General features: G+C 65.0%; 56 protein-coding genes, 1 tRNA gene and 1 other RNA gene (1 of these 58 cut by a window edge). 24 read left to right on the forward strand and 34 right to left on the reverse strand.

Annotation, left to right across the window (positions count from 1 at the left end; genetic code table 11):
* Positions 1–379: 379 nt before the first annotated feature.
* Positions 380–455 (reverse strand) — tRNA-Lys (locus PZ895_RS00755).
* A 110-nt stretch (positions 456–565) separates the two neighbouring features.
* Positions 566–1474 (reverse strand): PhzF family phenazine biosynthesis protein, encoded by a 909-nt coding sequence (locus PZ895_RS00760; protein ID WP_275837119.1) that lies wholly within the window; start codon positions 1472–1474, stop codon positions 566–568.
* A 111-nt stretch (positions 1475–1585) separates the two neighbouring features.
* Between PZ895_RS00760 and PZ895_RS00765 the strand changes: the two genes are divergently transcribed.
* From PZ895_RS00765 to PZ895_RS00785, 5 genes are all read left to right on the forward strand, one after another.
* Positions 1586–2911: an efflux RND transporter periplasmic adaptor subunit gene (locus tag PZ895_RS00765; protein WP_275837120.1), complete on the forward strand. Its 1326-nt coding sequence runs from the start codon at positions 1586–1588 to the stop codon at positions 2909–2911.
* A complete protein-coding gene (locus PZ895_RS00770; protein ID WP_275837121.1) occupies positions 2911–3633 on the forward strand; it encodes an ABC transporter ATP-binding protein in 723 nt (240 codons plus the stop codon). Before PZ895_RS00765 ends, PZ895_RS00770 begins: the two co-directional genes overlap by 1 nt.
* The gene (locus PZ895_RS00775; protein ID WP_275837122.1) at positions 3623–4831 is read left to right on the forward strand and encodes an ABC transporter permease; all 1209 of its coding nucleotides are present in this window, start codon (positions 3623–3625) and stop codon (positions 4829–4831) included. Before PZ895_RS00770 ends, PZ895_RS00775 begins: the two co-directional genes overlap by 11 nt.
* 61 nt (positions 4832–4892) lie before the next feature.
* A complete protein-coding gene (locus tag PZ895_RS00780) occupies positions 4893–5321 on the forward strand; it encodes a BA14K family protein (protein WP_275837123.1) in 429 nt (142 codons plus the stop codon).
* 74 nt (positions 5322–5395) lie between these two features.
* On the forward strand, positions 5396–5680 hold the full coding sequence (locus tag PZ895_RS00785) for a PilZ domain-containing protein (RefSeq protein ID WP_275837124.1): 285 nt from the start codon (positions 5396–5398) through the stop codon (positions 5678–5680).
* Here the strand turns inward: PZ895_RS00785 and PZ895_RS00790 are convergent.
* The 4 genes from PZ895_RS00790 to PZ895_RS00805 all read right to left on the reverse strand — a co-directional run bounded on the left by PZ895_RS00790 (position 5671) and on the right by PZ895_RS00805 (position 8583).
* Positions 5671–5967, reverse strand: a complete 297-nt coding sequence (locus PZ895_RS00790; RefSeq protein WP_275837125.1) for a PilZ domain-containing protein — start codon at positions 5965–5967, stop codon at positions 5671–5673. The two genes, PZ895_RS00785 and PZ895_RS00790, sit on opposite strands and share 10 nt — an antisense overlap.
* Positions 5968–6073: 106 nt before the next feature.
* Complete coding sequence (gene ilvC / locus PZ895_RS00795; protein ID WP_275837126.1) at positions 6074–7093, reverse strand: ketol-acid reductoisomerase; 1020 nt, start codon at positions 7091–7093, stop codon at positions 6074–6076.
* Between the two features lie 4 nt (positions 7094–7097).
* Positions 7098–7730: a TetR/AcrR family transcriptional regulator gene (locus tag PZ895_RS00800; RefSeq protein WP_275837447.1), complete on the reverse strand. Its 633-nt coding sequence runs from the start codon at positions 7728–7730 to the stop codon at positions 7098–7100.
* Between the two features lie 112 nt (positions 7731–7842).
* The gene (locus tag PZ895_RS00805; protein ID WP_275837127.1) at positions 7843–8583 is read right to left on the reverse strand and encodes a pyridoxine 5'-phosphate synthase; all 741 of its coding nucleotides are present in this window, start codon (positions 8581–8583) and stop codon (positions 7843–7845) included.
* A gap of 111 nt (positions 8584–8694) precedes the next feature.
* On the opposite strand from PZ895_RS00805, the gene PZ895_RS00810 reads away from it, so the two are divergent.
* Together PZ895_RS00810 and PZ895_RS00815 are read left to right on the forward strand one after the other, a co-directional pair.
* Positions 8695–9099, forward strand: a complete 405-nt coding sequence (locus PZ895_RS00810) for an STAS/SEC14 domain-containing protein (RefSeq protein WP_275837128.1) — start codon at positions 8695–8697, stop codon at positions 9097–9099.
* A 44-nt stretch (positions 9100–9143) separates the two neighbouring features.
* On the forward strand, positions 9144–10007 hold the full coding sequence (locus tag PZ895_RS00815; RefSeq protein ID WP_275837129.1) for a hypothetical protein: 864 nt from the start codon (positions 9144–9146) through the stop codon (positions 10005–10007).
* On the opposite strand, the gene PZ895_RS00820 is transcribed toward PZ895_RS00815, so the two are convergent.
* From PZ895_RS00820 to PZ895_RS00845, 6 genes are all read right to left on the reverse strand, one after another.
* Positions 10004–11134 carry an ATP-dependent RecD-like DNA helicase gene (locus PZ895_RS00820; protein ID WP_275837130.1) on the reverse strand — a complete coding sequence of 377 codons (1131 nt, stop codon included), beginning with the start codon at positions 11132–11134 and terminating at the stop codon, positions 10004–10006. The genes PZ895_RS00815 and PZ895_RS00820 overlap by 4 nt on opposite strands.
* Positions 11135–11174: 40 nt before the next feature.
* Positions 11175–11564 (reverse strand): type II toxin-antitoxin system VapC family toxin, encoded by a 390-nt coding sequence (locus PZ895_RS00825; RefSeq protein WP_275837131.1) that lies wholly within the window; start codon positions 11562–11564, stop codon positions 11175–11177.
* Positions 11564–11821, reverse strand: coding sequence for a type II toxin-antitoxin system VapB family antitoxin (locus PZ895_RS00830; protein ID WP_275837132.1), 258 nt, complete (start codon positions 11819–11821; stop codon positions 11564–11566). The genes PZ895_RS00825 and PZ895_RS00830 overlap by 1 nt, the downstream gene beginning before the upstream one ends.
* A 66-nt stretch (positions 11822–11887) precedes the next feature.
* Positions 11888–12484 carry a LysE family translocator gene (locus tag PZ895_RS00835; RefSeq protein ID WP_275837133.1) on the reverse strand — a complete coding sequence of 199 codons (597 nt, stop codon included), beginning with the start codon at positions 12482–12484 and terminating at the stop codon, positions 11888–11890.
* A gap of 60 nt (positions 12485–12544) precedes the next feature.
* Positions 12545–13117 carry an acetolactate synthase small subunit gene (gene ilvN, locus PZ895_RS00840; protein WP_275837134.1) on the reverse strand — a complete coding sequence of 191 codons (573 nt, stop codon included), beginning with the start codon at positions 13115–13117 and terminating at the stop codon, positions 12545–12547.
* A 54-nt stretch (positions 13118–13171) separates the two neighbouring features.
* A complete protein-coding gene (locus PZ895_RS00845) occupies positions 13172–14959 on the reverse strand; it encodes an acetolactate synthase 3 large subunit (RefSeq protein WP_275837135.1) in 1788 nt (595 codons plus the stop codon).
* A 309-nt stretch (positions 14960–15268) separates the two neighbouring features.
* Here PZ895_RS00845 and PZ895_RS00850 point away from each other — a divergent pair, with 309 nt between their 5' ends.
* Positions 15269–17083, forward strand: coding sequence for a DUF87 domain-containing protein (locus PZ895_RS00850; protein WP_275837136.1), 1815 nt, complete (start codon positions 15269–15271; stop codon positions 17081–17083).
* 57 nt (positions 17084–17140) lie between these two features.
* Here PZ895_RS00850 and PZ895_RS00855 read toward each other — a convergent pair whose 3' ends face one another.
* Positions 17141–17923 (reverse strand): GGDEF domain-containing protein, encoded by a 783-nt coding sequence (locus PZ895_RS00855; protein WP_275837137.1) that lies wholly within the window; start codon positions 17921–17923, stop codon positions 17141–17143.
* A 75-nt stretch (positions 17924–17998) separates the two neighbouring features.
* A complete protein-coding gene (miaA, locus tag PZ895_RS00860) occupies positions 17999–18946 on the reverse strand; it encodes a tRNA (adenosine(37)-N6)-dimethylallyltransferase MiaA (protein WP_275837138.1) in 948 nt (315 codons plus the stop codon).
* Here miaA and serB point away from each other — a divergent pair.
* The gene (gene serB / locus PZ895_RS00865; protein WP_275837139.1) at positions 18917–19807 is read left to right on the forward strand and encodes a phosphoserine phosphatase SerB; all 891 of its coding nucleotides are present in this window, start codon (positions 18917–18919) and stop codon (positions 19805–19807) included. The two genes, miaA and serB, sit on opposite strands and share 30 nt — an antisense overlap.
* A 45-nt stretch (positions 19808–19852) precedes the next feature.
* On the opposite strand, the gene PZ895_RS00870 is transcribed toward serB, so the two are convergent.
* The 6 genes from PZ895_RS00870 to PZ895_RS00895 form a co-directional block, all read right to left on the reverse strand.
* Complete coding sequence (locus tag PZ895_RS00870; protein WP_275837140.1) at positions 19853–21403, reverse strand: Do family serine endopeptidase; 1551 nt, start codon at positions 21401–21403, stop codon at positions 19853–19855.
* A 240-nt stretch (positions 21404–21643) separates the two neighbouring features.
* Positions 21644–22606, reverse strand: a complete 963-nt coding sequence (locus PZ895_RS00875) for a protease modulator HflC (protein ID WP_275837141.1) — start codon at positions 22604–22606, stop codon at positions 21644–21646.
* Positions 22606–23721 carry an FtsH protease activity modulator HflK gene (gene hflK / locus PZ895_RS00880; protein WP_275837142.1) on the reverse strand — a complete coding sequence of 372 codons (1116 nt, stop codon included), beginning with the start codon at positions 23719–23721 and terminating at the stop codon, positions 22606–22608. The genes PZ895_RS00875 and hflK overlap by 1 nt, the downstream gene beginning before the upstream one ends.
* A gap of 122 nt (positions 23722–23843) precedes the next feature.
* Positions 23844–24374, reverse strand: a complete 531-nt coding sequence (locus tag PZ895_RS00885; RefSeq protein WP_275837143.1) for a dihydrofolate reductase — start codon at positions 24372–24374, stop codon at positions 23844–23846.
* Positions 24374–25168: a thymidylate synthase gene (locus PZ895_RS00890; RefSeq protein WP_275837144.1), complete on the reverse strand. Its 795-nt coding sequence runs from the start codon at positions 25166–25168 to the stop codon at positions 24374–24376. The genes PZ895_RS00885 and PZ895_RS00890 overlap by 1 nt, the downstream gene beginning before the upstream one ends.
* 72 nt (positions 25169–25240) lie before the next feature.
* A complete protein-coding gene (locus tag PZ895_RS00895) occupies positions 25241–25552 on the reverse strand; it encodes a DUF2853 family protein (protein ID WP_275837145.1) in 312 nt (103 codons plus the stop codon).
* Positions 25553–25648: 96 nt separating this feature from the next.
* On the opposite strand from PZ895_RS00895, the gene PZ895_RS00900 reads away from it, so the two are divergent.
* From PZ895_RS00900 to PZ895_RS00925, 6 genes are all read left to right on the forward strand, one after another.
* Positions 25649–26020 (forward strand): CrcB family protein, encoded by a 372-nt coding sequence (locus PZ895_RS00900; RefSeq protein ID WP_275837146.1) that lies wholly within the window; start codon positions 25649–25651, stop codon positions 26018–26020.
* Positions 26017–26400: a CrcB family protein gene (locus tag PZ895_RS00905; RefSeq protein WP_275837147.1), complete on the forward strand. Its 384-nt coding sequence runs from the start codon at positions 26017–26019 to the stop codon at positions 26398–26400. The genes PZ895_RS00900 and PZ895_RS00905 overlap by 4 nt, the downstream gene beginning before the upstream one ends.
* Positions 26401–26402: 2 nt before the next feature.
* Positions 26403–26774, forward strand: a transfer-messenger RNA (tmRNA) gene (ssrA, locus tag PZ895_RS00910).
* Positions 26775–26915: 141 nt separating this feature from the next.
* Complete coding sequence (locus PZ895_RS00915) at positions 26916–27464, forward strand: SspB family protein (protein WP_275837148.1); 549 nt, start codon at positions 26916–26918, stop codon at positions 27462–27464.
* Between the two features lie 2 nt (positions 27465–27466).
* Positions 27467–27655, forward strand: a complete 189-nt coding sequence (locus tag PZ895_RS00920) for a DUF4169 family protein (protein ID WP_275837149.1) — start codon at positions 27467–27469, stop codon at positions 27653–27655.
* Positions 27652–27882, forward strand: coding sequence for a ribbon-helix-helix domain-containing protein (locus tag PZ895_RS00925; RefSeq protein WP_275837150.1), 231 nt, complete (start codon positions 27652–27654; stop codon positions 27880–27882). Before PZ895_RS00920 ends, PZ895_RS00925 begins: the two co-directional genes overlap by 4 nt.
* Here PZ895_RS00925 and PZ895_RS00930 read toward each other — a convergent pair.
* Together PZ895_RS00930 and PZ895_RS00935 are read right to left on the reverse strand one after the other, a co-directional pair.
* Entirely contained in the window at positions 27876–31697 is a 3822-nt protein-coding gene (locus PZ895_RS00930; RefSeq protein ID WP_275837151.1) for an AsmA family protein, read from the reverse strand. The genes PZ895_RS00925 and PZ895_RS00930 overlap by 7 nt on opposite strands.
* A gap of 86 nt (positions 31698–31783) precedes the next feature.
* The gene (locus PZ895_RS00935) at positions 31784–33199 is read right to left on the reverse strand and encodes an FAD-linked oxidase C-terminal domain-containing protein (protein WP_275837152.1); all 1416 of its coding nucleotides are present in this window, start codon (positions 33197–33199) and stop codon (positions 31784–31786) included.
* Between the two features lie 130 nt (positions 33200–33329).
* On the opposite strand from PZ895_RS00935, the gene PZ895_RS00940 reads away from it, so the two are divergent.
* The 3 genes from PZ895_RS00940 to PZ895_RS00950 all read left to right on the forward strand — a co-directional run bounded on the left by PZ895_RS00940 (position 33330) and on the right by PZ895_RS00950 (position 35499).
* Positions 33330–33812, forward strand: a complete 483-nt coding sequence (locus tag PZ895_RS00940; RefSeq protein WP_275837153.1) for a thioesterase family protein — start codon at positions 33330–33332, stop codon at positions 33810–33812.
* A gap of 139 nt (positions 33813–33951) precedes the next feature.
* Complete coding sequence (locus tag PZ895_RS00945) at positions 33952–35046, forward strand: histidine kinase dimerization/phosphoacceptor domain -containing protein (protein WP_275837154.1); 1095 nt, start codon at positions 33952–33954, stop codon at positions 35044–35046.
* Between the two features lie 9 nt (positions 35047–35055).
* Positions 35056–35499: a response regulator gene (locus PZ895_RS00950; RefSeq protein WP_275837155.1), complete on the forward strand. Its 444-nt coding sequence runs from the start codon at positions 35056–35058 to the stop codon at positions 35497–35499.
* 1 nt (position 35500) lies between these two features.
* Here PZ895_RS00950 and PZ895_RS00955 read toward each other — a convergent pair whose 3' ends face one another.
* Positions 35501–37633 (reverse strand): PBP1A family penicillin-binding protein, encoded by a 2133-nt coding sequence (locus PZ895_RS00955; RefSeq protein WP_275837156.1) that lies wholly within the window; start codon positions 37631–37633, stop codon positions 35501–35503.
* 147 nt (positions 37634–37780) lie between these two features.
* Here PZ895_RS00955 and PZ895_RS00960 point away from each other — a divergent pair, with 147 nt between their 5' ends.
* Positions 37781–40309 carry a UvrD-helicase domain-containing protein gene (locus PZ895_RS00960; protein ID WP_275837157.1) on the forward strand — a complete coding sequence of 843 codons (2529 nt, stop codon included), beginning with the start codon at positions 37781–37783 and terminating at the stop codon, positions 40307–40309.
* Between the two features lie 190 nt (positions 40310–40499).
* Positions 40500–41660, forward strand: coding sequence for a hypothetical protein (locus PZ895_RS00965; RefSeq protein ID WP_275837158.1), 1161 nt, complete (start codon positions 40500–40502; stop codon positions 41658–41660).
* Positions 41661–41709: 49 nt separating this feature from the next.
* Here the strand turns inward: PZ895_RS00965 and PZ895_RS00970 are convergent, their stop codons facing one another.
* Positions 41710–42045 (reverse strand): hypothetical protein, encoded by a 336-nt coding sequence (locus PZ895_RS00970; protein ID WP_275837159.1) that lies wholly within the window; start codon positions 42043–42045, stop codon positions 41710–41712.
* Between the two features lie 161 nt (positions 42046–42206).
* Positions 42207–42839: a DapH/DapD/GlmU-related protein gene (locus tag PZ895_RS00975; protein ID WP_275837160.1), complete on the reverse strand. Its 633-nt coding sequence runs from the start codon at positions 42837–42839 to the stop codon at positions 42207–42209.
* Positions 42840–42920: 81 nt separating this feature from the next.
* Between PZ895_RS00975 and PZ895_RS00980 the strand changes: the two genes are divergently transcribed.
* From PZ895_RS00980 to PZ895_RS00990, 3 genes are read left to right on the forward strand one after another with little or no spacing between them, the layout of a single operon-like run.
* Positions 42921–43073, forward strand: coding sequence for a hypothetical protein (locus tag PZ895_RS00980; protein ID WP_275837161.1), 153 nt, complete (start codon positions 42921–42923; stop codon positions 43071–43073).
* Positions 43074–43110: 37 nt separating this feature from the next.
* Positions 43111–43683 carry an SCO family protein gene (locus PZ895_RS00985; RefSeq protein ID WP_275837162.1) on the forward strand — a complete coding sequence of 191 codons (573 nt, stop codon included), beginning with the start codon at positions 43111–43113 and terminating at the stop codon, positions 43681–43683.
* A 20-nt stretch (positions 43684–43703) separates the two neighbouring features.
* Positions 43704–44576, forward strand: coding sequence for a 50S ribosomal protein L11 methyltransferase (locus tag PZ895_RS00990; protein WP_275837163.1), 873 nt, complete (start codon positions 43704–43706; stop codon positions 44574–44576).
* A 74-nt stretch (positions 44577–44650) separates the two neighbouring features.
* Here PZ895_RS00990 and PZ895_RS00995 read toward each other — a convergent pair whose 3' ends face one another.
* Entirely contained in the window at positions 44651–44836 is a 186-nt protein-coding gene (locus PZ895_RS00995) for a hypothetical protein (protein ID WP_024588687.1), read from the reverse strand.
* A gap of 223 nt (positions 44837–45059) precedes the next feature.
* Here PZ895_RS00995 and PZ895_RS01000 point away from each other — a divergent pair, with 223 nt between their 5' ends.
* On the forward strand, positions 45060–46889 hold the full coding sequence (locus PZ895_RS01000) for an aminopeptidase P family protein (RefSeq protein ID WP_275837164.1): 1830 nt from the start codon (positions 45060–45062) through the stop codon (positions 46887–46889).
* Here the strand turns inward: PZ895_RS01000 and PZ895_RS01005 are convergent.
* From PZ895_RS01005 to ftsA, 8 genes are all read right to left on the reverse strand, one after another.
* Entirely contained in the window at positions 46881–47174 is a 294-nt protein-coding gene (locus tag PZ895_RS01005; protein WP_275837165.1) for an AzlD family protein, read from the reverse strand. The two genes, PZ895_RS01000 and PZ895_RS01005, sit on opposite strands and share 9 nt — an antisense overlap.
* Entirely contained in the window at positions 47171–47878 is a 708-nt protein-coding gene (locus PZ895_RS01010) for an AzlC family ABC transporter permease (protein WP_275837166.1), read from the reverse strand. The genes PZ895_RS01005 and PZ895_RS01010 overlap by 4 nt, the downstream gene beginning before the upstream one ends.
* A gap of 119 nt (positions 47879–47997) precedes the next feature.
* Positions 47998–50145: an NAD-dependent DNA ligase LigA gene (ligA, locus tag PZ895_RS01015; protein WP_275837167.1), complete on the reverse strand. Its 2148-nt coding sequence runs from the start codon at positions 50143–50145 to the stop codon at positions 47998–48000.
* Positions 50146–50213: 68 nt separating this feature from the next.
* Positions 50214–51887, reverse strand: coding sequence for a DNA repair protein RecN (recN, locus tag PZ895_RS01020; RefSeq protein WP_275837168.1), 1674 nt, complete (start codon positions 51885–51887; stop codon positions 50214–50216).
* Positions 51888–51900: 13 nt separating this feature from the next.
* The gene (locus tag PZ895_RS01025; protein WP_275837169.1) at positions 51901–52779 is read right to left on the reverse strand and encodes an outer membrane protein assembly factor BamD; all 879 of its coding nucleotides are present in this window, start codon (positions 52777–52779) and stop codon (positions 51901–51903) included.
* A gap of 127 nt (positions 52780–52906) precedes the next feature.
* Positions 52907–53761, reverse strand: coding sequence for a UDP-3-O-acyl-N-acetylglucosamine deacetylase (gene lpxC, locus PZ895_RS01030; protein ID WP_275837170.1), 855 nt, complete (start codon positions 53759–53761; stop codon positions 52907–52909).
* 114 nt (positions 53762–53875) lie between these two features.
* The gene (ftsZ, locus tag PZ895_RS01035) at positions 53876–55552 is read right to left on the reverse strand and encodes a cell division protein FtsZ (protein ID WP_275837171.1); all 1677 of its coding nucleotides are present in this window, start codon (positions 55550–55552) and stop codon (positions 53876–53878) included.
* 70 nt (positions 55553–55622) lie between these two features.
* Positions 55623–55768, reverse strand: the end of a protein-coding gene (gene ftsA, locus PZ895_RS01040; RefSeq protein ID WP_275837172.1) for a cell division protein FtsA. Its footprint extends 1165 nt past the window's final position; only the last 146 of its 1311 coding nucleotides appear in the window; the start codon falls outside the window, past its right edge; the stop codon is at positions 55623–55625.

Raw genomic sequence — 55768 nt, forward strand, 5'->3', positions numbered from 1 at the left:
GTTGTTGAGCGGGTTATAGTCCCACCCCCGCAAAACTGTCAACGACCAATTCAAAGTTTTTGCATAATCGGCTCATCACCGAAGGGAAACCAGTGCGGAAGCCCCTGCGGCAGGGCGCTTCTCCGTGAAAATTGCCCGATTTCGGGATCACGCGGACATTTCCGAGATTGCGCAATGACGGCGCAGGGACCCGTCGAAGCGCGCGGGCGCCCCCGCGCCGTCATGATGATCAATGCTCCGTCCTGCGACTGTACCGGCCAGCGAAGCGACCACGCCGTTCCGTGATCGCGCCGGATACGCCGGGCATGAAAGGGCGAGCGAGCGGCAAGGGGTGTCCGATCGAGTGTCAGCGGAAGCAAGGCAAGCGATTTGAAAGGAATGGTGGGTGATGTAGGGATCGAACCTACGACCCGCTGATTAAGAGTCAGCTGCTCTACCAACTGAGCTAATCACCCGGCCATCGGGCCACCACGGCGTCCCGAAGAAGCCGCGTCTATATCCACTCATCCGTGGCCTGTCCAGCACTTCGGGCAAAGTTTTTCACCCAGGCGGCGCTGCCGCATGGTCAAACGAAAAGCGTGCCTTCCGCGACCTTCACCGCATGGCCGCCGATCCGTGCGGCGGTGATCGCGCCGCCTTCGACGTCGATCTCCAGCCGGATGCGTGAAGGGCGGCCCATCTCGATGCCCTGTTCGATCCAGTACCGGTGGGAGCCTGCGCCCGGCCGGTCGAAATGATGGATCGCGCCGGCGAAGGCGGCGGCGGCCGAGCCGGTCGCGGGGTCTTCCAGAATGCCCATATACGGCGCGAACATGCGCGCGTGGAAGGCGCAGTCATGGCCGACCGTTTCGCGGCAATAGACATAGGCGTCGGCGATGATGCCGTCGACCTGCGGCGCGATCTCGGCCCAGAGCGCACCGTCGCATCTGGCGCGGGCGGCGGCGTCGAGCCCGGCGACCGGGACGGTGGCGTAGGGCACGCCCGCCGTCCAGAGCTGCGGCACATGGTTCTCGAAGCCGACCTCATGCGCGCCAAGTCCCAGCGCGGCTGCGAAGGATGCCTTGTCGACCTCGCAGTCGAGGCGCTTGGGCAGGCGCGGCAGGTCGAATTCGGCAAAGGCCGCATCGCCTTCGCGCGAGACGGCGCAGCGCACGAGGCCGATCTTCTGTTCGAGCACGAGGATGGAAAGGTCGGTCGGCTGCCCGCCATCCGAGAGCGCGACGGCGGTGCCGACGGTCGGATGGCCGGCGAAGGGAAGCTCGCGGCCCGGCGTGAAGATGCGCATGGCGCTCGCGTGGCCGGCCCCTTCGGCCGGCAGCACGAAGACCGTTTCGGAAAGGTTGAATTCCTTGGCGATCTTCTGCATCGCATCGTCCGAAAGGCCGTCCGCATCGAAGACGATGGCGAGCGGATTGCCTGCCAGCGCCTGATCGGCGAAGACGTCGTAGACGGCGTAGCGGCGGGCGGAAGTCACGGATCGGGCGCTCCTCGGGCAGGCGGACATGGCCAAACTTTAATTTGTAATCGCGGCGCTTTGGGGCGATCTGTCAAGCATAGGGACATATCGAGCGCCAGGCTTCGTCAGATGGATCAGATTGCCGGCCGGCCGCAAGGCCCCTCCTCCGCACAAGGCGCAACGCCGCCGATCGCCGATGCGCTCGGGCTGGGCAAAGCCAGGCGCAGGAAGCGTCGCTGGCCGCTGGTCGCGGCTCTTCTCGTCCTCGGCGCCGCCGGCGCATACTATGTCTTCACCCCTTCATCCACGCCGCAGGTCAGCTATCGCACCGTGCCGGCAGAGCGCGGGTCGCTGACCGTTCAGGTCTCCGCGACGGGGACCCTCGCGCCGCTGACGCAGGTCGACGTGTCGACGGAATTGTCGGGCGTGGTACGTTCGGTCGCCGTCGACGAGAACCAGCGCGTTTCGACGGGCGACGTGCTCGCCGTGCTGGACACCAGCCGGATCGAGGCGCAGATCGAGCGCGCTGAGGCGAATGTCGCCGCTGCCGCTGCCCGCGTCCTCGACGCCGAAGTGACGCTGACGGAAACCCGAGCCGCCCTCGCCCGCGCCGAGCAACTGGCAAGCCGCGGCATGGTCGCCGACCAGGCGCTCGAAACCTCGAAAGCCGCGTTCGACCGGGCCGACAGCGCCGTGGCCATCGCTCGCGCCAATCAGGACATCGCCGAGGCGGAACTGAAGCTGCAACAGGCCGATCTCGACAAGAGCACCATCTATGCGCCGATCGACGGCATCGTCCTGACCCGTTCGCTCAATCCGGGCCAGACGGTTTCGGCTTCGACCCAGGCGCCGATCCTGTTCGTCATCGCCGAGAATCTGGAGCGGATGGAACTGAAGGCCGCGATCGACGAGGCCGATATCGGCCAGGTCGCCGAGGGCCAGACGGCGCGCTTCACGGTCGACGCCTTTCCGACCCGCCGCTTCGACGCCGAGATCAGCGACATCGCCTACGCCTCGGTCGTCACCGAAGGCGTCGTGACCTACGAGGCGCGGCTGGCGGTGACGAATGACGAACTTCTGCTGCGCCCTGGCATGACCGCGACAGTCGACATCGTGACGCGCGAGGCGGGGGACGCGCTTCTGGTGCCGGCATCGGCGTTCCGGTTCAGCCCGGCGGTCGCGGAAGAACGAGCCTCGGGCTTCGGCCTGCAAGCGCTGTTCTCGCCGCCGCGCATGGGCATGGGCCGCGGCGGGCGTGGTGGAGGCGGACGCGGCGGCGAGCGCGGGCAGGCGCGCGAAGCGGCAGATCCGGCACAGCGCACGCTCTATGTGATGGAGAACGGCGCCCCGCAGGCGACCCGCGTCACCACCGGCTCCAGCGATGGCGACCGTATCGAGATCGTCGACGGGCTCAAGGACGGCGCCGAGATCGTCATCGGCACGCGGGAGCGGTGATGAACGTCCACGCTGAACCCCCGCTTCTCGCCTTCGCCAAGGTCTGGAAGACCTATGGCGCGGGCGAGGCGCGCGTCGATGCGCTGGCCGGCGTCGATTTTGCGATACGGCGTGGCGAGTTCGTCGCGATCATGGGTCCGTCGGGTTCCGGCAAGTCGACCGCGATGAATATCATCGGCTGCCTCGATACGCCAAGCGAGGGGCGCTACGACTTCCTCGGCGTCGACGCCGGCGCGCTCGATCGCGGCCGGCGGGCGATCCTGCGCAATCTCTATATCGGCTTCGTCTTCCAGGGCTACAATCTGCTTGCCCGCACCACCGCCGCCGAAAATGTCGAACTGCCGCTGATCTATCGCGGCGTGCCGGCGAAGGAGCGCCGTGGCATGGCGATGGAAGCGCTGGCGAAAGTCGGCCTTCAGGGACGCGAGGACCACACGCCGGGCGAACTGTCCGGCGGCCAGCAGCAGCGCGTCGCGATCGCCCGCGCCATCGTCGCCAGTCCGACGCTTCTGGTGGCCGACGAGCCGACCGGCAATCTGGACACCGCCCGCAGCCACGAGATCATGGAACTCCTGACCGGCCTCAACCGCGACCAGGGGCTGACCATCGTGATGGTGACGCACGAGGCGGACATTGCCGCCTTCGCGGACCGGACCGTCGGCTTTCTCGACGGCAACATCGCCTATGACCGCGTGAACACGGAGGCGGCGCATGTTTCTTGAGACCGTCCGCCTCGCTTTGCGCTCGGTGCGCCGCAACGCGCTGCGCTCCTTTTTGACGCTGCTCGGCATCGTCATCGGCGTCGCCGCCGTCATTGCCATGATCACGGTCGGCTCCGGCACGACGGAAAAGGTCAAACAGGACATCTCCAATCTCGGCAGCAACCTTTTGATGGTCTCGTCCGCCCGCCCCTCGCGCGGCGGCACCACCAATTTCACGCCGCGACGGCTCGATGCGACCGATCTCGAGGCGATCTCGACCTCGCTTTCCGGCGTCGACGCCGTTTCGGGTGCGGCGCAGCGGCAGGTGCGCATCGTCTACGGCGCCGACAATCTGACCGCCGAGGTCACCGGCACCGATACCGAATATTTCGCCGCACGCAACTGGGAAGTCACGCTCGGCCGCGCCTTCACCGAGCAGGAGGCGCGTTCGGGGGGCAATGTCTGCGTCATAGGCCAGACGGTGCGCGGAACGCTCTTCGGCGCCGGCGATCCGCTCGACCAGCCGATCCGGGTCGGCCAGATGAGTTGCCGTGTCATCGGCGTTCTGGAAGCCAAGGGCACGGCCGGCTTCGGCCAGGATCAGGACGCGACCGTGCTGATGCCGCTGCCGACCTTCCAGCGCCGCATCGCCGGAAACCGCGACATCGGCACCATCTTCGTCGCCGCGCAGGACGGCGTGGCGACCAGCACGGTCGTTGCCGACATCGAACAGATCATGCGCGAGAACCGCCGCATCGCGCCCGGTCAGGAAGACAATTTCCAGGTGCGCGACATGACGCAGATCGCCGATGCGGTGACGAGCACGACGATCGTGATGACCGGTATGCTCGGCGCGCTCGCCAGCGTCAGCCTGCTCGTCGGCGGCATCGGCATCATGAACATCATGCTGGTGTCGGTGACCGAGCGCACGCGCGAGATCGGCATCCGCCTGGCCATCGGCGCGCATGAGCGGCACATACTCTTGCAGTTTCTCGTCGAGGCGACGGTGCTGTCGGTGCTGGGCGGCATCATCGGCGTCGTGATCGGCCTCGGCCTTGCCGGCCTCGCCGCGATGAGCCTTTCCATCCCCTTCGTACCCAGCCTCGCCGTCATCGCGCTCGCGGTCGGCTTTTCCGGCATGATCGGCATGGTTTTCGGCTTCTTCCCGGCGCTTCGCGGTGCGCGGCTCGACCCGATCGTGGCCCTGCGCCACGAATAGCTCTCAAGCCTCGCAAAAGATCATCCGGCTATGTTGCGTGCAACATGACAGGGAGCCCGCCGTGAAGCTTAAATTGATCGGAACGACCGCCGTCCTGATGATGGCCTCGCCCTCCTTCGGGGCCGACATCCACAAGGGGCCGATCCATCCCGGCTGGGGCGTCCAGGCGCCGGTCGCGGTCGCGCCTCCGGCAACTGCGACAATTGTGGAGGAACTCGGTAGCCCGCCCTTGCCCTATCGCGGCTTCAAATACCCGCTCGACGATGCAAGCTGGTTCTACCCGCCGCACCCGGCGGCTGAAAGCTACGGTTCCGCCTATGGCTATGCGGGCCGTCGCGTCATCGCCGCGCCGCCCGCTTCCGGCGTCACCTCCCTGCCCTTCGCACATGTCGACTGGTGCGGTGCGCGCTATGCGTCCTATCGGCCCTCCGACAACACCTTCCTGCCGCCGCGCGGCGGACGTCGCACCTGCGTCTCACCCTATCTTTGACCCGTTAACCTCATATTCGCCACCTGGCTGCTAAGAGTCGGCCACTATCATTTGGTAGGGTGCAAGGCAGTTCCGTGGCAGACGAGAACCTACGACGCGAACATCGCCAGCGGGTCCTCAAGGGCGCGTCGATCATCGGCGACGTCAACACGTCGGAGATTTCCTGCACCGTGCGCAACATGCATTCGAAAGGCGCGGAACTACGCGTACCCGTCGATGTCGTCGTGCCGGACGATTTCCTGCTCTACATTCCCAATGACGCAAAGGGCTATCGCTCGGTCGTGCGCTGGCGCGTGAAGGATCGCATCGGCATCGAGTTCCTCGCCGAGGAAGCCAAGCCGCACTGGCACTATGGCTGAAGAAGTCGCAAGCCGACATCGCTGCCGCGCCGCCAGCACACTTCTACCGGCCTGAAGGCGACCTGATCGGAAACCCGCATCTCGAAGCGCGGCGGTATGTCCAGCGCATCGCCGAAAGACAGTCGCGCGCCGTGGTCCGACATGCTGCGCACGACGCATTCCCGGCTGCCGCAACCGCCGTCGAAGCGCAGCACCGCGCCCTTGAAGATGCGCCGGCGCTGTTCGCTGCGCCGATCCGGGAAAGCCTCGCCGCCGAAAGCGATCGATCGCTCTGTAATCTGTGTCATCACGGCACAACCTCCATCCAAATGAGGCAAATGCTGCAAGGACGATGCCAGAAAGAAACGGGCCGCGCGATGGCGGCCCGCTCGGTGATCGTCTGAGCAGCAAGAACTAGTTTTTAGCCTTGTCGACGAGCTTGTTCTTGGCAATCCACGGCATCATGCCGCGCAGCTTCTCGCCGACTTCCTCGATCTGGTGCGAATCGTTGCGGCGACGTATGCCCTTGAAGCGCGCCATGCCGGAACGGTATTCCTGCATCCATTCGGAGGTGAACTTGCCGGTCTGGATGTCGTTCAGGACGCGCTTCATCTCCTTCTTGGTGTCTTCGGTGATGATGCGCGGGCCGGACACGTATTCACCCCACTCGGCCGTGTTGGAGATCGAGTAGTTCATGTTGGCGATGCCGCCCTCATAGATGAGGTCGACGATCAGCTTCACTTCGTGCAGGCACTCGAAATAGGCCATTTCCGGCGCGTAGCCGGCTTCCACCAGCGTCTCGAAACCGGCGCGGATGAGCTCGACCAGACCGCCGCAAAGAACGACCTGCTCGCCGAACAGATCGGTTTCGCACTCTTCCTTGAAATTGGTTTCGATGATGCCCGAACGGCCGCCGCCGACGCCGCAGGCATAAGAGAGGCCGAGGTCGAGCGCGTTGCCCGAAGCGTCCTGGTGAACGGCGACGAGGCAGGGCACGCCGCCGCCCTTCTGGTATTCGCCGCGAACCGTATGGCCGGGCCCCTTCGGTGCGACCATCAGCACGTCGACGGACGCCTTGGGCTCGATCAGGCCGAAATGGACGTTGAGGCCATGGGCGAAGGCGATGGCCGCGCCGTCGCGGATGTTCGGCGCGATCTCGTCGCGATAGATGTCGGCCTGGAGTTCATCCGGCGTCGCCATCATCATCAGGTCCGCCCACTTGGCGGCTTCGGCGACGGTCATCACCTTGAGGCCGTCGGCCTCGACCTTCCTGGCGGTCGCCGAACCGGCCTTGAGACCGACGGCGATGTCCTTGACGCCCGAATCCTTCAGATTCAGCGCATGGGCGCGGCCCTGGCTGCCATAGCCGATGATGGCGACCTTCTTGCCCTTGATGAGATTGAGATCGGCGTCGCGATCGTAATAAACGCGCATGGTGCTATCCTTCCCTGGTGGGTTTCTGGGTTTGCGGTGCCCCGTAAAGGGCGAAGAACTGCTGCGTCGCGCGCGCGGCATCCCGCGCGATTTCCGCTTCAGTCGTTTCCAGCCGGTCGCCGAGCAGCAGCCGGATCTGAACGTCGCGGCCGACGAGGCCGAAAAAGGTGCGGAACGCCGTCTCGGTGTCGTCGAAGGCGAGCAGCCCGTTCGCCCTGCCCGCTTCGAGCAGCGGCTTCAGCCTTTCGCCGATGGCAAAGCGTCCGTTCGCCAGCACCATGCGGCCAAGGCCGCTCTTGCCCGAGCCCGCATGGCTGATGCCGACGCGGTTGAGCGCGATCGAGGTGCGGCTGGAGATGACGGAAAGCCAGTTGACCGCGAAGGCTTCGAGGCTCTCGCGCAGTTGCGAGGCGTCGAGGTGCTGGGCGTCGAAATTGCCGGCGCGCACGCGAGAGGCCTGCCAGCGCACGGTCGCGGCGAGCAGCCCGTCGCGGTCGCCGAACCATTTGTAGAGCGTTTCCTTGGAGCAGTTCGCCTTGCGCGCGATGGCCGCCGTCGTCACCGCGTCGCCGCCGGTAACGAGCAGGTCGAGCACGGCGTCCAGAACGTCCTTCTGACGCTCCGTCCACTCGTCCATCGCTGTCGCGGCCTGGCTCAAACCATCGCTCCGAAATTATGTACCGTACGGTACGGTTCGGATTTCTAGCGAGGCAATGCAAGCTGCGCAAGCCCCTTGCGTGTTCACACGATCAGCCGTTGCAGGAAATCAGGAAACGGCGCACGGTTTCGGCCATGCCGTATTCCAGCGCATCGGCAGTCAGGCCATGACCGATGGAGACTTCGGCAAGCTTCGGGATGCGCCGGACGAGCGGCGCGAGATTGGCGACGGTCAGGTCATGGCCGGCATTGATGCCGAGCCCGAGCGCGATGGCAGCGTCCGCCGCTTTTCCCAGTCTTTCCAGTTCCTTGGCGGCCTTCGCGGAATCCGAATGGCAGGAGCCGTAGGGACCTGTATAGAACTCGACGCGATCCGTCCCGGTCGCCTTCGCATCCTCGAGGCCCGCCGGATCGGGATCGGCGAACAGCGAGACGCGCATCCCGCCCTTCTTCAACCGCGCGACGATCGGCGTCAGCATCTCGCGATGCGCGGAAAAATCCCAGCCATGATCGGAAGTCGGCTGCGACGGGTCGTCCGGGACCAGCGTCACCTGTTCGGGCTGGTGCTCTTCCACGAGGTCGAGGAATTCTTCCGTCGGATAGCCCTCGATATTGAATTCGGCAGCCGGGAATTCGTCGTCGATCAGCGCCCGGATGCCGGGCAGATCGGAAAACCGGATGTGCCGCTGGTCCGGGCGCGGATGGACGGTCAGCCCGTGGGCGCCGGCGGCAAGCGCGATGCGCCCCAGTCCCGTGACGCTCGGCCATGGCAGGTCGCGCCGGTTGCGCAGCATCGCGACCGCGTTGAGATTGACCGAAAGTTTCGTCGCCATGGCGTTGTCCCGCACCGCATTTTCGTTTGTTCTAACGTTGCTGGATCGGAACGAACAGGCCCCGTTGCGGGTTCAACCCGCACAGATTCTTGGTCCAGACATGGAGAGGCAATGCACCCGCTCGACCGTATCCCTGCCGTCCGCCGCATCGAAACGGACCGCTCCGACGTCTTCGCCATCGAGATCAGCGGCTTCGTCACCGGCGCGGACGTGGAAAATCTCTACGGACTTCTTGAAGGCGCCTATGCGCTGCATGATCGTCTCGACGTTCTCGTGCGCCTCACTGACTATGAAGGTTCGGCCTGGGACGAGATATCCACCGCGACGGCCAAGGAGGGAAGGCAGCACGCGCTTGAGCATGTCCAGCGCTGCGCGGCGGTCGGCGAGCCGGACTGGACGGCGCGCGCCACCGGCTTTTTCGAAAAGCTTCCGGTCGAGCTCAAGCATTTTCCCAGCGACGACGAGGCCGAGGCATGGGCCTGGATCGGCGCCCGCGAGATTCCCCAGCGCGTCTGACGGGTTTCACATTCCCATCATTTTCGACATGCACATCCGCCCGCATGGCAACACTTCGCATTCTCGATTCCATCACCGACCGCGGCGATCCGAAACGTCCCAACGAGGACGCAAGCGGCGGCAACCGCACCTGCGCCTTCGTCATCGACGGGGCGACCGGCCTTGGCGAAAGCCTCCTGCCCGATGCCCCGTCCGATGCCGCCTGGCTCGCAGCTCTCGCCAAGGATTGCTTTGAAGAACTGGCCAACGGCACAAGGCCGATCGGCGACGTCGTTCGCCAGACCAACGCCCGCGCCAAGGCCGTTCTCGACGGGATGCTCCTTGGCGACGAGGTGCCGGCCTGGCAGTTGCCGATCGCCGGCTTCCAGATGGTCGCCATCGCCAATGGCGCCATCTTCACCCACGGCCTCGGCGATTGCCGGCTGTTCATGATCGCCGCTGACGGAAAAATTCTCGACCGGACCGCATTGCCCGGTCGAGACGAGGAAACGGATGGTGCGCGCCGCGCGATCGCGGCTTTCGGCGGCCTGACGCAAGCTGCCGACATGGTCGCGCGGCCCGAAGTGCGAACAGCGCTTCGCGAGCGGCGCGCGCAATACAACCGCCAGGGCACGGATGTCTGGACGCTGGGAACCGAGCCACAGGCCGCGCTTCACGTTGCCAGCGAGAAATTCGAAATTGCCCTGCCTGCACGGGGTCTTCTCTGCACGGACGGATTTGCCGCGCTGGTGGACGCCTATGGCCGATACGATGCGGCAACGCTCGTCGATGCGGCATCGCGCGGCGGTCTGTCGAAGCTGCTTGCCGAACTGCGCATCGTCGAGCACCGCGAAGACCCTGATGGCCTCACCTTTCCCCGATTCAAGAAGAGCGACGATGCCACCGCGCTCCTGTTCGAAATCGTCTAGCCGCGAACGATCGTCAGGCTCTCCGCCGCGCGCGTGATTGCCGTGTAGAGCCAGCGCTGGCGCGTATCCTTGAAGGCGAAGCTCTCGTCGAACAGCACGACCTTGTCCCACTGCGAGCCCTGCGCCTTGTGGACGGTCAGCGCATAGCCGTAGTCGAAATCGTCGAAGCGCTTCTTCTGCTGCCAGGGAACGTCCGCATCGGGATCGTCGAAGGCCGCCTTCAGGAGCTTGATCTTGGCGACGCCGCGGTCCGGATCGTCCTCCTCGGGAGAGACGAGCAGGTTGATGCCCGGCTTCACCGTCTCGCGCGAGGAGGTCATCACCTTCCACAGCGAGCCGTTGAGAAGTCCCTTGGCCGGATCGTTTCTGAGGCACACCAGCTTGTCGCCCGCCTGCGGATAGGCCGCCTCGAACCCCTTGAGCTGCCGGAGACGCTGGTTGTAGCGCTTGCGCGTGCGGTTGGTGCCGACCAGCACCTGATCGGCATCGAGCACGAGGTCCTGATCGACCTCGTCGCGCGAAATCACCTTCGCACGTCCATAGTCGCCGATCATGAACTCGCGCCCCTCGCGCACGTCCATGGCAAGCTGGATGATCGGGTTATCTCGCGCCTGGCGATGGATTTCGGTCAGGAGATAGTCGGGCTCGTGCTCGGTGAAGAACCCGCCGCCGGAGATCGGCGGCAATTGCGCCGGATCCCCCAGAACGAGGATCGGCGTGCCGAACGACATCAGGTCACGCCCGAGCGCTTCGTCCACCATCGAGCACTCGTCGATGACGACGAGCTTCGCCTTGGCGATCGGGCTCTGGCGATTGAGCGAGAAGGTCGGGTTGATCGACGTCTTGCCCGTCGTCTCGTCCGAAACCGCCTCCTCGCCGCGCGGGCGATAGATCAGCGAGTGAATGGTCCGCGCGTTCGTCGCGCCCTTGGAACGCAAAACCTGCGCGGCCTTGCCGGTGAACGCACCGAACTGCACCTGCCCGTCGACATCCTCGGCGAAATGCCGTGCAAGCGTCGTCTTGCCGGTGCCCGCATAGCCGAAAAGCCGGAACACCTGACTGCGCCCGCCCTGAAGCCATCTTGAAACGGCCTTCAGCGCCTCGTCCTGCTGGGGAGAAAATTTCATGCCGCTGTTTCGCAGGATTCGTAGTCCGGAAACAACCGCCCTACCTCAAATCCGTGTGGGCGAAATCGTCGCCCTTGTAGAGCAGCTCGACGTTCAATCGCTTTGCAAGTGCATAGGAAAAGCAATCACCCAGATTGAGCTTGGCCGGATGCGCAGCACCTTTTCCATATAGCAGATAGGCGGAGTGCAACGGCCCAACCAATTCTGCGTCGATCGGCACGATCTCGATCTGTGCACGGTCGATCAATTCCATGACGATCGGCAGGCCCTGAGGCCGATCGCCGATCTCGCGGCCGACTGCGATCGCTGCCTCGAAGACGGAGACCGGCGATGTCGTCCGGTTGCCTCCCTTCTCAAGTCGATCGATGAGTTCGTCACGATCGCTTTCGTGGAGAGCGATCGCGACGAGAACCGAGGCATCGACATGCATCAGGTCTGGCCCTCATCCCACAGTTCGTCGAAAAATGCTTTATCTGTCCTGCTGCCGGTTCGTGGCAACCTGTCGATCCTGTCGAGAAACGGCTTCAATCGATCGCGAAGAGAAACCTGTTCGTCGCGCCTGGCCCTGTCTGCCGCCAACGCCTCCTCTGCGGCTTCGACCACGGCCTGGGTCAAGCTGATGCCGCGCGCCTGGGCGAGCTCGCGGATCAACTCGTCAGCCTTCTGATCTCGCACATGAAACGCCAACTTCGCCTCCGTCGTCTAGATATTTACCGATACCATCTAGACAAAAAGAACGCAACAGGAACACTCCTACCGCAACATGGGCACGACTGACGCCGCCAACACCACGCCCATCGCAATGTTGAACCATTTCAGCCGCACCGGATCGGCGAGGAACCCACGCAGCGCCGTGCCGAAGCCGGCCCAGGTCGACACGCTGGGGAAATTGACCAGCGCGAAGGCGGTTGCGACAAGCAGCACGGAAAGATAGGGCGCGCTCGGGCTGGTGAAGATCGCCATCGCGGTCACCGCCATGATCCACGCCTTGGGGTTCACCCATTGGAAGACGGCCGCCTCGAAGAAGGTCATCGGCCGGTCGCGTCCCGTGCCGCCCGACGACACCGAGCGCGAGCGCGCGATCTTGAAGGCGAGCCAGAGGAGATAGGCGCCACCGGCGAGTTTCAGCGTCGTGTGAAGCTGTGGATAGGCTTCGAGCAGCGCGCCGAGCCCGAGCCCGACGCCCATCAGCAAGCTGAAGAAGCCGACCCCGATGCCGACCATGTGCGGGATCGTCCGACGGAAACCGAAATTCACGCCCGAAGCCAGGAGCATGAAATTGTTCGGCCCCGGCGTGATCGACGAGACGAAGGCGAAGGCAACCAGTGCGACAAAAGTCTCCGCGCTCATGGCTCGGTCTTTCCGGCCGGCATCGCCAACCTGTCAATCAATCGATTTCGGCGGTTGAAACTACATGCCCTGCGGGCCGCGATTCATGGCGGCAACGCCCGTGCGGCACACTTCGGTCAGCCCCAGCGGCTTCATGATCGCAATGAACTGCTCGATCTTGGAGACACGGCCGGTGATCTCGAAGATGAAATGTTCCGTATTGGCGTCGATGACGCTGGCCCGAAAGGCATCGGCCAGCCGCAACGCCTCGACGCGGTCCTCGCCCGTGCCCGCAACCTTGACCAGCGCAAGCTCACGCTCGAGCGGCCGGTCGTGCCCGAGTTCGGCCGCGCGCACCGTCAGGTCGTTGACGCGGTGAACCGGCACGATGCGCTCGAGCTGGTGCTTGATCTGCTGGAGGACATGCGGCGTGCCGCGGGTGACGATCGTGATCCGCGACAGGTGCTTTTCGTGCTCGGTCTCCGAGACGGTCAGGCTGTCGATGTTGTAGCCGCGGCCGGAAAACAGCCCGATGACGCGCGCGAGCACGCCCGGCTCGTTGTCGACCAGCACGGACAGCGTATGTGCCTCCGGCTTCTCGGTTTCCTTGGCGATGAAATAGGCCGAGCCGGTGGGCTGGAGATGTGCGTTCATCTGTGAATCTCTTTTCGAATGTCTGTCTTCAAGCGGCTGATCGAATTATGAAAATCAGACCAGCGCCCGGCCCTTGGCGTCGATCGCGTTGGCCACCGCCTCGTCCGTCGCCTCGTCCGGCAAAAGCATCTCGTTATGCGCCTTGCCCGACGGGATCATCGGGAAGCAATTGGCCAGGTTCGCGACGCGGCAGTCGAAGATGACCGGCTTCCTGACGTCGATCATCTCCTGGATCGCATCGTCGAGATCGCCGGGCTTCTCGCAGCGGATGCCATGCCCGCCATAGGCTTCCGCCAGCTTGACGAAATCGGGCATCGCCTCGGTGTAGGAATGTGACAGGCGGTTGCCGTGCAGAAGCTGCTGCCACTGGCGCACCATGCCCATATACTGGTTGTTCAGGATGAAGATCTTGATCGGCGCCTCATATTGTACCGCGCAGCTCATTTCCTGGATCGTCATCTGAACCGACGCGTCGCCGGCGATGTCGATGACGAGCGCGTCGGGATGGGCGATCTGGACGCCGAGCGCGGCAGGAAGGCCATAGCCCATTGTGCCGAGCCCGCCCGAGGTCATCCAGCGGTTCGGCTTCTCGAAGCCGTAATGCTGGGCCGCCCACATCTGATGTTGGCCGACCTCCGTGGTGATGTAGGTGTCGCGATGTCTCGTCGCCTGGTAGAGCCGCTGGATCGCGTATTGCGGCATGATCACATCGTCATTCGGCCGATAGGCGAGCGAATCGCGCGCCCGCCATTTCTCGATCTGCTCCCACCAGGGCGAAAGCCGGGCCTTGTCGGTGCGCGCCGTCGCCCGCCACAGCCGCACCATGTCCTCCATCACGCGCCCGACATCACCGATGATCGGCACGTCGGCCGGCACGTTCTTGTTGATCGAGGACGGGTCGATGTCGATATGGATCTTCTTGGAATTGGGCGAGAAGGCGTTGAGGCGACCGGTGATGCGGTCGTCGAAGCGCGCGCCGATGCAGACCATGACGTCGCAATCGTGCATCGCCATATTGGCCTCGTAGGTGCCGTGCATACCGAGCATTCCAAGCCAGGCAGGTCCCGAGGCCGGATAGGCGCCGAGCCCCATCAGGGTCGAGGTGATCGGGAAGCCGGTCAGATCGACCAGTTCGCGCAGGAGGTGACTGGCTTCCGCGCCTGAATTGATGACGCCGCCGCCCGAATACAGGATCGGGCGTTTTGCATTCGCCATCAGCTCGACGGCCGCCTTGATCGCCTCCATGTCGCCCTGCACCTGGGGATGGTAACTGGTGCGCGGCGCGGTCTGGGGCGGTGTGTAGATGCCCTTGGCGAACTGCACGTCTTTCGGGATGTCGACGACGACCGGACCGGGCCGGCCGGTGGTGGCGACATGGAACGCCTCGTGCAGGATGGCGGCAAGCTCGTTGACGTCCTTCACCAGCCAGTTGTGCTTGGTGCAGGGCCGCGTGATGCCGACCGTATCGCATTCCTGGAAGGCGTCGGAACCGATCAGCGAGGTCGGCACCTGACCGGTGATGCACACGAGCGGGATCGAATCCATCAGCGCGTCCTGAAGCGGCGTCACCGCATTGGTCGCGCCCGGACCGGAAGTGACGAGCATGACGCCGGCCTTGCCGGTCGAGCGGGCATAGCCTTCCGCCGCATGGCCAGCGCCCTGTTCGTGGCGCACCAGAATGTGCTGGATATCGTCCTGCTGGAACAGTTCGTCGTAGATCGGCAGCACTGCACCGCCCGGATAGCCGAAGATATGCGCGACGCCGTTGTCGCGAAGGGCCTGGACGACCATCTCCGCTCCGGTCATTTCGCGTCGTCCGCTGTCATGTTTGGCGCTGTTCATGGGTGTGGTCCGGTTTCTGGCTATGTTCGGGAAACAAAAAAGGCCCCCGTCGGGAGCCTGCGTGTTGCGCATGGGGTGCTTTCGCCCGGCGGTTACACCGCCTTGCCCACGCGCAATCCTACTACGAGAATGAGTGCCGTCTTCAACATGGCGGTGAGATTAGGCGGAGCACATAAGAACTGTCAATGGCGCCGACGGCGCAATTTCCTTGCGCAAGGCACCGCAGCTTAACCCGACGTGAACCATCCCCCCGAACGTCACCTTAACCCCGGTCGCCTAGCCTGTATCGGTTATCGGGGGAAATGCGCGATGTATGTTGAGCGAACGGGACATGAAGGCGATGCCGTCAGTCAGGAACGGCGCGACACGCTTCAACCCGAATCGCGCGTGCTCGGCCGCGTCATCCAGTGCGACGGCGCACGGGCCACGGTGGCGGCCATCGCCGACGGGATGCAGACGGCGAGCGACGGCCTCTGGGCCGTCGGGCGCATGATCTCGATCAATCTGGGCGCAGCCCGCACCGTCGGCCTCGTCTATGCCATCGAGACGCCGCACTCCGAATGGAACGACAGCGCCGACAACACGCTGATCGTGCGCATCGAACTCGTCGGCGAGGTTCGCGATATATCCGGCAAGCCGCATTTCGATCGCGGCATCACGCTTTATCCCCATGTCGGCGCCATCGCGCATCGGATTCGCGCACGCGATCTGGAAGCGGTGTACGATCTGGGCGGCCGGCAGGCGGTCTCGATCGGCTGCCTCAGCCAGGATCGGCAGATCCTCGCCCGCATCTCGATGGACACGACGCTCAACCGCCATTTCGCGGTGCTCGGCACTACCGGCGTCGGCAAGTCGAGCGCGGTCGCCCTCCTGTTGCGCAAGGCCGTCGACGCCAATCCCGAACTGCGGGTCCTCATCCTCGACCCGCACAACGAATTCCACGCCGCCTTTCCCGACCGCTCGATACGCATCGACACCAATTCGCTCGACATGCCGTTCTGGCTGTTCCGGCTGGAAGAACTGGCCGAGGTCCTGTTCCGCGGCCGCGACGCGGTGGCGGAAGAAGTGGATCTCTTGCGCGACCTGATCCCCGCCGCCAAGAGCCGCTATCACCGCCCCTCGTCCTCGGCGACGCTCCTGCGGCGCGGCGCGGACACGATGTCGGTCACCGCCGATACGCCCGTCCCCTATCGCATGGTCGACCTGATCAAGCTGATCGACGAGCGGATGGGAATGCTGGAATCGAAGATGGAGCGGCCGCATTGCCGGGCCTTGCGCGCGCGCATCGAATCCGCGCTGGCCGACCCGCGCTACCGCTTCATGTTCGCCTCGCGGCTGATCGAGGACAATCTGCACGAGGCGATCGGCAAGATCTTCCGCGTGCCTCATCACGGCAAGACGATCACCTGTTTCGAGCTTGCGGGCCTGCCCTCCGAGGTCGTCAATTCGGTCTGCTCGGTCCTGTCGCGCCTCGCTTTCGACCTGGCCGCCGGCTCGAAGGGACGCCTGAAACTGCTCGTCCTGTGCGAGGAAGCCCATCGCTACATGCCCGCCGATCACCGGCTCGGCTTCGCTCCGACGCGCCATGCCTTGTCGCGCATCGCCAAGGAAGGCCGCAAATATGGCTGCTATCTCGGCGTCGTGACCCAGCGCCCCGGCGAACTCGACCCGACCGTCCTGTCGCAGTGCTCGACCATCTTCGCCATGCGCCTCGCCAATGAGCGCGATCAGGAGATCATCCGCTCGGCCATCGCCGATTCGTCCGCCTCCACCCTTGCCTTCCTCTCCTCGATGGGCCAGCGCGAGGCGATCGCTTTCGGCGAAGGCGTCGCGACCACGATGCGCATGAAGTTCGAGACGCTGAAGCCGCACGAACTGCCCGGCCGGCCGCAGGAGGTCGCCGATGCCGCCGCCCATCCCGGCGAGATCGACCTTCACGCGCTCGTCCAGGGTCTGCGCGGCGAAGGCCCGGCATTCGTTCCCGACGATTTCGGCCCGATGATCGGAGACGATCCGTTCGAGCGGCTTGCCGCCGCCCTCGACTCCCCGCCGCCGCGCGCGCCGCTCGCCAGCATTCGCCGTCCCGGCGACGACGAGGCGCTACGCCGTCTCTACGAGGACTGATCGCACGCTGAGGAAGCTGCCATTTGCAGGCCGCCCACGCCGAAGCCCGACCGCCCGTTACGCGCAGACACGGTTCCGGCCGAGCCCTTTTGCCTGATAGAGGCGCTGGTCGGCGCGCCGGTAGAGTTCCGCGGCGCTTTCCTTGCCGCTCCAGACGGCGACGCCGACGCTTGCGGTGACCTTGAGGCGGATATTGCCGTTGACGACGACGAGCGCGGACACCGCCTTGCGGATACGTTCGGCGAAGGCGATCAGGCCGGTATCGTCGAGATTGGCCGCGACGATTGCGAATTCCTCGCCGCCGAGCCGCGCGACGACGTCGTGATAGCGTGTCAGTTCGCGCAGACACGCGGCCACCTCTTTCAACACCTTGTCACCGACGTCGTGACCATGCGTGTCGTTGATCGCCTTGAAGTGGTCGAGATCGATGATCATCAGCCCGACCGGCCGGTCGATGCGGCCGAATGCGTCGAGATATTCGCGCAGCGCTTCGTCGAAGAAGCGCCTGTTCTGCATTCCCGTCAAACTGTCGGTCAGCGCGGCATGTTCGAGCGTGACGGATCGCGCACTGAGAGTCTCGGTCATTGCACGCAGCTTGCCTTCTTCCTGCACCTGCTGGCGGATCAGCGGATAGATGAAGAAGGCGCCGAAGAAGATGGCGGTCGCCAGAAGCACGCCGATGGCAAACAGCAGCCGCGCGAGATAGGCGATGTTTTCGCCGACGATTTGCGCACCCGCGAGCGACTGCAACACGCCATAGGCGTGAAGCGTCGTGACGCCGGCAGCCAGAACGACCGTGATGAAAACAAAGAAGGCCGATTCGGCCTGGTGAAACCGCATATCATTCCCGACATTGACGCCAAGGCCAGATCATCCGCCATCGCACCTTATCGAAGGTTAACGAGGCTTAGGAATTCACGATTTTCCACGATCTGGCTGCACCCGTTCCCAGTCCGGGCCGAACTGGTTGCGAAACCACGTTTCCTGTCGCTTGGCATATTGCTTCGTGGCCAGCTTCGCCCGCGCGATCGCATCGTCGAGGCTCGCCTCGCCGGACAGGAAAGCGGCCAGTTCCGGCACGCCGATCGCCTTCCTGGCAGGCAGTGACGGAGCAAGGTCGAGCGCCAGGATCGCTCGCACCTCGTCCAGCGCGCCGGAAGCGATCATCCCGTCGAACCGACGATCGATCATGTCGCGAAGGAAGTCGCGACCGGGCGCCAGCACGATCTTACGGGCCGACTGCGCATCGACCGGAGGCTGCGAACGATCGCCCTGCCAGTCGAGGATCGAGCGGCCGGACGCTTCCACCACTTCGAGCGCGCGCACGATGCGCTGCCCGTCGCTCGGTCGAAGCCGTTCGGCGGCACGAGGATCGAGCGCGCCCAGTTCCCGGTGCAGCGCCTCGGCGCCCGCGTCGAGCAAGGCCTGTCGCCATTTTTTGCGGATGGCCGGGGGAATGTCGGGCATCTGCGAAATTCCCTCCGTAAGCGCCCGGAAATAAAGGCCGGTGCCTCCGACGAAGATCAGCTTGCGTGCCGCCTCGGGCGATTTCACAAGCGCGTCGACATCGGCAAGCCATTTCGCCACCGAATAGGCAATGGCGGGATCGACATGGCCGAACAGGCGATGCGGCACGCGCGCCTCTTCATCGGGCATTGGTCGTGCGGTGATCACCCGCAGCACGTCATAGACCTGCATCGAATCGGCATTGACGACGATGCCGCCCGCCGCTTCGGCGATCCTGATCGCCAGCCGCGACTTGCCGCTCGCGGTCGGCCCCGCTATCAGGACCGCATTCTTCAGCACGCTCCGCTTCCTTTCGGAAAGTCCGCCATGTCGCTCATCGCCGTCCTGATTTCGCATCCAGCCGAAAGGGCCGTGACCGTCGATCTAGCGAATAAGGCGGCCAGGGCGGTCAACGCAAGCACGCCCGTCACATGGCTCGATGACGGGATTGCCTGCGAATTCGCATTCGACCCCGAACCCGGCGCAAAAGATGCGCTGGCGCTCCTGCGCGAAACGCTGGGCGGCCAGCCGGTGGACGTCGCGGTGCTCGCGCCGGAAAACCGTCGCAAGCGCGTCCTGATCGCCGACATGGATTCCACCATGATCGACCAGGAATGCATCGACGAACTCGCCGACATGGTCGGCATCAAGGATTATGTCGCGGCCATCACGGCGCGCGCGATGAATGGCGAGATCGCCTTCGAGCCGGCCCTGCGCGAGCGTGTCGCGCTGCTGCGCGACCTCGACGCCGCGATCATCGACGAGGTCATCGCCGAGCGGATCACGCTCGCCTCGGGCGGCAAGGCGCTCGTCGCCACCATGAACGCCAATGGCGCGACGACTGCCCTCGTGTCGGGCGGGTTCGAAAGCTTCACGGAAAAAATCGCCACGGCGCTGGGCTTTGCCGAACACCGCGCCAACCGGCTTCTGGTCGAAGACGGCAAACTCACCGGAAAGGTCGCCGAACCGATCCTCGGCAAGGAAGCGAAGGCTGCCTCGCTTCTCGATCTGGCCGCGCGCGCCGCCGTCACGCCGCAGGACGTGCTCGCGGTCGGCGACGGCGCCAACGATCTCGACATGATCCGCATTGCCGGAATGGGCGTCGCGCTTCACGCCAAGCCGGCGGTCGCCGCGGAGGCCGGCATCCGCATCGACCATGGCGACCTGACCGCCCTTTTATACCTTCAAGGCTATCGCGGATCGCAATTCGCCGCCTGAAGCGCGAAGCCGGCACGAAAAGGGCGGCCGAAGCCGCCCTCCGGATCATTCGATACGCAGCGTGACGAAGCGCAGTTCGCCGGTCGGCGAGGCGAGCATCAGCAGTGCATTGCGACGTCCCTGCGCCTCGAGGGAGGCGATCCGCTCCTGCACATCGGCCGGCGTCGAGACAGCTTCCTGAGCGATTTCGGTAATCACCTCTCCGGCGACTATGTTGCGCTCTGCCGCCTGCGATCCTTCGGCAACCTCCATGATGACGACGCCAGCGATCTCTTCGCCAATACCGAACGATTCGCGGCTTTCCTCATCCAGTGCGGCAAGTTTCAGACCGAGCACTTCGACCGTCTCGACATCCGCGTCCGGCGTCGCCTCGTCCTCGTTCATCTCGACGCCGGCTTGCGCCCGGCGCTCGCCATCCTCCAGCCGCCCCAAGGTGACGCGCACCGTCTGTTCCTCGCCGCGCCGGACGATCAGAACGTCGACCTCCTTGCCGACCGGGCTTTCGGCGACGACCCGCGGAAGATCGCGCATCGTGCGGACGGGTTTGCCGTCGAAGGACAGGATCACGTCGCCGGGCATGATCGACCCGTCATCGACCGGACCGCCCTCGATCACGCCGGCAACGAGCGCGCCGGTCGCGCGATCCATGCCGAGGCTTTCGGCAATGTCGTCCGTGACCGGCTGGATGCGCACGCCGAGCCAGCCGCGCCGCGTCTCGCCGAACTCGCGCAACTGGTCGATGACGTTGATGGCAAGCTGGGAGGGGATCGCGAATCCGATGCCGATCGAGCCGCCGGAAGGCGAGATGATCGCCGTGTTGATGCCGATCACCTTGCCATACATGTCGAAAAGCGGCCCGCCCGAATTGCCGCGATTGATCGCCGCGTCGGTCTGGATGAAGTCGTCGTAACGGCCGGCATTGATGTCGCGCCCGCGCGCCGAGACGATGCCGAGCGTCACCGAGCCGCCCAGCCCGAACGGATTGCCGATCGCCATCACCCAGTCGCCGATCCGCGCATCCTGCGAGGCGCCGAATTCGACCGCCGTCAGCTCGCGCAGGGTCGGATCGACCTTGAGCACGGCAAGATCGGTTTCAGGATCGGCGCCGATCAGTTCGGCCGGCAGCGTTCCGCCATCGGAGAAATTGATCTCGATCTGGTCGGCATCGGTGATGACGTGGTTGTTGGTGATCACGATCCCTTCCTCGGCGTCGATGACGAAGCCGGAACCGAGCGACTGCATCGGCCGTGCAGACGGGCCGCCCGGTTGCTGCTGGTCGAAGAACTCGTCGAAGAATTCCTGGAACGGCGAGCCTTCGGGCAATTGCGGCACCGGCACATTGCGCTGGGTCCGGTTGTTGCGCGTGGCGTTCTGCGATGTCGATATGTTGACGACCGCGCCCAGCAATCCTTCGGCCAGGTCGGCAACGGAGGCCGGCCCCTGCTGGCGCGGTTGCGCGCTGCCGGGAGCAGGCTGAGAGTCCGTCTGAGCCTGCGCGAAGGCCGGCATCGTGGGCGCCGAAAGCCCTGCCATGCCAAGTGCGGCAATCGAAAGTCCGACGGTCAGTTTCCGGCGGATCGAGTTGAGGGTCTTCATCAGGCACTTTCTCCCAAGGGGCGCGTTCTGCGGCGCATTGATCCGCTCGATTGCGGCGTGTTTGCGGCTCGGGCCGACTTTGCCGATTCTGCGGGCGACATGCCGCACAATCGCAATGGCACACGCCGGACGCAAGCCGCTCGCAGGCTCGTCCGGCATTTGTGAAAGGCGCGCGAGCAAAAGAAAAGCCCCCGACCGCGATGCGACCGGGGGTCTTCGTTCAAGCCGGGCGACGAGGCGTCAGGGCTGCGTTGCGCCGGTCGTGATGTTGGCGCCGGCGGCCGGCGGCGTCGGCGCCGGAGCGCCCGGCTGCTGCACCTGCGTCCGCCCCATCGGATGGCCGAAGAAACGGAAGAACTGCGAATCGGGCGACAGGACCATCGTCGTCGCATCGCCGTTCAGGGCCGTCGTATAGGCAGCCATCGAGCGGTAGAATTCGAAGAATTCCGGATCGCGCGTGAAGGCTTCGGCGAAGATGTTGTTTCGCTCGGCCTCGCCCTCGCCTCGCAGGATCTCCGATTCGCGGCGCGCATCGGCCACGATCTCGACGACCTCGCGATCGGCGCGGGCGCGGATGCGCTGTGCGGCTTCACGGCCGCGCGCGCGCAGGCGCTCGGCCTCGGCCAGACGCTCGGCCTTCATGCGCTCATAGGTCTGTTGCGAAACCTCGGCGGTCAGGTCCGTCCGGCGAATCCGCACATCGGTGATCTCGAGGCCAAGCGACGTCGCGTCCGGGCGAAGCTGGTCGCGAACTTCGCGCATCATCGACGAACGCTCTTCCGACAGTGCGGCCTCGAAGCCGCGCAGACCGTAAACCCGACGCAAAGAGGCATCGAGACGGGTGCGCAGGCGCTGTTCGGCGAGCGGCACGCTGCCCGACACCGCCTGGCGGAAGCGTCTCGGATCGGCGATGCGGTAGGCGATGAAGGCATCGACCTCGTAAAACCGGCCGCCGGAGACCTGGACCCGGATGTCGTCCAGATCGAAGCGCATCACGCGATCCTCGATCATCTGCACGCTGTCGGCCTCGGCGAAACCGAAGGGCAGCTTGAAGTAGAGGCCCGGCTCGGTCTTCACGTCGACGATCTCGCCGAAGCGCAGCACGATGGCCTGCTGGCGTTCGTTGACGACGAAGAAGGAGGAATAGGCGAGAATCAGAAGCGCCAGGACGACGATGGCAATGATGGGAAGACGGTTGGCCATCAGTTTGTCCCTCCCTGGGTCGAGGCGTTGCGGCGCGCGTCGAGTTCGGGCAGCGGCAGATAAGGGACCACGCCCTGCCCGCCATTGGTGCCCTGCTCGACGATCACCTTGTTGGAGGTGCGCAGGACGTTCTCCATCGTTTCGAGGAACAGGCGCTGGCGCGTCACGTCGGGCGCCTTGGCATATTCGTCATAGACCGAGACGAAGCGCTGCGCCTCGCCTCGCGCTTCCTGCACGACCCGGTTGCGATAGGCGGCGGCTTCTTCGCGGATCTGCGCGGCCTCGCCTCGTGCGGCACCGAGCTGCTGGTTCGAATACTGGTTCGATTCCTCGACGAAACGGTCCTCGTCCTGCTCGGCGCGCTGCACCTCCTCGAACGCGTCGGCGACTTCGCGCGGTGGCGCGGCGTCCTCGATCGAAATCGCGTTGATGGCCAGCCCGGCGCCGTATTCGTTGACGGAACTGTCCATGATCTCGCGCACTTCCTCGGCGATGCCCTGGCGGTTGTCGCGGAAGATGTCCTGCGCGGGCCTGCGGCCGACCACTTCGCGCATCGCGCTCTCGGCGACCTGGCGCAGCATGTCGTCGGGCGCCGCGACATTGAACAGATAGGAGCGCGGATCGGCGACCTGATAGGCGACGGAGAATTTCACGTCGACGATATTCTGGTCGCCCGACAGCATCAGCCCGGTGGAGGTGCCGCTGCGCGGCTCGCCGATCTGGATCAGCTTTTCGGCGACATTGGCCGTCTCGACGGTCTCGACCGGCCACCAGTGGAAATGCAGGCCCGGCTCGGAAATCTCGTCCTTGGGCTTGCCGAAGCGCAGTTCGACGGCGAGTTCGTCCGGCTGGACCGTGTAGATGGACTGGAACAGCCAGAACGCGGCGAGCGCGAGCGCGCCGAAACCGAACAACGCCGCATTCGAGCCGCCGCCGCCCGGCAGCGCCTGCTTAAGGCGGTCCTGACCGCGACGGATGATGTCTTCGAGATCGGGCGGCGTGCCCTGCGGGCCGCTCGGTCCGCGCGGCCCCTGTCCCCAGGGACCGCTGCCGCCGCCATTGCCGCCGCCTCCCCATGGGCCGCCGCTGCCGCCACTTTGATTGTTCCAGGGCATGAACTTCCTCTTGTTCCGGAATTGCAACCGTCGCGGCGGAACCTCCGACGCTAATCGACGTTACAAATCGTTATAAGGGTGCAATGTGGCCGTTTCAACGCAAACCGGCCCCTGATCGTCCGTCAGCGGCCGTTGGTCGCGCTCTTTCGTGAATAGATCGCGTATTCCGTGGCGTGGCTGTCGCGCTCGCCGGCCGGCACGCGCTCGGATCGCCCCTTCCTCCAGACATCGCGCTCGATGGGGGGAAAGAACGTGTCGCCGTCGATCGAGGCGAGGATATGCGTGATGTGCAGCACGCTCGCCAGCGGCATCGAATCGCGGAAAATCTGCCCGCCTCCGATCACGCAGATTTCATCGGGTTTTTCGCCCTTGGCAATCGCGATCGCCTCCTCCAGCGAATGCGCGACGACAGCGCCCTCATCCGCGAAGTCGGCCTGCCGGGTGATTACGATATTGGTGCGGCCGGGCAGTGGGCGCTTTGGAAAACTCTCCCACGTCCTGCGCCCCATCACGATCGGCTTGCCGAGCGTCAGCGCCTTGAAGCGGCGCAGATCGGTGGACAGGCGCCACGGCAAATCCCCGTCTCGCCCGATGACGCCATTCTCGGCGATGGCGACGACCATGGTGATCGGCGGACCGACAGGCTTCGTCATCAAACCGCGATCGGCGCCCTGATGGAAGGCTCCGCTACATAGCCTTCGAGCGCGAAATCCTCGAAGCGGAAATCATAGAGGCTGCGCACGGCCGGATTGAGCCGCATCGTCGGCAAGGCGTGCGGCTTGCGCTGAAGTTGCGCCCGCGCCTGTTCGAAATGGTTCGAATAAAGATGCGCGTCCCCCAGCGTATGGACGAAATCGCCCGCCTTCAGCCCCGTCACCTGCGCGATCATCATCGTCAAAAGCGCATAGGACGCGATGTTGAACGGCACGCCGAGGAAGATGTCGGCCGAGCGCTGGTAGAGCTGGCACGACAGCCGTCCGTTCGCGACGTGGAACTGGAACAGGCAATGACAGGGCGGCAGCGCCATCTGGTCGACCTCGGCCGGGTTCCACGCCGAAACGATCAGCCGCCGCGAATTCGGATTGGTCCTGATTTCGGAAATGAGGTTCTCGATCTGGTCGATCGACCCGCCATCCGGCTTCGGCCAGGAGCGCCACTGCTTGCCGTAGACGGGGCCGAGCTCGCCGTTCTCGTCGGCCCACTCGTCCCAGATCGTCACGCCGTTCTCGTTGAGGGTGCGCACATTCGTGTCGCCGGAGACGAACCAGAGCAGTTCGTGGATGATCGATTTCAGATGCAGCTTCTTGGTGGTGAGAAGCGGAAACCCCTCCTCGAGGTTGAACCGCATCTGATAGCCGAAGACGCCGCGCGTGCCGGTGCCGGTGCGGTCGCCCCGGTCGACGCCATGGTCGAGGACGTGCTGGAGAAGATCGAGATATTGCCGCATCGCGTCACCATCTTGGAAATGGCGACACCCTAGCGCATGGCGTGAGTCGCGCCCACCTCGAATACGCGCTTTTCACAGCGCATCGAGCCGTCCGAGTTGCTTCGCCACAAGAAAGTAAAACGTCACCCGCTTGCGCTCGCCTTGCGTTCCCATGGCAAGATCAGCCATCTCGATGGCGAGTTCGGCGCGCTCGCGGTCGGTGCAGCCGAGCTTCTTGCCGCACCATTTGTCGCGCAGCCTGGCGATCTGCCTGGCGTCGAGCGCCTTGATGTGGAGCGATTGCGGGTTCTTCAGCGCCACGCCCAGATGCTTGACGATCCGCTCGATCGCCTCCGCGTCGGCCGTCGGATCGTAGCGGCGGACGTCGGCAAGATGGTCGTCCATCGACCCGTCTCCCTCACCAGCGCCCCCCCCTCTTGGTTGGCTTCACAAAACGGCGCTGTCAAGCTAACCCAGGGCGAGGTCGGGAAGGAAGATGCGATGGTCGATGCGATGAGTCTGGCGCTGGTAGTGGCGGGCGGCGCCGCAGGCGGCGTCGCGCGCGTTACGGTCGCGAGCCTCGTTGCAAGACGTTTGGATCCCGCTTTTCCGTGGGGCACGCTGGTGGTCAACCTGACCGGCGCCTTCCTGATCGGCTTGGCGGCCGGGCTGTTCGTGTCGTCGCCCGACGCGAGAATCTGGCAGGTTGCCGTCATCGGCTTTCTGGGCAGCTACACGACCGTTTCTTCCTTCTCGCTTCAGACCCTGTCGCTGGTTCACGCCGGCAAGCCCGGTCGGGCGCTCGCCAATGTGTTGCTTTCGATCTCGTTCTGTCTTTCCGCCGCCGGGCTCGGCTTCTGGCTCGCGGCATGAATGCGCGTCTTCTCATCGCTGTCGCCGTCGGTGCCGGGCTCGGCGCGCTCGCCCGCTACCTCGTCGCGGTCGTCGCCCTGGCGACGCTGGGCGCCCATTTTCCCTTCGGAACGCTGTCCGCAAATGTCGCCGGCTCCTTCCTCATTGCGCTTCTCGCCCGGCGCGAGGCTGCCGGCGAGATCGGCCAGACAGCGAGCGCGTTCTGGCTGGCCGGCGTCTGCGGCGGCTTCACCACCTTTTCGGTGTTCAGCCTCGAAACCCTGTTCTTTCTCGATGCCGGACGCCCCGGCATGGCGGCGATCTACGTCGCCGTCTCGCTCGTTCTGTGGCTTGGCGCGGCGGCTCTCGGCTGGCGCATGGGCGCACCGCGCGGGCAATGAGCCGTCTTGCAAAACGGGCCGCAAGAGCCTATCTCTGAAGTGCCGTCGCAAGGCGGCTATGGTGCTAAACCGACTGTGCAATAGATGGACCGGACGCGGTTTCGAAACCGCCACCTCCACCAGGAACCCGCCCGCGCGACACGTCATGTCGGACGGGCTGCTGATGGGGGTGAAATGGGATCGACGGACGTTGAAAGACAGTACGCTGTACCCGGCATTGTACCACCGTCATCGGGCTACAATAGTAGTTGCAAACGACAACTATGCGGAAGCACGTCTCGCCGCTTAATGCGGTGCGATAGCTTCAAATCAAGTCCTATGGGTTCGCACCTTTAGGCGGGGTTCGGAGGTACCTGGCAACAGAAACCTCCACTTCTCCTCTTTTCCGGCCCCTCTGTCCTCGCCGCCGCGCCCTCGCGTCCGTTCGATGGCTTCGATCGCGGTGAATCCGGTTTACCTCGGCACGAAGCTTGACTACACCATGAACGAAACGATTCAGGACGCGCAGGCGAACAATGGCCGAAGACTTGATCCGCTACGACATTCTCGCGCAGGAAGCCCTGCGCGGCGTCATGCGCAAGGTCCTGTCGGAAGTGGCGAAGACCGGCCTGCCCGGCAACCACCATTTCTTCATCACCTTCCTGACCCGAGCGCCGGGCGTGCGGATATCGAGCCGCCTGCGCGAGCGTTATCCGGACCAGATGACCATCGTCGTCCAGTTCCAGTACTGGGACCTGAAGGTGACCGATACCGGCTTCGAGATCGGCCTGTCCTTCGCCGACGTTCCCGAAAAGCTCGAAATCCCGTTCTCCGCCGTGCGGGGCTTCTACGATCCCTCGGTCAATTTCGAACTGGAATTCGACGTGCGCGCCGATGAGGCGCCGGAAATCGGTTCGGAACTGGTCGCCGAGATCAAGCCCGTCGCCACGCCACCGAAAAAGCCCACCGCCGTCAAGAAGGCCGAGAAGGTCGAACTGGCTACTAAGGACGACGAGGCGGGGGACAAGGGTGCCGACAAGGCGAGCGCACAGGTCGTATCCCTCGATTCCTTCCGCAAGAAGTAGCCATGGGCGAAATCGTCAATCTCCGGCTGCTGCGCAAGCGCCGCAAGCGGGACGACGATGCCGCCACCGCCGAAGCGAACCGCCGCAAGCATGGCCGCACGCTTGTCGAGCGCAAGGCGCAGGAGGCTGCGGAAAAGGCCCGCGCCGCCCATCTCGATGCGCATCGCCTGACATCCGAAGCGGACGAATGAGCGGCATCGTCAAGCGATCCTTGTCGATCCGCGGCCACCGCACGAGCATTTCGCTGGAAGATGCATTCTTCGACGAAATGGCGCGCCTGGCCGAAGAGCGCTCGATGTCGCTGGCGGCGCTGGTGGCCGAGATCGATGCGACAAGGGACCGGCGGACCAACCTGTCGTCGGCTTTGCGCCTTTTCGTGCTCGAGCATCTCAAGCAGCGGAGAAATCCCGTTCAGTAGAGTCCGTCGCGGCCGAGCAATCCGTCGATCGTCAAATTCTCGGGGCGGAATATCTCCGCACCAGCCGGAGGGGCCGGAGCCGGCAAAGGCGTCGGCAACGACGATTCGGGCTCGAAAGCGCCCTCCTGTTGCAGGAAGCGCTCGACGTCGAGTTGGAACGCGCCGGCGTCGTTGGTTTCCTGTTCCCGCTGCCGCGCCGCTTCCTCTGCTGCCTGGCGAATGCGCTCTGCCTGCTCGGCGCGACGCGCGGCCTCTTCCTCCGCCAGCCGCGCCGCTTCCTCTGCCGCCCGCTCGGCTTCCTCGGCTCTTCGCTGTTCCTCTTCAGCCGCCTCGCGCGCGATTCGCGCCGCTTCCTCGCGCAGGAAGATTTCGGCCTCCTCGCGCCTGCGCTCCTCGAGGCGCTGAAGGCGCGCCTGTTCCTGTGCCGCGAAGTAGCGGTTCTCGCGGCGCAGGCGCTGCGCTTCCAGAAGGCTCGCCTGCAACGCCTCGACGCGCGCCTGCTCGATTTCGAGTGCGCGTTGCGTCAGGAATTGGGCGAGCGGCTGGGTATCGAACCGGATGTCGGGATCGCTCGGCGGGCCGTCGACGAGAATGCGGACGGCAGGCGTCGAGCCGACCAGTTGTTCGTCGCCGGCATCGTAGGAAACAAGCGCATCGACCGAAATGCTGCCCCGAGACAGGTCGGCGCGCACATCCGCGCTCACATCGGCCCCTTCGCCGTCGAGGCGGATCGGCGGTGCGCGCAACTGTCCGCCGGCCATCGACAAGGCGATTTCGCCGGCCCGCGCCTCGAACACGCCCCTGCCGATGATTTCGGGCGCGAAGCGCTGCGTCGCATCCTCGTCGAGGTCGCGGCCGATACGGTCGGCCGCCGCAAGCAGACCCGGAAAGGCACTCCCATCGAGCCCACGAATCGCAACCTCCGGAACGTCGAGGCTGACGGTTCCCGACAGAGAGCTCATCATCGTGTCGAAGGTTCGCCCGTTCGAACTTGCAACGGCCGAAAGATCGAATGCCCCGTCAAGCGCAGGCTGGTTGAGCAGATCGGAAAGCGCGCCGCCGGTCAGCGCCAGTTGCGCCTGGAAAAGCGCCGTTCCCGAATTATTGGCCAGTTCGGCAAAGCCGCGCAGCCCGCCACCCGCGATCCGGCCGGACAGGCCGTTGAGCCGCAGTCCCTCCGGTCCGAAACGCATCTCGGCCGACATGTCCGTCAACGATTCCGGCCCGATCTCGGCGCGACCGGCCGTCAGGTCGACATTGGCCGAGAAAAGATCGCTGGCCGCCGCATTGAAAGGCACCGACCCGTCCTCCAATGCAGCCTCGCCGACAACCAGCGATGCCAGCCAGCCGAGATTGATTTCCGGCATGTCGAGCGCACCGGCCAGATGCGGGCGGCCGTTGCGCATGTCGATGTTGAGGTCGCCGCTCAGCACCTGATCGAGGGCGGTTCCGGCGATCCCCGAAAGGACGACGAGCCCGTCTTCGGCATCGACGCCAGCGCGGATATCGAAGGGCAGGCCGGCGGTCATGCCGGGCAGCGAGACGCCCGCCGTCGCGAGCCAGCCGGACAGATCGTCCGTGTCGAGCGTCATCGAGCCTTGAACCCTGGCCTTTGAGCCGTCCAGCCGCAGCGTCCCGTCGAAGCTGGCGTCGAGCCCGTCGCCGCGCAGGCCGAGCGACGTTTCCGCACCGCGGGAAAGTGCGCCCGCCACCCGCGCGGTGGCTTCCGCCGGTCCGACGAAACCGAGCGGCAGGCCGGGCAACCCGGCCAGAGCGTAAAGCGCGGCCGGCTCGTCATTGCGCATCGACAGGTTGAGACCGATCGGCAGATCGGCGACCGGCAGGTCCGTGCGCGGACTCGTCAGCGTCAGTTGAAGTGCGGTCCCGCCGATGCTTCCATTGGCACTGACCGCCCCGCCCTCGCCTTCGACGGCGCTGGCGACGAAATCGAGGGCGGCGTTCTCGAAAAGGCCCGGATAGGCGCGCGCGCGCGCCGAAAGCTCCGCCAGTGCCTGGTTGTCGGGAAAGCGCCCGGCAAGCGCATCGACCAGCGGCGCAAGATCGACCGCGATCACCGAAGCATCGACATGGCCGGTCGGCGTCGCGCCGAGGCCGTGCAGCGAGGCGGTGGCGCTGACATTGGCGCCGGCAAGGTCGCCGACCGCAAGTCGGTCCACTTCTATCTGCCCGTCGCGCAGGCGAACCGCCGTATCGAGCGTGCCTGCTTCCAGGCCGTCAAGCATCACCGGCCCCGCCTTCAGGTCGATGTCGACATCGCGATCTTCCAGACGCGCCGTCCCGCTCTGGCTGATGAAGAGCGAGGCGAAGGCGCGCATGGCGGGAAGGTCGAGCCGGTCGCCGTCGAGCGCGATGCGCAGGGACGGCCGCATGTCCGGCGGTGTCGCGCTGTCGATCTCGCCGCGGAACACCGCTCCGCCCAGGGCGAGTTCGAGGTCGCGGAAGGACTGGCGTTCGCGCGACAGCGCCACCTCGGCGCTGAAGCCGCCCGGCGGCAGTCGCCGGATCGCCTCGTCGACATCGCGCGCGAGCCATGACGCAAAGCCTGAAGGCTGGTTGACCGCCACCAGAAGCTCGCCCTGAAATTCAAGCCCGTTCGCCGCAACCAGGTCGCCGCTCGCCTCGATCGTCGAGCGTCCTGGAAGAAGCGCGCGCAAATTGTTGATTCGCCAACCCGTTTCGGAAGGCTGGGCATTGAGCGTCAGGTCGCGGATCGTGGTGTCGCCGGCAACGAGCGCAGGCAGATTGACCTCGACCGTTCCAGGGATCGCAGGCTTCGGCAGAGCGGCGAACAGGCGCTCGATTCCGGCAAGCCGGGTTTCCAGACTCGCCGTCCCCGGCTCCGTGCCCTCGTCGAGCCTGATCTGCGCGCCGTCGGCGGCGATGAAGAAGCGTGGATCGGCACCGAAATCGAGCCCGCCGCGGCCGCTCGCGATGTAGGGATTCTCGACCGGCCCGGTCTGGTAGGTGAACTCGGGAATGTCGAGCGCGTCGTGGTCGATATCGAAATTTCCGGTCACCCGATGGGCTGAAACCGCCGCTGAGGGCTGATTTTCCGGCTGGTTGTCGACCATTTCGGCACGAAACTGGCCCGAATAGACGGCTTTTCCGTCCGAAATCCGGGCGCTTCCGTCGGTTTCGACGAGAAATGGCGAGCCGAAAGGCGACGCCCGGAGCCTGACGCGGATCGCTCCGTTGTCGAACGTTCCGGTCGACAGGCCGATCGATGTCTGCACGCCGTCGACGGCGCCGGTCCCCTCGAGCCGCCATGGGCCGGCGAGGGTCTGGGCGGAAATCCGGGCGTCGAGATTGGACACGCGATGCAGCCGCTCGCTCTTGCGATGGAACAGGCGCACCTCGCCATCCTCGACCGAGATGTTCTCGAAGGTGATCTGGCGGACCGCATCGCCACCGGGGCGCTCGATCCAGTCGAGACTGCCGCTTTCGTCGAGTTCGACGGTCACGATCGGCCGGACGAGCCGCATGTCGAAGATCAGGATCTCGCCGCGCAGGAAGGGCGCGAGTTCGGCGTCCATCGAAAACGTCTCGACCTGCATGGCCGGCTCGCCGCCCGGACCGCCCGCGACCGAGACATTGGCGAAGGTGACGGAGGGGAACGGCAGAAGCCGGGCGCTCGCCTCGCCGTCGACGGTGACGTCGCGTCCGAGGATGCGGCTCGCCTCGCGCTCGAAATCGGCGCGATAGGACGTCCAGTCGACGAAGAACGGCCCCACCAGCGCCACAGAGAGCGCCAGAACGATCAAACCGCCGATAATGACAAAGAGGCGCGCCAGCAATCCGCTCCCGCTCAGATATCCTCGTGAGAACCGACTTTAACGGCTTGTCCGCGTCGATACAGTGGCAAACCCGAATTGCCCGATCATTATTGCGCGCGCGGCAGGATTTTCCCCGGATTCATGATGTTGTCGGGATCGAGCGCCGCCTTGATCGCCCGCATGTAGTCGAGGCCGGGTCCCAGTTCGTGAACGAGATAGCCGGCCTTGCCCTGACCGACGCCATGTTCGCCGGTGCAGGTGCCATCCATGGCGATGGCGCGCATGTTGAGCCGGCCGACGAACGCTTCCGCCTGTGCGATCTCGTCGCGATCATCACCGTCGACCAGCACGAGAACGTGGAAGTTCCCGTCACCGACATGGCCGACGATCGGCGCGATCAGACCCTGTTCGGCGATGTCGGCCTCGGTCTCGGCGATGCACTCGGCCAGCCGCGAGATCGGGACGCAGACATCCGTGGTGATCGCCTTGCTGCCGGGGCGAAGGCCAAGCCCGGCCCAATAGGAATCATGGCGGGCTTTCCAAAGCTTCGTCCGCTCCTCGGCGACATTGGTCCACTGGAACGGCCCGCCGCCAAACTCGTCGGCGATCTGGCCGAACAGATCCGCCTGTTCGGCCACGCCTGCCTCCGACCCGTGGAATTCAAGGAACAGGCAGGGGCTCTCCGCATAGGAAAGTTTGGAATACTGGTTGATCGCCCGCATTCCCAGCGCATTGATGAGTTCGATCCTCGCCACCGGCACTCCCATCTGGATGGTCGCGATCACCGCCTGGCAGGCAGCGTCGACGCTGGGAAACTGGCACACGCCTCCTGAAATCGCCTGCGGAATGCCGTAGAGCTTCAAGGTCAGCGAGGTAATGATGCCGAGCGTGCCTTCGGCGCCGATCAGAAGACGGGTCAGATCATAGCCGGCCGAGGATTTGCGCGCCCGCCGTCCCGTCTGGACGACGCGGCCGTCGGGCATGACGGCGCGCAGCGAGATGACATTGTCGCGCATCGTGCCGTAGCGCACCGCATTGGTGCCCGAAGCGCGGGTCGACGCCATGCCGCCGAGGCTCGCATTGGCGCCTGGATCGATGGGAAAGAACAGGCCGGTATCGCGCAGATGGGTGTTCAGATCCTCGCGCGTCACGCCGGGCTCGACTGTGCAGTCGAGGTCTTCGGCGTTCACGGCCGTCACGCGGTTCATGCGCGACAGGTCGAGCGAAATGCCGCCGCCGGGCGCATTGACATGGCCTTCGAGCGACGTGCCGGTGCCGAAGGCGATGACCGGAACGCGGTGTGCCGCACACAGCCTGACGACGGCCTGCACGTCGCTTTCGCTTTCGGCGAAGACCACGCCGTCGGGAAGCTGGGCGGGAATGTAGCTCGTCGAATGGGCGTGCTGTTCGCGAATCGCCCTGCCCGCCTGGAAGCGATCGCCGAAATCGGCGGCCAGCGTTTCGAGGACGCGCGCGATTCCGGTTTCGTTGCGTTCGATGTCGACGAGTTCTGCCAGTGCCATGTCCGCTCCTCCATTCGCCGCTGCCCGATCTGTGGACCACCGGTTCCCTGTTCTGTATCGCTATCCGCCGAGCGTGCAAATCGGTTTCGGTTCGACGCCGCCCGAACATGAACAAGGAGGAGCCACCAATATGTCGATAGCCGCACCCGTAATGTCCCGCGTGATGGAGGTCGAAAAGGACTGGATCGACTATAACGGCCACCTCAACATGGCCTACTATAACGTGCTGTTCGATCGCTGCTCCGACGAGGCATTCGCGATGCTGGGCATGGGGCCGGCTTACGCGCAGGAGCGGCGGCTGACTACCTACACGGCCGAAATCCACGTCTGCTACGTTCGCGAACTGCATCTAGGCAACAAGGTGACCTGCTCGTTCCAGCTTCTCGATTTCGACGAGAAGCGATTTCACGCCTATCAGGAACTGCGTCATGTCGATGGCTGGCTTGCCGCGACCTGCGAGGTGCTGACGCTGCATGTCGACATGAACGGGCCGAAAGTGGCGCCCTTCCCGGACGATATTCTCTCCGCCATGAAGGCGATGCACGCCGCTCATGCGAAGCTTCCGACGCCTGAGCGGGCGGGCCGTTCCGTGGGTATCAAGCGAAAGCCCTGAACGGATCAGATTTTCGTTTGGTTGTGGCGTCGATGCAACAAAGCGCCAACGTTTCCGTTAACCGCCAACTTCGGTAGACATCCAGGGTTGGCGGGACATGGACTTGAAAACGGGGGGCGAAAGCCCCGAAGCATGGCACATGACGGACGATCTCCATGCCGAACAGGGCAAGGGAGATCCGTTCGCGGCCGCCATTCGCGCAACCCGCATGGCGATGATTATCACCAATCCGCGCCTGCCGGACAATCCCATCGTCTTCGCCAATGACGCGTTCCTCCGACTGACGGGATATGAGCGCAGCGAAGTCGTCGGACGCAACTGCCGGTTTCTACAGGGGCCCGAGACCGATAGAGGGCATGTCCGTGCGATCCGCGATGCGATCGAGGCGCGTCGGGATATCAATGTCGACATCCTCAATTATCGCAAGGACGGTTCGACCTTCTGGAATGCCCTCTACATCAGCCCTGTAGCCAACGAGGCCGGCGAATTGCAGTTCTATTTCGCCTCCCAGCTCGACGTCAGCGATCGCAAGCGCAGCGAGCATCACACGATACGCGAAAAGGAGCGGTTCGAGCGCGCGGTGGCCGAAAGGACCGCCGAGTTGGAGGAAGCGCTCGAAACAAGGACCGCGCTTCTTCACGAGGTCGACCATCGCGTGAAGAACAATCTCCAGATGGTGTCGTCGCTGATCGTGATGCAGGCACGCACCATTCCCGACGAGAAGATCCGCCAGTCGTTGCGGGAGATGCTCTCGCGCGTGGAGGCTTTGTCGACCGTGCATCGCAGGCTTTATCAGTCCGACGATGTGGCGCGTTTCGAGGTCGGCGAGTTCTTGCGTGACCTGGTCAGCGATGTGGTGGCCGCCTCGCGGTTTCGCGACATGGAAACGCGCTTCGAACTGGACAGCGTGGACATCGCGGCCGGGCGTGCCGCCCCCGTGGCTCTCATCGTCAACGAACTGGTGACGAATGCGCTCAAGCACGCATTCGACGACATCGATCATCCGATCCTGACGACACGCATCGTGAAATCGGGCGACCGGTTTCGCATCGAGATCGAGGACAACGGGTCCGGCATGAGCGAGGCCAATGGGGCGGTTTCGTTCGGCACGAAACTCATTCGCTCGCTTAGCCGTCAGTTGAAGGCGGAGATAAGCTGGGAGGACTGCGGCCCCGGCACACGCGCCACCATCGAACTGCCACAGGACGACGCGCCGAAGCAGCCGTCGCCATAGGAGAATGCCATGGAGCCTCTGAAGATCATCATCGTCGAGGACGAGGCACTGCTCGCCCTCGAACTGGAAGGACTTATCGAGGACAGCGGCAACGTCGTCGTCGGATGGGCGACGAACCTCGCCGAGGCGATGATTCTGGTCGACGAGAACGAGGCCGACATCGCGTTTGTCGATCTCAATCTTTCCGATGGACCGACGGGGATCAAGATTGCCGAATACATCCGCGACAGCGGGCGTTCGCTCGCTGTCTTCATGACCGCCAATCCGCGCAGCTTGCCGGAAAATTACGCCGGGGCGATCGGCGTCATCTCCAAGCCCTATACGATGAGCGGCCTTATCGCGGCCTTGACCTATCTGAAGGAAGGCGTTCGCGAACCGCCGCCGGCAAGTTCGCTTCCGGTCGGATTCTTCCTGTCGCCGCAATATGCGACGCAATGGGCGACGCCCCGATGAGTCAGCGCTCGCAAAGCTGGCGCGGGCCGCGATAGGGCTGATAGCTGCAATCCGACGTGCGGAAAGAGCGATAGGCGCGCGCGCAAGCCTGAATGTTGCAGGCGCGCGCGGCGACCTCTCCCGATCCGGTTCCCTCAACTTCGACGGAAAGGGCATCGAGCGAGGTTCCGTCGATGAAGGACTTGAACATCGCCGCCGGCAGTGCGCCGCCGGTAACCCCTCTCATCGGCGTGTCGTCGTCATTGCCGACCCAGATGCCGACGACGAGATTTTCGGTGAAACCGACGAACCAGGCGTCGCGATAGTTCTGGCTGGTGCCGGTCTTGCCGGCGGAAAAGCCATCCACCCGCGCCGCCCGACCCGTCCCCTGTTCGACGACGAGATTGAGCAAACCGACGAGATGGTCGCGATAGGGGCCGATGTCGAGGCTCGGACGCTTCGCCGGTCCCATGCGGAAGGACTGGCCGTTCTCATCCGCGCTGAACGCCTCGATGCCCCACGGCTCGACCGGTGCGACGCCGCCGAGCACCGATGCATAGGCGCCGGTCAGATCGAGCAGCGTCACCTCCGACGCGCCGAGCGCAAGCGCCGGCGTTTCGAGCAGCGGCGCGTCGATGCCGAGTTCGCGTGCCGCCTCGGCAACCTTGTCGAGCCCGACCTCCTGCGCCAGCACGACCATCGCCGCATTGAGCGAGCGGGCAAACGCCTCGTAGATCGGAACGCGGCCATAATAGCGGCCGCCGAAATTTTCGGGCGTCCAGCCATTGATGGAAATCTCCTGATCGACGACCAGATCGCGCGGGTCGATGCCGGCCTTGAGCGCGGCGTAGAGCACGAAGAGCTTGAAGGTCGAGCCCGGCTGGCGCCGGGCGTCGACGGCCCGGTTGAATGTGCTTTCCTGATAATTGCGGCCGCCGACCATGGCCAGCACCGCGCCGTCCGGCCCCATCGCGACCAGCGCGCCTTGCCCCGGACCGCCCTCGCCGGCACCGTCCAGTGCCTCGCGGACGACGCGTTCGGCAACGGCCTGCAATTGCGGCTCCAGTGTCGTGGCGACGGTGATCGTTCCGCGATAGTCGGCCGCGATCTCGCGCGCATCGCGCATCGCCCAGTCGGCGAACCAGCTTCCCAAGCGGGTCGCGGGCCGGGTCGGCTGGAGTTCGGCATAGGTGGCCTTGGCAGCCTGCGCCTCTTCGGCCGAAATCTTGCCATTGGCGACCATCGCATCCAGCACGATCCGCGCCCGCTCCTCGGCACGCTCGGCATTGGCGATCGGATTGAGCACCGAGGGCGCAATGATCAGACCGGCGATCATGGCCGATTCGCCAAGATCGAGTTCGGCCGGCTCCTTGTCGAAATAGATCCGCGCGGCGGCCGGAACGCCGGTGGCGCCGGCGCCAAGATAGATGTTGTTCAGGTAGCGCGTCAGGATCTCGTCCTTGCCTAGCCGACGCTCCAGCCAGAAGGCGATGACGAATTCCTGGATCTTGCGCCGGTAGGTGCGATCGCGCTCCAGATAGGAAATCTTGATGAGCTGCTGCGTGATCGTCGAGCCGCCCTGCACCACCTCGCCGGCGTCCAGATTGCGCATGAAGGCCCGCGCGATGCCGCGGAAATCGACGCCCCAATGCTCGTAGAAGCGTCGGTCCTCGATGCTGAGCACGGCATCGACCAGATGCCGGGGAAACGCGTCGACGCGCGTATAGGCGCCCTGATACGGCCCTTCCTGGACCAGCGGCGAGCCATCGGCGCCCTCAAGGACGACGACGGGAGCGATCGATCCATCCGCGATCTCCTCCCACGGCACGTCGCGCAGCGCCCACCACAGGATGCCGGCGACGAAGATGGCGCCGACCAGAACGAAAACGGCGAGCGCCGCGAGGATGCGATGGCGGCGGCGGGTAGAGCCTGTCGGGGGAAGTGTGGGCTTTGGGGAGGCAGCCCTTTGAGCGCGTCGCTGGCGCCAGTGCGAAGATGCCGCACGCATGGACGCGCCAAGTTCCGAACGCAGCGCCGAGCCCAGCGCGGAAGCGGCGCGCGCGCTGCGACTGAAGCCGTGGCCGGCCGACGAATGGGGTGTATCGGCGCGTTCGCCGGTGGCCTGTGCGTCCGAAGATTTGTCGCTGTCGTCCATGATACCAGATAGGCTGCGTCGTCCCTGACCAGATACCGATTAGGCCAGATCGGCGGTGATTGCCACAGGCCCGCGAAGATCGATTGGCGGCGGCGGCCCTGTTCGCGTTCTGGTCTTTCGGTCCCGAATCATTACATTGCAGGAACCATGTCCGGATTTCCCGACGATATTCCCTTCTTCGACGAGGACGACCGTCCCCGACGCCCCGCTCCCGCGCCGCAAGCGCAGGGCGGAGGGCTCGCCGCACGCGCCATGGCCGCGCGCCGGCCCAACGCGCCCGACTATCTGGCGGGGTTGAATCCCGAGCAGCGCCAGGCGGTCGAGACGACCGAAGGCCCGGTGCTCGTGCTGGCCGGCGCCGGCACCGGCAAGACGCGCGTCTTGACGACGCGCATCGCGCATATCCTTTCCACCGGCCGCGCCTGGCCGAGCCAGATCCTCGCCGTCACCTTCACCAACAAGGCCGCGCGCGAGATGAAGACGCGCATCGGCGTCCTCGTCGGCGAGGCGGTCGAGGGAATGCCGTGGCTGGGCACGTTCCACTCGATCGGCGTCAAGATCTTGCGCCGCCACGCCGAACTCGCGGGTCTGAAATCGGGCTTCACCATTCTCGACACCGATGACGTCGTGCGGCTGATCAAGCAGTTGATCCAGGTCGAGGGGCTCGACGACAAGCGCTGGCCCGCGCGCCAGTTCGCACAGATGATCGACGGCTGGAAGAACAAGGGCCTCGGCCCCGCCGACATTCCCGAAGGCGACGCGCGCGCCTTCGCCAACGGCAGGGGCCGCGAACTCTACAAGGCTTACCAGGACCGACTTCAGACGCTCAACGCCTGCGATTTCGGCGATCTCTTGTGCCACCCGATCCGCATCTTCCGGGCGCATCCCGATGTCCTGCGCGAGTATACCGAGAAGTTCCGCTACATCCTCGTCGACGAGTATCAGGACACCAACACCGCGCAATATATGTGGCTGCGGCTTCTGGCGCAGCGAACGCCGGCCGGGAACGGCAGCCGCGTTTCCCCCAACATCTGCTGCGTCGGCGACGATGACCAGTCGATCTATGGCTGGCGCGGGGCCGAGGTCGACAACATCCTGCGCTTCGACAAGGACTTCCCCGGCGCGACGGTTATCCGGCTCGAACGCAACTACCGCTCGACCGCCCATATCCTCGGTGCCGCCTCGCACCTGATCGCGCATAATGAGGGCCGGTTCGGCAAGACGCTCTTCACCGAAAAGGCCGATCCCGACGATCCGCGCGTGATGGTCCATGCCGCCTGGGATTCGGAAGAGGAAGCGCGCGCGCTCGGCGACGAGATCGAGTCCCTCCAGCGCAAGGGCGCGAACCTCAACGACATGGCGATCCTGGTTCGCGCCTCGTTCCAGATGCGCGAATTCGAGGATCGCTTTGTCACGCTCGGCTTGAACTACCGCGTCATCGGTGGTCCGCGCTTCTACGAGCGCGCCGAAATCCGCGATGCGATGGCCTATTTCCGCGTCGTCGCGCAGCCAGCCGACGACCTCGCCTTCGAGCGCATCGTCAACGTGCCGAAGCGCGGCCTCGGCGAGGCGACGATCCGCCAGATTCACGACACCGCGCGCACGCTTCGCATTCCGATGCTGGAAGCGGCCGCCAAGCTTGCCGAAAGCGACGAGTTGAAGCCGAAGCCGCGCGCCAGCCTGCGCGAAGTCGCGGCCAATTTCGCGCGCTGGCAGGCGTCGCTCGAAACCATGCCCCACACGGAGCTTGCCGAGACCATCCTCGATGAGAGCGGCTACACCGAGATGTGGAAGAACGACCGCTCGGCCGAGGCGCCGGGCCGGCTCGACAATCTCAAGGAACTGATCCGCTCGATGGAGGACTACGAGTCGCTGCGCTCGTTCCTCGAACATGTCGCGCTGGTCATGGATGCCGAGCAGCAGGAGGAGATGGACGCGGTTTCCATCATGACGCTGCATTCGGCCAAGGGGCTCGAATTCGACACCGTGTTCCTGCCGGGCTGGGAGGAAGGGCTGTTCCCGCACCAGCGCGCGCTCGACGAGGGCGGGCGTTCCGGCCTCGAAGAGGAACGCCGCCTCGCCTATGTCGGCCTGACGCGGGCGAAGAGGAATCTGCATCTGTGGTTCACCTCGAACCGGCGCATCCATGGGCTCTGGCAATCGACGATCCCCTCGCGCTTTCTCGACGAACTGCCCGACGCCCATGTCGAGGTCGCCGAAAGCGGCAACAGCAATTATGGCGGCTATGGCATTGGCCATGGCGACAGCTTCGGCGGCCGCCGCAACCCCTACGGCGCCTCCCGTTTCGACGACCAGGGCTCGTTTTCCAACACCTATGCGACGCCCGGCTGGCAGCGTGCGCAGAAGAACAAGACCGAGGCGACCGACCGCAACTGGGGCTCGCGCTCCGGCCATCAGGTCGAGCGGATCGGCTATGGCGAGCCGGATTCGGGCTTCGGCGCCGGGCGCGGCTCGATCAAGGGTCGAACCATAGAGGGCGAACTGGTCGCCAAGTCGGTGGCGCAGACCCCGTCGGCCTTCGCGGTCGGCGACAGGGTGTTCCACCAGAAATTCGGAAACGGCAACATCTGCACCATCGAGGGCAACAAACTGACCATCGACTTCGACAAGGCCGGTCAGAAACGTGTGCTGGACGGCTTCGTGACGGCAGCGTGATTGCTCTTTCTGGTTGCATTAAATTCGTTTAATACATTTTTAAGTTGCATTTGAGATCGTCGGCCTGCATGGCAATGACGCCTTGCACATTCCGCTTCCGGGCGGTTCGACTCCGGGACCCCTTCCGTCTCACCACCCCCGCGGCGGAAGGGGTTTCGAAGAGGGCTGGACCCGGCCGGATCGAGGTCTCATGCGTCTTGCCCTCCTTCTTTCCCCTCTCCTGCTCCTGCCTGGCATCACAACCGCATCCGAGAAGGATGCGTCCTCGCCCGTTCGCGCCGAGCTCTCCGTTTCGCGTCACCATACCGACAACGTGCTCGACGAGCCGCTGGCGGTCTCCGACTGGTACACGCTGATGCGCGGGGCGGTCAGCGGCGACATCGACCACCCGCTCGGCCAGACGCGCATCACGTTTGACGGCGAACTGCGCCGCCACGACCTCTTCACCATCGAGAACGATGCGGCCGGCGGCATCGAGACCCAGACGACGCTGCGCCCGTCGGAAGACCTCGAACTGCGCGGCACGCTCTTCCTGCGGCACATCCGCGAGGGCGATGCGCTGGTCATCGAGGATCTGGCGATCGGGACGCAGACGGCGAAGACCATCGGCGGCGCCGGCGCGGTGGTCGGGTTCAGGCTGACGCCATTGCTGGTCTCGACCACGGAATTGAAGGGATTTCGCGAACGTGCCGGGGACACGTTATTCGAGGACGATGTTCTCGCGCCCACCCGTTTCGAGCCTGACCGCGACCGCATCTTCGCCAGCCAGGGCCTGACGCGCACCGTTGGCCGGTTGCAGACGGGATTGAGAGCCGCAGTCGAACGGACGACCTTTTCGGAAATCTTCGACGAACCGGTCGAACTCGATCGATTGCAGCTACGCGGGGAGATTGGATGGCGAAGCGAGAACGGCTATGCGCTGGCGCTCGCGACAGGCGGCGAATGGCTGCGTGCCTCGTTCGACCTGATCGATGTCGTGCGCCCGTCGATCGAGGCCACGGCCGTTGCGCCTGTCGCCGGGCTGGAACTGCGCGGGACGCTGCGTACGAGCTTCGACAGTGACGACACGGACGACCTTCTGGCGTCTTGGGTGCGGCGCGCCGAAGCGCAACTTGTCTGGCCGCTGGCCGAACACCTCGCTTTGTCGACAGGTGTCTTCGTCGAGGCGCGCGACAATCTCATATTCGATTACAGCGAGAACCGCCGTGGCATATACGGTGAACTTGGCTGGAAGACCTCCGAGCAGGTGACGCTCGTCCTTCGCCTGGATTACCGCGAGGACCGCGCGCCGGGAATCGACCTCGTCAAGGACAGGCTCGACGCTTCGCTCGCGGTTCGAACCCGCCTGTAGCGCGAGAAACGGGCGACCGGGGCCGCCCGTTCCTCAAACCGGACTTGCCCTAGCGGCGACCCTTGCGGACGGAATACTTGCTGGAATTTCCGCCCAGGATGCCGAGCGTGCCGCCCAGGATGCCGTTGCCATTGCCGATGCCATTGCCGGTCTGGTTACCGCTCAGGATGCCCGAGACGACATTGCCCGACGCGATCGGCGAGTTGTTGAGCACCGACGTGCCGTTGAGCAAATTGACGTTGCCGGTGCGCACGGACGGCGAGACGTTGATGAGCCCGCTCGAATAATTGTGCGAGTTGCTGCCGCCCCAGCCGCCGGCCTGGGCCGACAGACCGGAAAGAGCGAGGGCTGCTGCTGCGGTCGTGACGATGATGAAGGTCTTCATGTGGTCTTCTCCTCTCTTGATCGCGCCGGTTCGGTTCGCTTCCGAAGATGAAGAGGCCACAGCATTGCGGTATACGCAATCAGAAATTGCAATACTTCATTAACACAGCCAATAAACGGCCGATTAACCTTTCGCCTTGACCCTAACAGCCGGCATTTGAATCAAGTTTTATCGGTTCGATACTTCGACACGAATTCCTCGATCGAAAGCTGCTGCATGTCCGGCAACGTTTCGGCCAGTTTTTCATGCGGCCAGTCCCACCATGCCATCTCGACCAGCGCCGCGGCGATGTCGGCTGGGAACCGCTGGCGCAGAACGCGGGCGGGCGCACCGGCGACGATCGCATAGGCCGGAACGTCGCGGGTGACGACCGCATTGGCACCGACGACCGCCCCGTCGCCGATGGCGATGCCGGGCATGAGTACGGCGCCGTGGCCGATCCAGACATCGTTGCCGATGGTAACGCGCGCGGCCTGCCGATGTGCGCGATAGCCGGCATCGACGCCGTGGAAGCGGAAATATTCGTTCGGCCGGTAGGTGATCTTGTGCGTGGTGACGCGCTCCATCGGATGTTCGAGCGCGTTGATGCGGACGTTTGCGGCGATCGAACAGAACTTGCCGATGGTTGTGTAGATCGCCTCGCCATGACGCTCGAAATAGGAGAAGTCGCCGACTTCGACATCGCGCAGCAGGACGCGCGGTCCGACCGAGACGAAGCGTCCGAGCCGGCAGCCCTTGAGTTCGGCCGTCGAATGGATCTTGGGTTCGGAATCGTGCGGCAGGAAAGCGCTCATCGCGAAAGCGTGTACGTGTCCCGCCGGACGGCGGCAAGATGACATCTTTCGGCGCAAGCTTCGTGCCGCTATATCCATCTCATGATCGGAAACCGGATCGCGACACAGCTTCTGCTTGCCGCCGGCGCACTGGCGCTTTCCGCGGCGACCGGGCTTGCCTTCGCCGGCTGGCTCGACAGCGGCGCGCGCATCTTCATGGCCATGGCCGAGACCGGCATGGCCTGGTGCTTCTGACCTCGATTTCCACGAACCCGAACGGACGATTGCCGACATGCGGACCCTTCTCGTTGCAAGCGTAATCATCGTGGCTGCGGCCGTCGGCTGGATCAGCTTCGACTGGTATGCGAACCGCACCGTTGCGCGATCCTTCGGCGAGCCGTTCACGCTGGTCGACCAGCGCGGCGAGGAGATCACCGAGCAGGCGTTTCGCGGCCAGCCCTCTGCGGTGTTCTTCGGCTTCACCCACTGCCCCGAAATCTGCCCGACGACGCTTTACGAGATGGATGGCTGGCTCGACCAGCTCGGCGCGGAGGGCGAGGAGATCCGCGCCTACTTCGTCTCCGTCGACCCCGAGCGCGACACGCCGGAAATCCTCGACACCTATGTCGGCAACGTCTCCGAGCGCATCACCGGCATCACCGGCGAACCGGCGAAGGTCGAAGCGATGGCGAAGTCCTTCGGCATCTTCATCCGCAAGGTGGAGCTGGAGGGCGGCGACTACACGATGGACCACACCGCCTCGATCCTGCTCCTGGACAGTTCGGGTGACTTCATGGGCACCATCGCCTATGGGGAGAATCCCGAAAACGCCGTCGCCAAGCTGAAGCGCCTGGCCGCGAGCTGACACCACCGAAGGACGACGCGGTGCCCCAGACACGACTTTACTTCAGCGCCGCGAAGAAGGACGCCGAAGCCGCCTACCGGCAGCTCGAAACGCTGCTCGAGGATGACGGCTTCCCGATCTCGATCTTCGAACTCGACGAGGATGCCGGCATCAACGAGGTGTCCGTCTATATCGACGGCGAGCCGGAAGGGCTGGAGGCGCGCATCGCGCAAGTGCTGAAGGCCAACGCGCCCTCGGCATTGCTCGAACGCGAGAACCTCGACGACATCGACTGGGTGGCGAAGTCGCTCGAAGGGCTGAAACCGGTCCGGGTCGGCCGGTTCCTCGTCCACGGCGCGCATGACCGCGACAGGCGGCGGATCGGCGACCTCGCCATCGAGATCGAGGCGGGCCTCGCCTTCGGCACCGGCCATCACGGCACCACGGCCGGGTGCCTGGAACTCATCATGGACGTCACCCGCCGCGAGCGCCCGCGCACCGCGCTCGACCTTGGAACGGGAAGCGCGGTGCTCGCGATCGCGCTGGCGAAACTCTGCCGCATTCCGGTGCTGGCGACGGACATCGACCCCGTCGCGGTCGGCGTCGCGCGGCAGAACGTGCGGCTCAACCACGCCCATGCCTATGTCGACACGGTGACGGCGGCAGGCTTCCACCACCACGTCTTCGCGAAATGGCGCCCGTTCGACCTGATCGTCGCCAACATCCTCGCGCGGCCGCTGATGACGCTCGCGCCTGAGATGGCGCGTAACGTCGCGCCGGATGGTTCGCTGATCCTGTCGGGCATATTGGAGCGCCAGCGCGAGGCGGTGATCGCGGCCTATGTCGGCCAGTCGTTCCGCCATGTGCGCACCATCCGCCGCGAGGGCTGGGTGGCGCTGCACCTCAAGCGCTGACCATAAGAAAAAGGGCGGCCCGCCCCCGGACCGCCCTTCCCCCGATATCGCCCCTGGAGCGAAAATCTTCGCGCTTAGTAGAGGTAGGAACCGCCTGCGCTCTTCTTCAGTTCGTCACGGGTGTAGCCGTGCGAACGCAGCGTCTCGTCGTCGAGCATGAGGAGCGCGCTGTTCACATAACGGGTCGCCTGCTTCGAACGCGCTTCGACGAGGGCGTCCATTGCGCCGCGGAAGAACCCGCGCTTTGCTGCATTTGCCATTTCGTCTTCTCCTTGATCCGATTGGAAGAATGTGTCCTCCACGATCAAGAAGGTAAGCATTGCTGACCTTTTCCACCAGTGCCGATGCTGCATGGCTTCCATGTCGTTTTGCATATGCGAATTGACCATGCTGCGACGCAGCAATTCGGGATGCCGTCGATCAGGGTTTCGCGCCTCCGCATGGCGCGCTATGGATCGCCGACACCATTGATGCGAGTAGCCCATGTTCCAGACCTTCGAAAGTCATGCCGATCCCGCTCAAGGCAGGGAACGCGTGCCACTCTTGCGCACTGAGTTGGCGAGGCGCGGCATCGACGGCTTTCTCGTGCCGCGCGCGGACGAGCATCAGGGCGAATATGTCGCCGCGCGCTCCGACCGGCTGAAATGGTTGACGGGCTTCACCGGATCGGCCGGCGCGGCGATCGTGCTCACCGAAAGCGCGGCGATCTTCGTCGACGGGCGTTACACGCTTCAGGTGCGCGATCAGACCGACGCGGGCATCTTCGTCTATGAAAGCCTCGTCGAGACACCGCCGGCGAAATGGATCGAAGCCAATTTGAAGGCGGGCACGCGGCTCGGCTTCGACCCCTGGCTGCATACGATTGCCGAGACGAAGGCGCTGCGGAAAGCCTGCGAGAAGGCCGGCGGCGAACTCGTCGCGCTGGATGGCAATCCGATCGACGCGATCTGGACCGATCAGCCGGCCGCCCCTGCGGGCGAGGTCGCGATCCAGCCGGTCGGCTTTGCCGGGGAACTGGCGAAGGACAAGATCGTGCGTATCGGCAAGGAAATCCGCGCGGGCGGCGCGACGCATACGGTTCTGACCGACCCGTCATCGATCGCCTGGCTCTTCAACATCCGCGGCGCCGATGTCGAGCACACGCCGCTGGCGCTCGCCTTCGCGATTGTGCCCGCAGAGGGTCGACCGTCGCTCTTCATCGACCCGGCCAAGCTCGGCATCGAGGCAAAGGCGTATCTGACGCAGCTTGCCGAACTCCACGCCCCGGCAGCGCTCGAACCGGCGCTGAAAGCGCTGGCCGGTGGCGCGAAGGTCGGGCTCGACCCGCAGCTTGCGCCCGAATGGCTTCGGGCGGCGATCGTGGACGCGGGCGGTGCGACGAGCGACCTGCCCGACCCGGCCCGCCTGCCCCGCGCCTGCAAGAACGAGGCGGAACTGAACGGCTCGCGTGCGGCCCACAAGCGAGACGGCGTGGCCATAGTGCGGTTCCTCGCCTGGCTCGACGCCCAGCAGCCGGGCACGGTGGACGAGATCATGGTCGCAAGCCGTCTGGAATCCGCCCGCGCGAAAGCGGGCGAAGACGTCCAGATGCCGCTGCGCGACATCTCCTTCGACACGATTTCCGGCTCCGGTCCGAACGGCGCGATCATCCATTACCGCGTGACGACGAAGACCAACCGCAAGCTTGCCGCCGGCGAACTCTATCTGGTCGATTCCGGCGGCCAGTATCAGGACGGCACGACCGACATCACCCGAACCATTGCCATCGGCAAGCCGACCGACGCGATGCGAAGGCACTATACGCTGGTGCTGAAAGGGCTGATCGCGATCTCGACGCTGCGCTTTCCGGCCGGCACGCGCGGGCAGGACGTCGATCCCTTCGCGCGGCGCGCTCTGTGGCAGGCCGGGCTCGATTTCGCGCATGGCACGGGCCATGGCGTCGGCTCCTTCCTCGCCGTCCACGAAGGACCGCAGCGCATCGCCCGGACGGGCACGCAGGCGCTTCTGCCCGGCATGATCCTGTCGAACGAACCAGGCTATTACCGCCCCGGCGAATACGGCATCCGGCTGGAAAACCTGATCGTGGTCGAGGACGCCGCAAAGGTCGAGGGCGGCGAGATCGCCATGCACGGCTTCGAGACGCTGACGCTGGCCCCGTTCGACCGGCGGCTGATCGATGCGGCTCTCATGGAAAAGGCCGAGATCGACTGGCTCGACGCCTACCACGCGCGGGTAGCGAGCGAGCTTTCCGACCAGGTGGAAGATGGCGTCAAAGCCTGGCTCGCAGCCGCGACCGCGCCCCTGTCACAATAGGTTGCGGCCCGCGATCAGCACCGCCGCACCGACGATGAACATCGTCATCAGCCCGCTACGCCAGCCGACGATGGCGGCGACGAGCATGGCCGCGATCTCCGCCGGGCCGCCATGATAGGCGGCGGGCGCGACGAGCGTCGTCAGGACGGCCGCAGGCACGGCGTTGAGGCTGGCCTCGACGCGCGGATGGATGCGGTCGAACCGCGACAGGACGAGATGTCCGCCGATGCGCGACAGATAGGTCAGCACCGCGCTTGCGAGGATGATCCAGACGGTCGTCGTCATGCCGCATCCTCGCCATTGCCATTTCCGTTGACCAGCATGAAGGCGGCAAGCGCCATGCCGGCGACCGCGCCGACCGTAACGTGCCAAGGCGATCCGATCGTCTCATAGGCGACGATGGACGCGACCGCGCTCGTTGCGACGATGGGCAGCCAGAGCGGACGCAACCGGAACGACATGACGAGACCGAGGAAGTAGATCGGCAGCAGGAAATCGAGGCCCAGCGCATAGGTGTTGGGGATGAGGCCGCCGAAACGCGCGCCGACCCAGGCTTCCGCCACCCAGAACAGATAGATCGGCATCGCCATGCCCATGAACCAGGCGAAGGTGACGCGCTCGCCATTCTCCGCCTTCCGCTCGGCCTCGGCATATTGCGGGTCGACGAGGAAGAAGAAACCGAAGGCGCGCTGCGAAGAAGCCCAGTGCGGCACGCGTCGGCCAACGGCGGCGGAATAGAGGACGTGCCGGAAGTTCACCGCGAAGATCGACAACGCGATCAGCCACGGCGCGACCCTCTGGCCGAAAAGGTCGAGCCCGACCATCTGGCTCGCTCCGGCATAGACGGTCGCGCTCATCAGCACCGCCTCGCCGACCGAAAAGCCGTTGTCGACGGCCAGCGCGCCGAACAAAAGCCCAAAGGGCGCCGACGACAGCACGACGGGCGGACTCTTGCGCATACCGCGCGCGAATTCTTGGGCAAAGGACATGCCGTCTCTTAGGTCAGCATCGCTGCCCTGTCACATGAAAAGGCTTGAACCATGGGATGTGTCTCGTAGGGCCATGGGGTGGTGGATTTTTGTTATGGAGTTGCTTTTGCAACCGGTCTTTATCTCCCGACCCGCACGAACCACTCGTCCTCGTCGATGACCTCGATACCGAGATCCGTCGCCTGCTTCAGCTTCGAACCGGCGCCCGGTCCGGCGACGACGAGATCGGTCTTCTTCGACACCGATCCCGCCACCTTGGCGCCGAGCCGTTCGGCCATGGCCTTCGCCTCGTCGCGCGACATTTTTTCGAGCGAGCCGGTGAAGACGACCGTCTTGCCCGTCACCGGCGAGGCCACCGTCTGCGGGGCTTCCTCGTCCTGCGGGTCGACTTCCTTCAAAAGCGCCTCGACCGCCTCGCGATTGTGCGTTTCGGCGAAGAACTCGACCAGCGCCTCGGCGACGACGGCACCAATGCCGTTGACGCCGACGATTTCCTGCCACTCGGCGTTGCCGGGATCGCCCTTGCCTTCAGGCATCCTCGTCGCTTCCGCCGCCGCGCGCAGGGCATCGAAGCTGAGGAAATGGCGTGCCAGGCGCCTGGCGTTGGTCTCGCCGATATGGCGGATGCCGAGGCCGAACAGGAAGCGCGAATGCTCGACGCGGCGGCGCTCGTCGATGGCGGCGAAGAGTTTCTTCACCGATACCGCGCCGAAGCCGTCGACATTTTCCAGCTTGGCGAGCGATTTTTCCTGCCGGGCCTTCAGCGTGAATATCTCGGCTGGCGTCTTGATCTGGAATGCGGGGTCCGGGTGGTTGTAGAAGAACTCGACCTGCTTTTCGCCGAGACCTTCGATGTCCATCGCGTTGCGCGAAACGAAATGGCGGATGCGCTCGACCGCCTGAGCGGGACAGACGAGCCCGCCCGTGCAGCGCCGCACCGTCTCCCCCTCCTCGCGCACGGCATGGCTGCCGCAAGCGGGGCAGCGGTCCGGGAAGACATAGGGCTTCGCGTCGGCCGGCCGCTTTTCGGGCAGAATGTCGAGAATCTGCGGGATGACGTCGCCGGCGCGCTGGACGATCACCGTGTCGCCGACGCGGATGTCGCGGCCTTCGCGGATCGGTTGGCCGTCATTGCCGATCCCCTTGATATAGTCCTCATTGTGGAGCGTCGCATTGGTGACGACGACGCCGCCGACCGTGACCGGCTTGAGCCGTGCGACGGGGGTCAAGGCTCCGGTGCGTCCGACCTGGATGTCGATCGCTTGCAGTTCCGTCATCGCCTTTTCGGCAGGGAATTTGTGTGCCGTCGCCCAGCGCGGACTGCGCGAGCGAAAGCCAAGCCGTTCCTGAAGCGCGAGGTCGTCGACCTTGTAGACCACGCCGTCGATGTCATAGGGCAGGTCGGCGCGGCCCGCCTCGATCGACCGATAATGCGCGATCATCTCGTCGAGCGTCGTGCAACACCGCATCAGCGGATTGACAGGAAAGCCCCAGGCGCCGAGCCGCGCGACGGCTTCGAACTGGGTCGCCGCAAGGTTTTCGGACGTTTCACCCCAGGCATAGGCGAAGAAGCGCAGGGGCCGCGTCCTCGTCACGCTCGGATCGATCTGGCGCAGCGAGCCAGCGGCGGCGTTGCGCGGATTGGCAAAGACGCGGCCGCTTTCGGCCATGCGCGCGTTGAGCGCCATGAAGTCATCGCGCGCCATGTAGACCTCGCCACGCACTTCAAGAACGTCCGGGACACCATTGATTCGATTGGGGATTTCCGAAATCATCCGGATGTTGGCGGTGACATTCTCCCCGGTGGTGCCGTCGCCGCGCGTCGCGGCCGTGACGAGGTAGCCGTTCTCATAGCGCAGCGACATCGACAGGCCGTCAATCTTGGGCTCGGCGGTGAAGGTGAGTTCGTCGTCGGGTTTCAGCGACAGGAAACGGCGCACGGACTGCACGAAATCGGTTACGTCCGCGTCGGAAAAGACGTTGTCGAGCGAGAGCATCGGCCGCGCATGGCGGACGGGCGTGAACGCACCGGCAGGTTCCGCGCCGACCTTGAGCGAGGGCGAATCCGCGCGCACGAGTTCGGGAAACAGCGCCTCGATCGCGGCATTGCGCTGGCGCAGCGCATCATAGGCGGCGTCGGAAATCTCGGGCGCGTCCCTGCCGTGGTAGAGGGCATCGTGGCGGGCGATCTCGGCGGCGAGTTGCGTCAGTTCCTCTGACGCCTCGTCCGGGGTCAGGTCATCGACGGATTTCGGGGACTTCGCCATTGCAAGGATTCCGGTGGTCGCTTGGCGCGAACATAGCGGGATCGGCGGGCGGCTCAAGCCGACAAACGTCAGGAGACGAGTGGCGTTTCGGAAAGCAGGCGCTTGGCGGCCGCACGGGCTTCGTCGGTGATGGTCGCACCGGCGAGCATCCGGGCGATTTCTTCCTGCCGCGCGCCGTGGTCCATGGCGGCGACGCGGGTCGCGACGCCCTCTTCATTGCCGGACTTGGATATGAGGTAGTGCGTCGAGGCACGGGCGGCGACCTGCGGCGCGTGAGTGACGGACAGCACCTGCACGCGCTGCGAGAGGCGCGCGAGGCGCGCGCCGATGGCGTCCGCCACCGCGCCGCCGACGCCGGTATCGATCTCGTCGAAGACGAGCGTCGGGGCCGAGCCGCGATCGGCGAGCGCGACCTTCAGCGCCAGAAGGAAGCGGGAAAGCTCGCCGCCCGACGCGACCTTCATGATCGGGCCGGCGCGGGTGCCCGGATTGGTGCGCACCCAGAATTCGATCTGGTCGATGCCCTGCTCGCGCCGGTCTTCTGCGTCGGCCTTGATCTCGACGATGAACTCAGCGCGTTCGAGCTTGAGCGCCGGCAGTTCCTGCATCACCGCGCGGGCGAGAAGATCGGCCGTCCCGGCGCGCAGTTCCGACAGGTGCAACGCCTTTTCGTCATAGGCGTCGCGGGCCTCGCGCGCTTCCTTTTCCAGCGCCTGAAGGCGTTCCTCGCCGGCGTCGAGATCGGCCAGATCGGCCAGCATCGCGTCGCGCAGTTCGGCAAGGTCGTCGACGCTGACGGAATGCTTTCGCGCCAGCGCACGCAACGCGAAGAGCCGCTCCTCGGCGCGCTCGAGCACCTGCGGATCGAACTCGATCGCGCGCAGCGCCTCGTCGACGGCGGTCTGGGCGGCGTCGAGCGAGATCAGCGCCTCGTCGAGCAAGGTGACGATCGGATCGACGAGCGCGGGCGCTTCCTCCGCCTTGCGCTGGAGGCGGCGAAGCAGGCTCGCCAGTTGCGGCACGGCGGAGCCCTGCCCGGACAACACGTCGAGCGCGTCGTTGATCTCGGTCGCGATCTTTTCGGAGCGCATCATGTCGGCGCGCTGTTCGGCAAGCTGCGTTTCCTCGCCCGGCTGGGGATCGAGCTTGCCGAGTTCGTCGACCGAGGCGCGCAGATAATCGGCTTCGCGGGCGGCGGCTTCGACCTTGGCGCGGTGCCGGTGGAGAAGGCTTTCGCTCTCGCGCCAATGCCTGTAGGCGCGCGCCACCGAGAGCGCCTCGCCGACATGGCCGCCGAAGGCATCGAGCAGGTCGCGATGGGCGGCGACGTCGACCAGTGCACGGTCGTCGTGCTGGCCGTGAATTTCGACCAGCGCGCGGCCGATCTCGCGCAGGAGCGTAACAGAAGCGGGCTGGTCGTTGATGAAGACGCGGCTGCGCCCGTCGCCGGTCTGGATGCGGCGCAGGATGATGTCGCCCTCGTCCTCGACGCCGTTCTCGCGCAGGAGATCGCGGGCGGAGTGGCCGGCGGGCACGTCGAAGACGGCGGTGACGTTGCCCTGCGGCGCGCCATGGCGCACAAGCGAGGCATCGCCCCGCGCGCCGAGCGCCAGCGAAAGCGAATCGAGAAGGATGGACTTGCCCGCGCCGGTCTCGCCCGTCAGGACGGACAGGCCGGAGCGGAAGTCGATGTCGAGCCGTTCGATCAGAACGATATCGCGGATCGACAGATGGGCGAGCATTCAGGCTATGCCGTCAGCTTCCGAGAATGGCTGCGCTCGCGCGCGAAATCCACGAGCCGGCATTCTCGCGCGGTTCGAGACCGCCCGACTGCAAGAGCGCGTAGGAATCGGCATACCACTGGCTGTCGGGATAGTTGTGGCCGAGAACGGCCGCGGCCGTCTGTGCCTCCGACGCCAGACCCATCGCGTAATAGGCCTCCGTCAGGCGGGCAAGCGCCTCCTCGGCGTGGCGGGTATTGCCATAGGTCTCGACGACGGTGCGGAAGCGCTTGACGGCGGCAACATATTCGCGGCGTTCGAGATAGTAGCGGCCGACCTGCATTTCCTTGCCGGCGAGTTGGTCGCGGGCATGGCGGATCTTGGCGTTGGCGTCCTCGACATATTCGGATTCCGGCCAGCGCTGAACGACGGCTTCCATCGCCTCGATCGTACGGCGGGCATCGGTCTGGTCCTGCGTCACGTCCTTGATCTGGCGCCAGTAGGAAAGGCCGACGATATACTGCGCATATGCCGCTTCCGGATCGCTCGGATAAAGCTGGACATAGCGTTGCGCAGAATTGATCGCGTCCTGATAGTTGCCCTGGCGGTATTGGGTGAAGGCACCCATCACCATCGAGCGGCGGGCATATTCGGAATAGGGATGCTGGCGATCGACCGCCTCGAACTTCTTCGACGCCTCGGACAGGCGGCCGGCCTCGAGATTGGCGAGGCCCTGATTGTAGAGCGCATCCGCCGGCTCGACGCTCTCGACATAGCTCGCGAGATTCATGTCGTTATCGGTCGACGCACAGGCCGACAGCACGAGAGGCAGCGCGATCACGGGCGCCAGAAGAGCGAGCGACGTGGCGCGACGTGTCGGGCGCTGCGAGCGTTCAAACGGTACGATGGGCATTGCCCCTCCGGCAGAAATCTTCATGGCAACAGGCCAGTCTTAGAGCATAACGCCCCGTTGGCAGCAACGCTATGAGGACGCAATCGCGCAATTTTGTGGCAGACCTGCCGCAATCCACAAGGCTCGCCTATAGCCGCTCGAAGGCGTCGGAGCGGGAAAGCAGCGCGCCGAGCGCGCCTGCGTTGAGCTTGTGCCCGCCGCGGAACGATCGGTAGCAGCCGATGATGGCGAGCCCCGAGACGGCCAGATCGCCGACCGCGTCGAGCGCCTTGTGTCGCACGAACTCGTCGGGAAATCGCAAACCGCCCGGATTGACGACCCGATCGTCCTCGCCGATCACGACGGAATTTTCGAGCGACGAGCCGAGCGCGAGGCCGGCCGCCCATAGTCTCTCGACGTCGCGCATGAAGCCAAATGTGCGCGCGGGCGCGATCTCGCTTGCATAGGTTCCGGGTTCGAGATCGAACGCGATCTTCTGGCGGCCGATGGCTGGAGATGGGAAGTCGATTTCGATCTCGAAGCGCGGCCGTTCATGCGGCACGAACTCGGCCCATGCCGCGCCGTTCTCGACGCGGACCGGGGCGAGGACGCGGATCGCATCGACAGGGCGGTCCTGCTCGACGAGGCCGGCAGTCTCGAATGCGGCGACGAACTCGGCCGCGCTGCCGTCGAGGATCGGGACTTCGGTGCCGGTGATCGCGATCTCGACATTGTCGATGCCGCTGCCGGCCAGCGCGCTCATCAGGTGCTCGACGGTCGAGACGTGGAAACCGGCCGGATCCCCGATCAGCGTGGAAAGGTCGGTCGAGGCGACGGTTTCCGGCCGAACCAGGATGGTGCCTTCCCCCTTGCCATCGACGAAACATATGCCCGTGCGGGCCGCGGCGGGGCGCAGGTGCAGCCGTGCCGGTTTGCCGGAATGAACGCCGATGCCCTCGATCGCAAGGTCGCCGGCAAGCGTCGTCTGTTTTCGAAGGTTCATGTCACCATCCGCAATATTGCGGCGGACCATAGCCGGATCGCCGGCGCGAACAAGACGGCGGATGTCAAAGCGGGCCCGCAAGGGGCCCGCTCGAAGCTTTTCGGGATCGATCGATCAGTTCGCCTGGCGGCGCAGGAAGGCGGGGATTTCGAGCTGGTCGTCCTCCTGGGCCTGGCGGGGCTGAACGGCAAGGCGGCCATGGTCGTCGAGCTGGCCGCGGCGCGGCGCATACTGCTGCGCCTCCGGGCTCGGCGCGCGGCGCTGCTCGGGCTGCGACGCGACGGGCTGGCGCAGTTTCGGCTCGCGCGGCTGGGCAGGCTCAAGACGTGCCGGCTCTTCCTCGCGGCGCGCAAGGCCGTTGGTCAGGCGCTTGAGCAGGCCCATCGGTCCGCGATCCTCATGCGCGACTTCCGGCGCGCGGGTCAGTTCGGCCTGGACGATCGGCGGGAAGTCCTCGACGCGCGGCATACGCGGCTGAACCGGAGCCGGCGCAACCGCCTGCGGGGCGACCTGCTGCGGCACGGGAGCGGCCGCCACCTGCTGAACCGGAGCTTCGACCGGCCGCGCCGGCTCGGCGAAGAGACGGCTTTGCGGACGGAATTCGTCCTGCGGGGCTGCCGGGCGAAGCTGGGCGGCTTCGGCGTCGGCCTGGCGGATCGCTTCGGCGACCGGGTCGACCGGCGTTGCAGCGACGGGCTGCATTTCCATGACACGCGGAGCGGCAGCGCGCAGTTCGGCGGCGGGCTGGGCCTGCGGCTGCGGGGCGCGCTCGACCGGCTTGGCCATCGGCCGGTTCACGATCGGCGGCGCCGAGATGTCGGCGGATGCCTTGTCGATGCCTGTGGCGACGACCGAGACGCGTATCACGCCTTCCAGTTCCTCGTCGAAGGTCGCGCCAAGGATGATGTTGGCATCCGCATCGACTTCCTCGCGGATGCGGGTCGCCGCTTCATCGACCTCGAAGAGGGTGAGGTCACGGCCGCCGGTGATCGAGATCAGCAGGCCCTTGGCACCCTTCATCGACGTCTCGTCGAGCAGCGGGTTGGCAATCGCAGCTTCCGCCGCGGCCTGCGCACGGCCCTCGCCCGAAGCCTCGCCCGTGCCCATCATCGCCTTGCCCATCTCGCGCATCACCGAACGGACGTCGGCGAAGTCGAGATTGATCAGCCCTTCCTTGACCATCAGGTCGGTGATGCAGGCAACGCCCGAATAAAGCACCTGATCGGCCATCGCGAAGGCGTCGGCGAAGGTGGTCTTGTCGTTGGCGATGCGGAAGAGATTCTGGTTCGGGATGACGATCAGCGTATCGACGCATTTCTGCAATTCTTCGATGCCGAGATCGGCGGTGCGCATCCGGCGTTGGCCCTCGAAATGGAAGGGCTTGGTCACGACGCCGACCGTCAGGATGCCCTTTTCGCGTGCCGCGCGGGCGACGACCGGGGCCGCGCCCGTACCCGTGCCGCCGCCCATGCCGGCGGTGACGAAGCACATATGCGTGTTCGACAGATGGTCGAGGATCTCGTCGATGCATTCCTCGGCGGCCGCGCGGCCGACTTCGGGCTGCGAGCCGGCGCCAAGCCCCTCGGTCACGTTCGCGCCGAGTTGGATGAGGCGTTCGGCCTTGGTCATGGTCAGCGCCTGCGCATCGGTGTTCGCCACGACGAACTCGACGCCGCGCAGTCCGGCCGTGATCATGTTGTTGACCGCATTGCCACCGCCGCCGCCGACACCGAACACGGTGATTCGCGGCTTCAACTCGGTGATGTCCGGCTTTTGCAGATTTATTGTCATTTCCGTCGTCCTTTTTCGCCTGTCCTGCCGCGTCGCCGCTGCGGCCGCCGTGGGTCAAACCCCGTCAAACTCAAAAACTATCCCGTAACCACTGGCTCACTCGTTGGAATCGCCCGCCTGTTCCGGTGGCCTGCCAGCGCAGTCCGCCACCTCGTTTTAGCTGACTTTCCAGTTCCGAAACTTGCGGGTAGATCAAAAGGCCCGCAGAAGTTGAAA

Origin of the sequence: Mesorhizobium sp. YIM 152430 (assembly GCF_029210365.1) — a bacterium.
In the GTDB taxonomy this organism is placed as follows: Bacteria; Pseudomonadota; Alphaproteobacteria; order Rhizobiales; family Rhizobiaceae; genus Aliihoeflea.

Coding starts and splice junctions, on each gene's coding strand:
- PZ895_RS00765 (WP_275837120.1), top strand. CDS start 1,586: ATGGATCAGATTGCCGGCCGGCCGCAAGGCCCCTCCTCCGCACAAGGC.
- PZ895_RS00770 (WP_275837121.1), top strand. CDS start 2,911: ATGAACGTCCACGCTGAACCCCCGCTTCTCGCCTTCGCCAAGGTCTGG.
- PZ895_RS00775 (WP_275837122.1), top strand. CDS start 3,623: ATGTTTCTTGAGACCGTCCGCCTCGCTTTGCGCTCGGTGCGCCGCAAC.
- PZ895_RS00790 (WP_275837125.1), bottom strand. CDS start 5,967: ATGACACAGATTACAGAGCGATCGATCGCTTTCGGCGGCGAGGCTTTC.
- ilvC (WP_275837126.1), bottom strand. CDS start 7,093: ATGCGCGTTTATTACGATCGCGACGCCGATCTCAATCTCATCAAGGGC.
- PZ895_RS00800 (WP_275837447.1), bottom strand. CDS start 7,730: ATGGACGAGTGGACGGAGCGTCAGAAGGACGTTCTGGACGCCGTGCTC.
- PZ895_RS00805 (WP_275837127.1), bottom strand. CDS start 8,583: ATGGCGACGAAACTTTCGGTCAATCTCAACGCGGTCGCGATGCTGCGC.
- PZ895_RS00810 (WP_275837128.1), top strand. CDS start 8,695: ATGCACCCGCTCGACCGTATCCCTGCCGTCCGCCGCATCGAAACGGAC.
- PZ895_RS00815 (WP_275837129.1), top strand. CDS start 9,144: ATGGCAACACTTCGCATTCTCGATTCCATCACCGACCGCGGCGATCCG.
- PZ895_RS00820 (WP_275837130.1), bottom strand. CDS start 11,134: ATGAAATTTTCTCCCCAGCAGGACGAGGCGCTGAAGGCCGTTTCAAGA.
- PZ895_RS00825 (WP_275837131.1), bottom strand. CDS start 11,564: ATGCATGTCGATGCCTCGGTTCTCGTCGCGATCGCTCTCCACGAAAGC.
- PZ895_RS00835 (WP_275837133.1), bottom strand. CDS start 12,484: ATGAGCGCGGAGACTTTTGTCGCACTGGTTGCCTTCGCCTTCGTCTCG.
- ilvN (WP_275837134.1), bottom strand. CDS start 13,117: ATGAACGCACATCTCCAGCCCACCGGCTCGGCCTATTTCATCGCCAAG.
- PZ895_RS00845 (WP_275837135.1), bottom strand. CDS start 14,959: ATGAACAGCGCCAAACATGACAGCGGACGACGCGAAATGACCGGAGCG.
- PZ895_RS00850 (WP_275837136.1), top strand. CDS start 15,269: ATGTATGTTGAGCGAACGGGACATGAAGGCGATGCCGTCAGTCAGGAA.
- PZ895_RS00855 (WP_275837137.1), bottom strand. CDS start 17,923: ATGCGGTTTCACCAGGCCGAATCGGCCTTCTTTGTTTTCATCACGGTC.
- serB (WP_275837139.1), top strand. CDS start 18,917: ATGTCGCTCATCGCCGTCCTGATTTCGCATCCAGCCGAAAGGGCCGTG.
- miaA (WP_275837138.1), bottom strand. CDS start 18,946: ATGCGAAATCAGGACGGCGATGAGCGACATGGCGGACTTTCCGAAAGG.
- PZ895_RS00870 (WP_275837140.1), bottom strand. CDS start 21,403: ATGAAGACCCTCAACTCGATCCGCCGGAAACTGACCGTCGGACTTTCG.
- PZ895_RS00875 (WP_275837141.1), bottom strand. CDS start 22,606: ATGGCCAACCGTCTTCCCATCATTGCCATCGTCGTCCTGGCGCTTCTG.
- hflK (WP_275837142.1), bottom strand. CDS start 23,721: ATGCCCTGGAACAATCAAAGTGGCGGCAGCGGCGGCCCATGGGGAGGC.
- PZ895_RS00885 (WP_275837143.1), bottom strand. CDS start 24,374: ATGACGAAGCCTGTCGGTCCGCCGATCACCATGGTCGTCGCCATCGCC.
- PZ895_RS00890 (WP_275837144.1), bottom strand. CDS start 25,168: ATGCGGCAATATCTCGATCTTCTCCAGCACGTCCTCGACCATGGCGTC.
- PZ895_RS00895 (WP_275837145.1), bottom strand. CDS start 25,552: ATGGACGACCATCTTGCCGACGTCCGCCGCTACGATCCGACGGCCGAC.
- PZ895_RS00900 (WP_275837146.1), top strand. CDS start 25,649: ATGGTCGATGCGATGAGTCTGGCGCTGGTAGTGGCGGGCGGCGCCGCA.
- PZ895_RS00905 (WP_275837147.1), top strand. CDS start 26,017: ATGAATGCGCGTCTTCTCATCGCTGTCGCCGTCGGTGCCGGGCTCGGC.
- PZ895_RS00915 (WP_275837148.1), top strand. CDS start 26,916: ATGGCCGAAGACTTGATCCGCTACGACATTCTCGCGCAGGAAGCCCTG.
- PZ895_RS00920 (WP_275837149.1), top strand. CDS start 27,467: ATGGGCGAAATCGTCAATCTCCGGCTGCTGCGCAAGCGCCGCAAGCGG.
- PZ895_RS00925 (WP_275837150.1), top strand. CDS start 27,652: ATGAGCGGCATCGTCAAGCGATCCTTGTCGATCCGCGGCCACCGCACG.
- PZ895_RS00935 (WP_275837152.1), bottom strand. CDS start 33,199: ATGGCACTGGCAGAACTCGTCGACATCGAACGCAACGAAACCGGAATC.
- PZ895_RS00940 (WP_275837153.1), top strand. CDS start 33,330: ATGTCGATAGCCGCACCCGTAATGTCCCGCGTGATGGAGGTCGAAAAG.
- PZ895_RS00945 (WP_275837154.1), top strand. CDS start 33,952: ATGACGGACGATCTCCATGCCGAACAGGGCAAGGGAGATCCGTTCGCG.
- PZ895_RS00950 (WP_275837155.1), top strand. CDS start 35,056: ATGGAGCCTCTGAAGATCATCATCGTCGAGGACGAGGCACTGCTCGCC.
- PZ895_RS00955 (WP_275837156.1), bottom strand. CDS start 37,633: ATGGACGACAGCGACAAATCTTCGGACGCACAGGCCACCGGCGAACGC.
- PZ895_RS00960 (WP_275837157.1), top strand. CDS start 37,781: ATGTCCGGATTTCCCGACGATATTCCCTTCTTCGACGAGGACGACCGT.
- PZ895_RS00965 (WP_275837158.1), top strand. CDS start 40,500: ATGCGTCTTGCCCTCCTTCTTTCCCCTCTCCTGCTCCTGCCTGGCATC.
- PZ895_RS00970 (WP_275837159.1), bottom strand. CDS start 42,045: ATGAAGACCTTCATCATCGTCACGACCGCAGCAGCAGCCCTCGCTCTT.
- PZ895_RS00975 (WP_275837160.1), bottom strand. CDS start 42,839: ATGAGCGCTTTCCTGCCGCACGATTCCGAACCCAAGATCCATTCGACG.
- PZ895_RS00980 (WP_275837161.1), top strand. CDS start 42,921: ATGATCGGAAACCGGATCGCGACACAGCTTCTGCTTGCCGCCGGCGCA.
- PZ895_RS00985 (WP_275837162.1), top strand. CDS start 43,111: ATGCGGACCCTTCTCGTTGCAAGCGTAATCATCGTGGCTGCGGCCGTC.
- PZ895_RS00995 (WP_024588687.1), bottom strand. CDS start 44,836: ATGGCAAATGCAGCAAAGCGCGGGTTCTTCCGCGGCGCAATGGACGCC.
- PZ895_RS01000 (WP_275837164.1), top strand. CDS start 45,060: ATGTTCCAGACCTTCGAAAGTCATGCCGATCCCGCTCAAGGCAGGGAA.
- PZ895_RS01005 (WP_275837165.1), bottom strand. CDS start 47,174: ATGACGACGACCGTCTGGATCATCCTCGCAAGCGCGGTGCTGACCTAT.
- PZ895_RS01010 (WP_275837166.1), bottom strand. CDS start 47,878: ATGTCCTTTGCCCAAGAATTCGCGCGCGGTATGCGCAAGAGTCCGCCC.
- ligA (WP_275837167.1), bottom strand. CDS start 50,145: ATGGCGAAGTCCCCGAAATCCGTCGATGACCTGACCCCGGACGAGGCG.
- recN (WP_275837168.1), bottom strand. CDS start 51,887: ATGCTCGCCCATCTGTCGATCCGCGATATCGTTCTGATCGAACGGCTC.
- PZ895_RS01025 (WP_275837169.1), bottom strand. CDS start 52,779: ATGCCCATCGTACCGTTTGAACGCTCGCAGCGCCCGACACGTCGCGCC.
- lpxC (WP_275837170.1), bottom strand. CDS start 53,761: ATGAACCTTCGAAAACAGACGACGCTTGCCGGCGACCTTGCGATCGAG.
- ftsZ (WP_275837171.1), bottom strand. CDS start 55,552: ATGACAATAAATCTGCAAAAGCCGGACATCACCGAGTTGAAGCCGCGA.